The organism is Acrocarpospora phusangensis (assembly GCF_016862995.1).
Lineage (GTDB): Bacteria > Actinomycetota > Actinomycetes > Streptosporangiales > Streptosporangiaceae > Acrocarpospora > Acrocarpospora phusangensis.
Genome location: NZ_BOOA01000039.1, coordinates 1 through 56,561, shown reverse-complemented (window position 1 = coordinate 56,561; position 56,561 = coordinate 1). Strand labels below are relative to the sequence as shown.

The 56,561-nt window shown below is 71.2% G+C and carries 52 protein-coding genes and 1 tRNA gene (1 of these 53 running past the window's edge); 42 read left to right on the top strand and 11 right to left on the bottom strand.

Annotated features, from left to right (window positions below):
* The 4 genes in view from Aph01nite_RS23215 to Aph01nite_RS23200 are tightly spaced (each overlapping or abutting the next) and all read left to right on the top strand, a layout consistent with a single transcriptional unit that may run on beyond the window.
* A protein-coding gene (locus Aph01nite_RS23215) for an NAD(P)/FAD-dependent oxidoreductase (protein WP_204043067.1) crosses the window boundary here: on the top strand, positions 1 to 845 show its 3' portion. 370 nt of this gene lie to the left of the window's left edge; 845 of the gene's 1,215 nt are visible here — the last part of the coding sequence; the start codon falls outside the window, past its left edge; the stop codon is at positions 843 to 845.
* The gene (locus Aph01nite_RS23210) at positions 842 to 1,468 is read left to right on the top strand and encodes a DUF1365 domain-containing protein (protein ID WP_239161900.1); all 627 of its coding nucleotides are present in this window, start codon (positions 842 to 844) and stop codon (positions 1,466 to 1,468) included. The genes Aph01nite_RS23215 and Aph01nite_RS23210 overlap by 4 nt, the downstream gene beginning before the upstream one ends.
* Positions 1,468 to 2,682 (top strand): SAM-dependent methyltransferase, encoded by a 1,215-nt coding sequence (locus Aph01nite_RS23205; protein WP_204043066.1) that lies wholly within the window; start codon positions 1,468 to 1,470, stop codon positions 2,680 to 2,682. The genes Aph01nite_RS23210 and Aph01nite_RS23205 overlap by 1 nt, the downstream gene beginning before the upstream one ends.
* Positions 2,679 to 3,872, top strand: a complete 1,194-nt coding sequence (locus Aph01nite_RS23200; RefSeq protein ID WP_204043065.1) for an SAM-dependent methyltransferase — start codon at positions 2,679 to 2,681, stop codon at positions 3,870 to 3,872. Before Aph01nite_RS23205 ends, Aph01nite_RS23200 begins: the two co-directional genes overlap by 4 nt.
* Before the next feature lie 22 nt (positions 3,873 to 3,894).
* Here the strand turns inward: Aph01nite_RS23200 and Aph01nite_RS23195 are convergent, their stop codons facing one another.
* Positions 3,895 to 4,548 (bottom strand): TIGR03085 family metal-binding protein, encoded by a 654-nt coding sequence (locus Aph01nite_RS23195; protein WP_204043064.1) that lies wholly within the window; start codon positions 4,546 to 4,548, stop codon positions 3,895 to 3,897.
* 242 nt (positions 4,549 to 4,790) lie between these two features.
* On the opposite strand from Aph01nite_RS23195, the gene Aph01nite_RS23190 reads away from it, so the two are divergent.
* Together Aph01nite_RS23190 and Aph01nite_RS23185 are read left to right on the top strand one after the other, a co-directional pair.
* The gene (locus Aph01nite_RS23190) at positions 4,791 to 6,593 is read left to right on the top strand and encodes an ABC transporter ATP-binding protein (protein WP_239161899.1); all 1,803 of its coding nucleotides are present in this window, start codon (positions 4,791 to 4,793) and stop codon (positions 6,591 to 6,593) included.
* A 2-nt stretch (positions 6,594 to 6,595) separates the two neighbouring features.
* On the top strand, positions 6,596 to 8,359 hold the full coding sequence (locus Aph01nite_RS23185) for an ABC transporter ATP-binding protein (protein WP_204043095.1): 1,764 nt from the start codon (positions 6,596 to 6,598) through the stop codon (positions 8,357 to 8,359).
* 6 nt (positions 8,360 to 8,365) lie between these two features.
* On the opposite strand, the gene Aph01nite_RS23180 is transcribed toward Aph01nite_RS23185, so the two are convergent.
* The 4 genes from Aph01nite_RS23180 to Aph01nite_RS23165 are packed head-to-tail and all read right to left on the bottom strand — an operon-like array spanning position 8,366 to position 12,237.
* Entirely contained in the window at positions 8,366 to 9,163 is a 798-nt protein-coding gene (locus Aph01nite_RS23180) for an ABC transporter permease (protein ID WP_204043062.1), read from the bottom strand.
* The gene (locus tag Aph01nite_RS23175) at positions 9,160 to 9,993 is read right to left on the bottom strand and encodes an ABC transporter permease (RefSeq protein ID WP_204043061.1); all 834 of its coding nucleotides are present in this window, start codon (positions 9,991 to 9,993) and stop codon (positions 9,160 to 9,162) included. The genes Aph01nite_RS23180 and Aph01nite_RS23175 overlap by 4 nt, the downstream gene beginning before the upstream one ends.
* Before the next feature lies 1 nt (position 9,994).
* Positions 9,995 to 11,200: an ABC transporter substrate-binding protein gene (locus tag Aph01nite_RS23170; protein WP_204043060.1), complete on the bottom strand. Its 1,206-nt coding sequence runs from the start codon at positions 11,198 to 11,200 to the stop codon at positions 9,995 to 9,997.
* Between the two features lie 17 nt (positions 11,201 to 11,217).
* On the bottom strand, positions 11,218 to 12,237 hold the full coding sequence (locus tag Aph01nite_RS23165; RefSeq protein WP_239161898.1) for an ABC transporter ATP-binding protein: 1,020 nt from the start codon (positions 12,235 to 12,237) through the stop codon (positions 11,218 to 11,220).
* Between the two features lie 84 nt (positions 12,238 to 12,321).
* On the opposite strand from Aph01nite_RS23165, the gene Aph01nite_RS23160 reads away from it, so the two are divergent.
* The gene (locus Aph01nite_RS23160; protein WP_204043058.1) at positions 12,322 to 13,077 is read left to right on the top strand and encodes a FadR/GntR family transcriptional regulator; all 756 of its coding nucleotides are present in this window, start codon (positions 12,322 to 12,324) and stop codon (positions 13,075 to 13,077) included.
* Positions 13,078 to 13,824, top strand: coding sequence for a cache domain-containing protein (locus tag Aph01nite_RS23155; protein ID WP_204043057.1), 747 nt, complete (start codon positions 13,078 to 13,080; stop codon positions 13,822 to 13,824).
* Here the strand turns inward: Aph01nite_RS23155 and Aph01nite_RS23150 are convergent.
* Positions 13,807 to 14,958 (bottom strand): helix-turn-helix domain-containing protein, encoded by a 1,152-nt coding sequence (locus Aph01nite_RS23150; RefSeq protein ID WP_204043056.1) that lies wholly within the window; start codon positions 14,956 to 14,958, stop codon positions 13,807 to 13,809. The two genes, Aph01nite_RS23155 and Aph01nite_RS23150, sit on opposite strands and share 18 nt — an antisense overlap.
* A gap of 118 nt (positions 14,959 to 15,076) precedes the next feature.
* Between Aph01nite_RS23150 and Aph01nite_RS23145 the strand changes: the two genes are divergently transcribed.
* The 15 genes from Aph01nite_RS23145 (at position 15,077) to Aph01nite_RS23075 (ending at position 27,183) form a co-directional block, all read left to right on the top strand.
* A complete protein-coding gene (locus Aph01nite_RS23145) occupies positions 15,077 to 15,649 on the top strand; it encodes a hypothetical protein (RefSeq protein ID WP_204043055.1) in 573 nt (190 codons plus the stop codon).
* Complete coding sequence (locus Aph01nite_RS23140; RefSeq protein ID WP_204043054.1) at positions 15,642 to 17,315, top strand: ThiF family adenylyltransferase; 1,674 nt, start codon at positions 15,642 to 15,644, stop codon at positions 17,313 to 17,315. Before Aph01nite_RS23145 ends, Aph01nite_RS23140 begins: the two co-directional genes overlap by 8 nt.
* Before the next feature lie 14 nt (positions 17,316 to 17,329).
* Positions 17,330 to 17,677 (top strand): phosphoribosyl-AMP cyclohydrolase, encoded by a 348-nt coding sequence (hisI, locus tag Aph01nite_RS23135; RefSeq protein WP_204043053.1) that lies wholly within the window; start codon positions 17,330 to 17,332, stop codon positions 17,675 to 17,677.
* Positions 17,674 to 18,216, top strand: coding sequence for a Trp biosynthesis-associated membrane protein (locus Aph01nite_RS23130; RefSeq protein WP_204043052.1), 543 nt, complete (start codon positions 17,674 to 17,676; stop codon positions 18,214 to 18,216). Before hisI ends, Aph01nite_RS23130 begins: the two co-directional genes overlap by 4 nt.
* 117 nt (positions 18,217 to 18,333) lie before the next feature.
* Positions 18,334 to 18,900: a DUF4190 domain-containing protein gene (locus tag Aph01nite_RS23125; protein WP_204043051.1), complete on the top strand. Its 567-nt coding sequence runs from the start codon at positions 18,334 to 18,336 to the stop codon at positions 18,898 to 18,900.
* A 38-nt stretch (positions 18,901 to 18,938) separates the two neighbouring features.
* Positions 18,939 to 19,343: a DUF2752 domain-containing protein gene (locus tag Aph01nite_RS23120; protein ID WP_204043050.1), complete on the top strand. Its 405-nt coding sequence runs from the start codon at positions 18,939 to 18,941 to the stop codon at positions 19,341 to 19,343.
* 118 nt (positions 19,344 to 19,461) lie between these two features.
* Positions 19,462 to 20,283: an indole-3-glycerol phosphate synthase TrpC gene (gene trpC, locus Aph01nite_RS23115; protein ID WP_204043049.1), complete on the top strand. Its 822-nt coding sequence runs from the start codon at positions 19,462 to 19,464 to the stop codon at positions 20,281 to 20,283.
* Positions 20,280 to 21,533, top strand: a complete 1,254-nt coding sequence (trpB, locus tag Aph01nite_RS23110) for a tryptophan synthase subunit beta (RefSeq protein ID WP_204043048.1) — start codon at positions 20,280 to 20,282, stop codon at positions 21,531 to 21,533. Before trpC ends, trpB begins: the two co-directional genes overlap by 4 nt.
* A gap of 16 nt (positions 21,534 to 21,549) precedes the next feature.
* Positions 21,550 to 22,347: a tryptophan synthase subunit alpha gene (gene trpA, locus Aph01nite_RS23105; RefSeq protein ID WP_204043047.1), complete on the top strand. Its 798-nt coding sequence runs from the start codon at positions 21,550 to 21,552 to the stop codon at positions 22,345 to 22,347.
* A gap of 237 nt (positions 22,348 to 22,584) precedes the next feature.
* Positions 22,585 to 23,079 carry a MauE/DoxX family redox-associated membrane protein gene (locus Aph01nite_RS23100; protein WP_204043046.1) on the top strand — a complete coding sequence of 165 codons (495 nt, stop codon included), beginning with the start codon at positions 22,585 to 22,587 and terminating at the stop codon, positions 23,077 to 23,079.
* Entirely contained in the window at positions 23,076 to 23,828 is a 753-nt protein-coding gene (locus Aph01nite_RS23095) for a DsbA family protein (protein WP_204043045.1), read from the top strand. The genes Aph01nite_RS23100 and Aph01nite_RS23095 overlap by 4 nt, the downstream gene beginning before the upstream one ends.
* Positions 23,829 to 23,912: 84 nt before the next feature.
* Positions 23,913 to 24,929 carry a prolipoprotein diacylglyceryl transferase gene (gene lgt, locus Aph01nite_RS23090; protein ID WP_204043044.1) on the top strand — a complete coding sequence of 339 codons (1,017 nt, stop codon included), beginning with the start codon at positions 23,913 to 23,915 and terminating at the stop codon, positions 24,927 to 24,929.
* On the top strand, positions 24,926 to 25,633 hold the full coding sequence (locus Aph01nite_RS23085; protein ID WP_204043043.1) for a VIT1/CCC1 transporter family protein: 708 nt from the start codon (positions 24,926 to 24,928) through the stop codon (positions 25,631 to 25,633). The genes lgt and Aph01nite_RS23085 overlap by 4 nt, the downstream gene beginning before the upstream one ends.
* Positions 25,630 to 26,502, top strand: a complete 873-nt coding sequence (locus Aph01nite_RS23080) for a hypothetical protein (protein ID WP_204043042.1) — start codon at positions 25,630 to 25,632, stop codon at positions 26,500 to 26,502. Before Aph01nite_RS23085 ends, Aph01nite_RS23080 begins: the two co-directional genes overlap by 4 nt.
* 96 nt (positions 26,503 to 26,598) lie before the next feature.
* A complete protein-coding gene (locus Aph01nite_RS23075) occupies positions 26,599 to 27,183 on the top strand; it encodes a hypothetical protein (RefSeq protein ID WP_204043041.1) in 585 nt (194 codons plus the stop codon).
* Here the strand turns inward: Aph01nite_RS23075 and Aph01nite_RS42225 are convergent.
* Positions 27,143 to 28,417, bottom strand: coding sequence for a bis-aminopropyl spermidine synthase family protein (locus tag Aph01nite_RS42225; protein WP_275419275.1), 1,275 nt, complete (start codon positions 28,415 to 28,417; stop codon positions 27,143 to 27,145). The two genes, Aph01nite_RS23075 and Aph01nite_RS42225, sit on opposite strands and share 41 nt — an antisense overlap.
* A gap of 442 nt (positions 28,418 to 28,859) precedes the next feature.
* Between Aph01nite_RS42225 and gltB the strand changes: the two genes are divergently transcribed.
* The 4 genes from gltB to Aph01nite_RS23050 all read left to right on the top strand — a co-directional run bounded on the left by gltB (position 28,860) and on the right by Aph01nite_RS23050 (position 37,104).
* Entirely contained in the window at positions 28,860 to 33,368 is a 4,509-nt protein-coding gene (gltB, locus tag Aph01nite_RS23065; protein WP_204043039.1) for a glutamate synthase large subunit, read from the top strand.
* Positions 33,369 to 33,380: 12 nt separating this feature from the next.
* Positions 33,381 to 34,847: a glutamate synthase subunit beta gene (locus tag Aph01nite_RS23060; RefSeq protein WP_204043038.1), complete on the top strand. Its 1,467-nt coding sequence runs from the start codon at positions 33,381 to 33,383 to the stop codon at positions 34,845 to 34,847.
* 135 nt (positions 34,848 to 34,982) lie between these two features.
* Positions 34,983 to 36,659: a S8 family peptidase gene (locus Aph01nite_RS23055; protein ID WP_239161897.1), complete on the top strand. Its 1,677-nt coding sequence runs from the start codon at positions 34,983 to 34,985 to the stop codon at positions 36,657 to 36,659.
* Positions 36,660 to 36,729: 70 nt separating this feature from the next.
* Entirely contained in the window at positions 36,730 to 37,104 is a 375-nt protein-coding gene (locus Aph01nite_RS23050; protein ID WP_204043037.1) for a DUF2784 domain-containing protein, read from the top strand.
* Here Aph01nite_RS23050 and Aph01nite_RS23045 read toward each other — a convergent pair.
* Positions 37,071 to 37,805, bottom strand: a complete 735-nt coding sequence (locus Aph01nite_RS23045) for a hypothetical protein (RefSeq protein WP_204043036.1) — start codon at positions 37,803 to 37,805, stop codon at positions 37,071 to 37,073. The genes Aph01nite_RS23050 and Aph01nite_RS23045 overlap by 34 nt on opposite strands.
* A gap of 226 nt (positions 37,806 to 38,031) precedes the next feature.
* Between Aph01nite_RS23045 and pyk the strand changes: the two genes are divergently transcribed.
* On the top strand, positions 38,032 to 39,465 hold the full coding sequence (pyk, locus tag Aph01nite_RS23040; protein ID WP_204043035.1) for a pyruvate kinase: 1,434 nt from the start codon (positions 38,032 to 38,034) through the stop codon (positions 39,463 to 39,465).
* A gap of 61 nt (positions 39,466 to 39,526) precedes the next feature.
* Here pyk and Aph01nite_RS23035 read toward each other — a convergent pair.
* Positions 39,527 to 39,599 (bottom strand) — tRNA-Leu (locus Aph01nite_RS23035).
* A gap of 73 nt (positions 39,600 to 39,672) precedes the next feature.
* On the opposite strand from Aph01nite_RS23035, the gene Aph01nite_RS23030 reads away from it, so the two are divergent.
* The 7 genes from Aph01nite_RS23030 (at position 39,673) to Aph01nite_RS23000 (ending at position 46,515) form a co-directional block, all read left to right on the top strand.
* Entirely contained in the window at positions 39,673 to 40,266 is a 594-nt protein-coding gene (locus tag Aph01nite_RS23030) for an ANTAR domain-containing response regulator (RefSeq protein ID WP_239161896.1), read from the top strand.
* Between the two features lie 246 nt (positions 40,267 to 40,512).
* Complete coding sequence (locus tag Aph01nite_RS23025) at positions 40,513 to 41,808, top strand: ABC transporter substrate-binding protein (protein WP_204043034.1); 1,296 nt, start codon at positions 40,513 to 40,515, stop codon at positions 41,806 to 41,808.
* Between the two features lie 84 nt (positions 41,809 to 41,892).
* Complete coding sequence (locus tag Aph01nite_RS23020) at positions 41,893 to 42,303, top strand: hypothetical protein (RefSeq protein WP_204043033.1); 411 nt, start codon at positions 41,893 to 41,895, stop codon at positions 42,301 to 42,303.
* A gap of 156 nt (positions 42,304 to 42,459) precedes the next feature.
* Entirely contained in the window at positions 42,460 to 43,755 is a 1,296-nt protein-coding gene (locus tag Aph01nite_RS23015; protein WP_239161895.1) for a branched-chain amino acid ABC transporter permease, read from the top strand.
* 12 nt (positions 43,756 to 43,767) lie between these two features.
* Positions 43,768 to 44,754 (top strand): branched-chain amino acid ABC transporter permease, encoded by a 987-nt coding sequence (locus tag Aph01nite_RS23010; RefSeq protein ID WP_204043032.1) that lies wholly within the window; start codon positions 43,768 to 43,770, stop codon positions 44,752 to 44,754.
* Positions 44,744 to 45,751 (top strand): ABC transporter ATP-binding protein, encoded by a 1,008-nt coding sequence (locus Aph01nite_RS23005; protein ID WP_204043031.1) that lies wholly within the window; start codon positions 44,744 to 44,746, stop codon positions 45,749 to 45,751. Before Aph01nite_RS23010 ends, Aph01nite_RS23005 begins: the two co-directional genes overlap by 11 nt.
* Positions 45,748 to 46,515: an ABC transporter ATP-binding protein gene (locus tag Aph01nite_RS23000; protein WP_239161894.1), complete on the top strand. Its 768-nt coding sequence runs from the start codon at positions 45,748 to 45,750 to the stop codon at positions 46,513 to 46,515. The genes Aph01nite_RS23005 and Aph01nite_RS23000 overlap by 4 nt, the downstream gene beginning before the upstream one ends.
* Before the next feature lie 177 nt (positions 46,516 to 46,692).
* Here Aph01nite_RS23000 and Aph01nite_RS22995 read toward each other — a convergent pair whose 3' ends face one another.
* On the bottom strand, positions 46,693 to 47,073 hold the full coding sequence (locus tag Aph01nite_RS22995) for a PaaI family thioesterase (protein ID WP_204043090.1): 381 nt from the start codon (positions 47,071 to 47,073) through the stop codon (positions 46,693 to 46,695).
* A gap of 75 nt (positions 47,074 to 47,148) precedes the next feature.
* Here Aph01nite_RS22995 and polA point away from each other — a divergent pair, with 75 nt between their 5' ends.
* The 7 genes from polA to Aph01nite_RS22960 all read left to right on the top strand — a co-directional run bounded on the left by polA (position 47,149) and on the right by Aph01nite_RS22960 (position 55,977).
* Complete coding sequence (polA, locus tag Aph01nite_RS22990) at positions 47,149 to 49,830, top strand: DNA polymerase I (protein WP_204043030.1); 2,682 nt, start codon at positions 47,149 to 47,151, stop codon at positions 49,828 to 49,830.
* Positions 49,831 to 49,910: 80 nt separating this feature from the next.
* Positions 49,911 to 50,978, top strand: a complete 1,068-nt coding sequence (locus Aph01nite_RS22985; RefSeq protein WP_239161893.1) for a polysaccharide deacetylase family protein — start codon at positions 49,911 to 49,913, stop codon at positions 50,976 to 50,978.
* Positions 50,979 to 51,165: 187 nt separating this feature from the next.
* Entirely contained in the window at positions 51,166 to 52,632 is a 1,467-nt protein-coding gene (gene rpsA / locus Aph01nite_RS22980) for a 30S ribosomal protein S1 (RefSeq protein ID WP_204043028.1), read from the top strand.
* Positions 52,633 to 52,736: 104 nt separating this feature from the next.
* Positions 52,737 to 53,231 carry a GNAT family N-acetyltransferase gene (locus tag Aph01nite_RS22975; RefSeq protein ID WP_204043027.1) on the top strand — a complete coding sequence of 165 codons (495 nt, stop codon included), beginning with the start codon at positions 52,737 to 52,739 and terminating at the stop codon, positions 53,229 to 53,231.
* A gap of 2 nt (positions 53,232 to 53,233) precedes the next feature.
* Positions 53,234 to 53,821 carry a dephospho-CoA kinase gene (coaE, locus tag Aph01nite_RS22970; protein WP_204043089.1) on the top strand — a complete coding sequence of 196 codons (588 nt, stop codon included), beginning with the start codon at positions 53,234 to 53,236 and terminating at the stop codon, positions 53,819 to 53,821.
* 85 nt (positions 53,822 to 53,906) lie between these two features.
* A complete protein-coding gene (locus tag Aph01nite_RS22965) occupies positions 53,907 to 55,682 on the top strand; it encodes a hypothetical protein (protein ID WP_204043026.1) in 1,776 nt (591 codons plus the stop codon).
* Positions 55,683 to 55,686: 4 nt separating this feature from the next.
* Positions 55,687 to 55,977, top strand: a complete 291-nt coding sequence (locus Aph01nite_RS22960) for a WXG100 family type VII secretion target (RefSeq protein ID WP_204043025.1) — start codon at positions 55,687 to 55,689, stop codon at positions 55,975 to 55,977.
* Between the two features lie 21 nt (positions 55,978 to 55,998).
* Here Aph01nite_RS22960 and Aph01nite_RS22955 read toward each other — a convergent pair.
* On the bottom strand, positions 55,999 to 56,561 hold a 563-nt coding region (locus tag Aph01nite_RS22955; RefSeq protein ID WP_204043024.1), incomplete at its 5' end, for a hypothetical protein.

Here is a 56,561-nt window from a genome sequence, read left to right as displayed (position 1 = left end):
GGACGGCCAGGCGGCTGCTGGCCGACGGCGACGACCGTCCGCTGGCCGAGGTCGCCGGGAGCTTCTCCGCCTACTTCACGGCGCACTTCCTGACGCCGCTGGTGGCGGCGGTGTGGTCCTGCCCGCCCGCGCTGACCGGGCGCTATCCGGCGCGGTACCTGTTCCGGTTCCTGGACAACCACGGCATGCTCGCCGTGAAGGGCTCGCCGCGGTGGCGGACGGTGGCCGGCGGGAGCCGTACCTATGTGGAGCGGGCCGCGAAGGGGCTGGCGGTGCGGACGAGCACGCCGGTGCGGGCCCTGACGCGGCATCCGGACGGCGTCGAGATACGGGACGACGGGGACGAGGTCCACCGGTTCGACGCCGCCGTGGTGGCCACCCACCCCGACCAGGCGCTGCGCCTGCTGGCCGAGCCCACCGCCGGGGAGCGCGCGGTCCTGGGCGCGTTCCGCTACGCCCGCAACCCGGCCACGCTGCACACCGACACCGCTGTGCTGCCCCGGGCGCGCGCCGCCCTGGCCTCCTGGAACTACCGGATGCCCGGCTGCGCGGCCGACGCCGGCGGGGCCCGGATCAGCTACGACCTGACCCGGCTCCAGCGCCTGGAGACCGGTGAGCGCTACCTGGTGACTCTCGGCGAGGAGATCGCCGACGAGCACGCCATCGCCCGGATGGTCTACGAACATCCCGTCTACACCCCCGAGTCGGTGGCCGCCCAGGCCCGCCTCCCCGGCCTGAGCACCGGCCGGGTCGCCTTCGCCGGGGCCTACCACGGCTGGGGCTTCCACGAGGACGGCTGCCGCTCCGGCGTCCGGGCCGCCCGGACCCTCGGGAGCCGCTGGTGACCGCCCTGTACGCCTGCCGCATCACGCACGTGCGCACCTCCCCGTTCCGCAACGTGTTCAGCTACCCCGGCTACCTCTGGCTGGTCGACCTCGACCACCTGCCGCCCGGCAACCCGCTGGCGCGCTTCGACCCGGGCGCCCGCGCCGACGTGGACGCCTTCCTGGCCGGGCACGGCGTCACGGCCGGGCGGATCCTGATGCTGGCCGGAGCCCGGACGCTCGGCTACGTCTTCAACCCGCTCACCCTCTACTGGTGCGACACCGGCCACGTGATCGCCGAGGTGCACAACACCTACGGCGGCCGCCACCGCTACCTGGTCCGCCCCGACGCCCGCGGCCGGGCGGAGGCGGTCAAACAGCTCTACGTCTCCCCGTTCCACCCGGTGGACGGCCACTACCGGATGCGCCTGCCGGAGCCCGGCGAGCGCCTCGACCTCACCGTCACGCTGCACCGCCCGGAGGGCCGCCCGTTCACGGCCACCGTGCGCGGCGAGCGCGTCCCGGTGAATCTCCGCAATCTGCTGCGCGCCTCCCCGCTGCTGGTGGGCGCGCGCATCCGCCGCCGCGGCATCGGCCTGTACCTGCGCGGCCTGCCGGTGATCCCCCGAGAGAAAGGTCCGTGATGACGACGAGTGCGGCGGCCCGCCGGTGGCCGGATGTGACGATGCCGCCGCGTGGCGCGCTGCGGGTGGCGGTGGCGCGCCGCCTGTTCACCCACGCGGTGCGCGACCTCCCGCTACGCGTGGAACTCCCCGGCCTGGCGCTCGGCGCCGCTCCGGGTCCGGTCCTGCGGGTCGTACGGCCGGAGGCGTTCTTCGCCCGGCTGGGCGCGGACGGGCTGATCGGCTTCGGCGAGGCGTACATGGCGGGCGACTGGGACGCCGACGACCTGACCGCCGTGCTGACCGTGCTGGCCCGGCAGCTGGGCACCCTCATCCCGCCCCCGTTGCAGCGCCTGCGCGGCCTCTGGCACCGCCGCCGCCCGGCCGCCGAGGACGGCACGCCCGGCAACGCCCGGCGCAACGTGCACCGCCACTACGACCTGTCCAACGAGCTGTTCGCCGCGTTCCTGGACGAGACCATGACCTACTCCGCGGCCCTGTTCGACGGCCCCGCCACCTGGGAGGGGCTGCGGGACGCCCAGCTGGCCAAGATCGACCGGCTGCTGGACGCGACCGGCGTCGGCCCGGGGACGCGCGTCCTGGAGATCGGCACCGGCTGGGGCGCGCTCGCCATCCGGGCGGCCGGGCGGGGAGCCCTGGTCCGCACGGTGACGGTCTCCCCGGCGCAGCGCGCGCTGGCCCTGCGCCGGATCGCCGACGCCGGGCTGTCGGGCCGGGTCGCCGTGGACCTGCTCGACTACCGGGAGGTCAGGGGCGCGTACGACGCCGTGCTCAGCGTGGAGATGATCGAGGCGGTGGGGGAACGGTACTGGCCGGTCTTCTTCGCCTGCCTGGAACGCCTGCTGTCGCCCGGCGGTCTCATCGGACTTCAGTCCATCACCATGCCGCATGATCGTATGCTGGCCTCGCGGACCACCTACACGTGGATCCAGAAATACGTGTTCCCCGGCGGGCTGATCCCGTCGGTGACCGCGATCGAGCAGAACCTGGGCGGCCTGCGCGTCATCGGCGACCTGCCGATGGGCGGGCACTACGCGGAGACGCTGCGGCTCTGGCGGGAACGCTACGCGGGCCGGCGCGCGGAGCTCACCCTGCTCGGGTTCGACGAGGTGTTCCATCGCATGTGGAACCTGTACCTGGCGTATTCCGAGGCCGGGTTCCGGTCCGGTTACCTGAACGTCCACCAGTTCATCCTGGAAAGGGCACGAACATGACGGAGATCGGCCTAACGGCGGGCGTGGCCGGCAGGCTGCTGCCGCTGCTCGCGGAGCTGTTCGGGGGCTCCTCGCCGGTGGCGCTGCGCACCTGGGACGGCGGCTACGCCGGGCCCGCCGGGGTGCCCGTGGTGGTGCTGAGGTCTCCCCGGGCGCTCCGGCACGTGCTGTGGAGCCCGGGCGAGCTGGGGCTGGCCCGGGCGTACGTCACCGGCGATCTCGACGTGGAGGGCGACCTGGCCGACGGCTTCCGGCGGGTCTGGGCCGCGCCCGGCGCCAAACCGGGACCGGCCGCCCTGGCGCGGGCGCTGCGCCACCTGCCCGAGGTGCTCGGCCCCCGCCCGCCGGCCCCCGCCAGCGAGGCGCGGCTGCGCGGCCGGCGGCACAGCAAGGGCCGCGACTCCGACGCGATCGCCCACCACTACGACCTGTCCAACGAGTTCTACGAGCTGATCCTGGACCCGTCCATGGCGTACTCGTGCGCCCGCTGGGCCCCCGGCGACACCCTGGTGGACGCGCAGCGCCGCAAACTCGACCTGGTCTGCAGGAAGCTCGGCCTCCAGCCCGGGGCCCGCCTGCTCGACGTGGGCTGCGGCTGGGGCTCCATGCTCCTCTACGCGGCCCGCGAGTACGGCGCCCGCGCCACCGGCGTCACCGTCTCCCGCGAGCAGCGCGCCTTCATCCGCGCCGCGAGCGCCGGGGGAGGGGTCGAGGTGCGGCTCCAGGACTACCGGGACCTGGCCGGCGAGCCGTACGACGCGATCTCCTCCATCGAGATGGGCGAGCACGTCGGCGAGGAGAACTACCCGGTGTACGCGGCCACGCTGTTCCGGATGGTGCGGCCGGGCGGCCGGGTGGTCGTGCAGCAGATGTCGCGCGGCGCGCGCGCCCCCGGCGGCGGGGCCTTCATCGAGCGCTACATCGCCCCCGACATGCACATGCGGCCGGTCGGCAGGACCGTGGCCATGCTGGAGGAGGCCGGCTTCGAGGCCGTGCACGTGGAGAGCATGCGCGAGGACTACGCCCGGACCGTACGGGCCTGGCAGGAGACCTTCGAGAGCAACTACGGCCGCGCGGTCGAGTTGGTCGGCGAGGAGATGGCCCGCGTCTGGCGGCTCTACCTGGTCGGCGGCGGCCTGGCCTTCGAGCAGGGCCGGATGAGCGTCCACCAGATCACCCTGGCCCGCTGACGCCGGCTGGCGGCCGGGCGGCCTACATTCCGAGCCTGGCCTTCATGAGCCGGGCCACCGCGTCCCGGTCGCCGTCGAGGGCGACCCGCGCGTGGTCCTGGCGGCCGAACGCGAACAGCAGCAGCTCCTGGGGCTCGCCGGTCAGCACCACGGCCGGGTCCGTCATCTTCGCGCCGACCCGCTCGTCGGTCCCGGCCCGGCGCAGGACCACGCCGACGGGGGACTTGCGGAAGAACATCCGCGCGCCCGCCCGCAGCCGCCGCCAGATCAGGTCGTCCAGGTCGGCCGGGAGCGCGCGCGGCTCCCAGTCCGGTTGCGCGCGCCGCACGTCCTCGTGGTGCACCAGGAACTCGACCGTGTTGACCAGCGCGTCCAGCCCGGGCACGAGCCCGTACGGCGTCCAGCGCGGCGGCCCCTCCCGGAACATGCGCACGACCTCGGGGTACGGCCGGGCGGACAGGCCGTCCTGGACGGACCGGGTGTACGGCGCGAGGAACTTCACCGCGATGCCGGCCGCCGCGTCCACCCGCCGCTCCCGGACCACCAGGTGGGCGGCCAGGTCGGCGGTGGTCCAGCCCGCGCAGAGGGTGGGCTCGCCGGGGCCGAGCCGGTCGAGCAGGTCGCTGAGCGCGGCGCGTTCGGCTTGGGCGTGGGTGCGCTGGGTCGCCTGGGTCACGCCCTTAGCCTAGACCGAGCGGCGTTCTGGAGGCTTCGGACGCTTTCGAACAGGCGGCGGGAATATTCCGGCCCATCGCGAAGATTTCCCATGCTTAGGACCATGGACCCGTCTCGTGTCAGCCAATGGGCTGATCCAGGATGTCTGTCCTCTTATGTACTGTCCTTGGCAGCAGCCGAACCGCGCCGCAGCCCCCGAACCGAGAGGACCCCCGCGTGCCGACAAAGGTCTCATCCACAGTCATGCGCCAGGGGTTCAGAGTCATCGGCCACGCCATCAAGGCCGAGCCGGGCATCTTCACCGCCGCCGTGCTGGCCAGCGCCGTCTACGGCGTGATGACCGTGCTGGCCGCCTGGGCGCTGGGCTGGGCCACCGAGCACGCGGTGCTGCCGGCCTTCAAGGACGGCGGCGCGCCCAGCGGCGCGCTGGCCACGGCCGCGCTGCTGATCGTCGGCACCGCCCTGTTCAAGGCGCTGGGCATCATGGGCCGCCGCATCCTGGCCGGCATCATGCAGTTCCGCATGCAGGCCAGGTCCCGCCGCGCGGCCACCCGCCAGTACCTGCGCCTCCCGCTCTCCTGGCACCACCGCCACCCGACCGGGCAGCTGCTGTCCATCGCCAACTCCGACGCCGAGGCCGCCTGGGGGCCGCTCGCGCCGCTGCCGATGGCGGTCGGCGTGATCGTCATGCTCTTCGCCGCCGCCGTCGCCATCGTGATCACCGACCCGATGCTGGCCATCGTCGGATTCCTGATATTTCCGGCCATCGCCTTACTGAACCTGGTCTACCAGCGGCGGCTCGCCCCGATCGCCACCCGCGCCCAGGAGCTGCGCGCCTCCGTCAGCGAGGTCGCCCACGAGAGCTTCGACGGCGCCCTGGTCGTCAAGACCCTCGGCCGCGAGGACGCCGAGGCCGCCCGCTTCCAGGCCAGAGCCGACGAACTGCGGGACGCCAACATCGCCGTCGGCCGGATCCGCGGCCTCTTCGACCCGCTCCTGGAGGCGCTGCCCACGCTGGGCGTGCTGGCGGTGCTGCTGGTCGGCTCGTACCGGCTGGCGTCCCAGGACGTCACCTCGGGGGAGCTGATCCAGGTCTCCTACCTGTTCACCCTGCTGGCCTTCCCGATCAGGGCGCTCGGCTGGGTGCTGGCCGAGCTCCCGCGCAGCGTCGTCGGCTGGACCCGCGTCCAGGAGGTCCTGGACGCCACCGGCTCCATGGAGTACGGCACCGCCGCCCTCCCCGCCGACGCCCCCGCCCGGATCGAGGCCCGCGCCGTCACCTACGGCTACGACCCCGAGGCGCCCGTCCTGCGCGGCGTGTCCTTCGAGGCCGCGCCGGGCCGTACGGTCGCGCTGGTCGGACCGACCGGGTCCGGCAAGTCCACCCTCACCCAGCTGCTGGCCCGGCTGATCGACCCCGACCAGGGCGTGGTCGCCGTCGACGGCGTCGACCTGCGGGAGGTCGCGCGCGGCGGGGTGCCAGCGAGCGTGTCGCTGGTGCCGCAGCAGACGTTCCTGTTCGACGACAGCGTGCGCGGCAACGTCACCATCGGCGCGGACCTGCCCGACGAGCGGGTCTGGGCGGCGCTGCGGCTGGCCCAGGCCGACGGATTCGTCAGCGCCCTCCCGGAGGGCCTGGACACCCGCGTGGGCGAACGCGGCGCCACCCTCTCCGGCGGGCAGCGGCAGCGGCTCGCGCTGGCCCGCGCCCTGGTCAGGGAGCCCCGGCTGCTGATCCTGGACGACGCCACCTCCAGCGTGGACCCGCAGGTGGAGAAGCGCATCCTGGTCGGCCTGCGGGAGCAGGCGTCCACCGTGATCGTGGTCGCCTACCGGATGGCCACCATCGCGCTGGCCGACGAGGTCGTCTACCTGGAGCAGGGCGTGATCGCCGACCACGGCGCGCACGAGCAGCTGCTCGTACGCTGCGCGGGCTACCGCGACCTGGTCACCGCGTACGAGCGGGAAGAAGCCGAGCGGGCCGCCGCCGAGCTGGTCGACGAGGCCGAACTGGCCGGGGAATTCGAAGGAGAAGTGGTCGCGTGACCATGCAGGCGCTGGAGCGCTCCGCCGTCGAGACGGTACGGCAGGGCTTCCGGCTCTCGCCGGAGTTCCGCCGCGGCCTGGCCGGCACGCTCGTGCTGGCGGTGCTGGCCACCATCGGCAAGATCATCGTCCCGATCGCGGTCCAGCAGGTCGTGGACGAGGGCCTCACCGCGGCCGTCCCCGACCTCCCGGTCATCCGCAACGGGCTGCTGGCCTGCGCCGCCGCCGTCGTGCTCACCGCGCTCTGCTCGTACGTGATGAACGTGCGCCTCTACCGGGCCACCGAGTCCGGCCTGGCCACGCTGCGCGGCAAGGGCTTCCGGCACGTGCACGACCTGTCGGTGCTCACCCAGAACACCGAGCGGCGCGGCGCGCTGGTCTCCCGGGTGACCGGCGACGTGGACCAGATCAGCACGTTCATGCAGTGGGGCGGCCTGATGATCATCGTGGCCGGCCTCCAGCTGATCGTCGCCACCGTGCTCATGGCCGTCTACTCCTGGCAGCTCACCCTCCTGGTGTGGGCCTGCTTCCTGCCCGTGGTGTTCGCGCTGCCGCGCTTCCAGCGCCTGGTCGCCCGCCGCTACATCACGGTCCGCGAGCGCACCGGCGACGTCCTGGCCGGCGTCAGCGAGTCGGTCGTGGGCAGCGCCGTCATCCGCGCGTACGGGTCGGAGGACCGCACCGCGGACCGCATCGACGCCGCCATCAACGGCCAGCGCAAGGCCCAGATCCGGGCCCAGCGGGTGATCGGCCTGACCTTCCCCGTCACCGAGCTGGTGGCCTCGATCGCCATCGCCGGCGTGCTGATCCTGGGCGTCGCCCTGGGCGCCGACAAGACCATCACGGAGGGCGAGCTGATCGCCTTCCTGTTCCTGATCACCCTGTTCATCATGCCGCTGCAGATGGGCACCGAGGTCCTCAACGAGGCGCAGAACGCGATCGCCGGCTGGCGGCGCATCCTCGGCGTGCTGGACACCCCCGCCGACGTGGCCGACCCGGCCGACGGCGCGGTCCTGCCGCGCGGCCCCATCTCGGTCGCCTTCGAGGACGTCGGCTTCGCCTACCCCGACGGCCCGCCCGTGCTCCGCGAGGTCACCGCCGCCATCCCGCCCCGCACCAGGATCGCCGTCGTCGGCGAGACCGGCTCCGGCAAGACGACCTTCGCCAAGCTGCTCACCCGCCTGATGGACCCCACCTCCGGCCGTGTCCTCATCGACGGCGCCGACCTGCGCGACATCAGGTTCTCCTCGCTGCGCGAACGCGTCGTCATGGTCCCCCAGGACGGCTTCCTGTTCGACTCCAGCCTGGCCGAGAACATCCGCTTCGGCCGTCCGGACGCCACCGACGAGGAACTCACGGCCGCCCTCACCGAACTCGGCCTGGCCGACTGGCTGGACGGCCTTCCCCAGGGCCTCCGGACCCCGGTGGGCCAGCGCGGGGAATCCCTCTCCGCCGGTGAACGCCAGCTGGTCGCCCTGGCCCGCGCCTACCTCGCCGACCCCGACCTGCTCCTCCTGGACGAGGCCACCTCCGCCGTCGACCCCGCCACCGAGGTCCGCCTGGCCCGCGCCCTGGACGGCGTCACCCGCGGCCGCACGGCGATCTCCATCGCCCACCGCCTCTCCACCGCCGAGGCCGCCGACGAAGTGATCGTCTTCGAGCACGGCCGCATCGTCCAGCGCGGCCCTCACGCCACGCTGATCACCGAACCCGGCGTCTACGCCGACCTGTACGCCTCCTGGACCACCGCCACCCGCTCCGCCTGACGGATCTCAGTAACGGCTGGCCTCGCCGGTGATGCGCTGGGCCAGCCAGATCGGGATGACCGACAGCACGATCAGGGCCGCCGCGACCACGTTCACGACGGGGGCCTGGTTGGGGCGGAAGAGGTTCTCGAAGATCCAGATGGGCAGGGTGCGCACGCCCGCGCCGGCCGTGAACGTGGTGACGATGATCTCGTCGAAGGAGAGGGCGAAGGCGAGCAGGCCGCCCGCGAGCAGGGCCGAGCGCATCATCGGGAAGGTGACCAGGCGGAACGTGGTGAAGGTGTCCGCGCCCAGGTCGGCGGAGGCCTCCTCGATCGACACGCCGAGGCGGCGCAGCCGGGCCAGGACGTTGTTGTAGACGGTGACCACGCAGAACGTGGCGTGGCCGACGATGACGGTGAACAGGCCGAGGGGAATCCCCAGGACCGTGTGGAAGGTGTTGCTGAGGGCGATGCCGGTCACGATGCCGGGCAGGGCGATCGGCAGCACGATCAGCAGCGAGACCGTGTCCCGCCCGAAGAACGAGTACCGCTGCACGGCGAAGGCCGCCATCGTGCCGAGCAGCAGCGCGATCAGGGTCGCCCCCGAGGCGGCCTGCACGGAGGTCCACAGCGCCTCGCGCATGCCGGTGGACCGCCACGCCGCCGCCCACCAGTCGAGCGTGAACCCGGGCGGCGGCCAGCCGAAGGTCCGGTCGGCGTTGAAGGAGTTCAGCACCACCACGGCCAGCGGGACGTAGATCACGGCCAGCCCGGCCGCGAGCGCCCCCCACAGAACGGCGCGAGCCGTACGGGACAGGTTCAAAGGTTCTCCAGCGCACCGGTTCGGCGGACCGCCGCCAGGTAGACGAGCATGATGAGGACCGGCACGGTCGCCACCGCCGCCGCGAACGGCAGGTTGTTGGCCGCGCCGATGTTGTCGTAGACCACGTTGCCGATCAGCTGCGAACGGCCTCCGACGATCTTCACGGTGATGTAGTCGCCCAGGGACAGCGAGAACGTGAAGATCGAGCCGGCCACGACGGCGGGGAAGGCGAGCGGCCAGACGACCGTGCGGAAGGTGCGCCAGCCGCGCGCGCCCAGGTCCCCGGCCGCGTCCAGGAGCGAGTTGGGCAGCCGCTCCAGCCCTGCGTAGATCGGCAGGATCATGTACGGCAGCCACAGGTACGACAACGTCAGAATGGTCGCCCCCAGCCCGTACCCCCAGCCCAGCAGGCCGTCCGCGGACAGCAGCACCCGCCACGCGTACGCCTTGACCAGGTACGACGCCCACAGCGGGGTGAGCACCGCGATGACCAGCCAGCGCTGGGCCCGGGGGGAGGCCAGCTTGGCCATCGCGAACGCCATCGGGAACGCCACCACCAGGTCGATCAGCGTCACCGCCGCCGCCACCCCGAGCGAGCGCAGCGCGATCGTGCGGTAGACCTCGCCGGTCACCAGGTCCTCGAAGTTGGCCCAGGTGAACGTCCTGATCAGGTTCCCGGTGAAGGTGTCGGTGGACCAGAACGCCGTCACCAGCAGCGCGGCCAGGGCTCCCAGGTAGGCGAGCCCCAGCCACGCCAGCGGCGCCGACAGCAGCAGCGACAGCCGTACCCGGGCGTGCCGGTGCAGGAAGGTCGCCAGTCGCCGCCTCACATCAGCCCTTGATCTCGGTCCAGGCGCGCGTCCACTCCGCGTAGTCCTTGCAGGTCACGTCGGTACGCCCGTCCAGGCACTGGGGGATCGGCGTGGTCCAGTAGTAGACCTTCGAGAAGTAGTCCTCGTCGGTGGCGTGGAAGGTGTCGCAGTGCTTGGGGTCGGCCGTCTCCGCGCACGACTTGGAGTTCGACGGAGCCTCGCCGAACCACTCCGCCACCTGCGCGTTGGCCTTCGGGGAGATGATCCAGTCCAGCCACCTGTAGGCGCAGTTGGGGTGCTTGGCGGCGGCGGCCACCATCCACGTGTCCGACCAGCCGGTCGCGCCCTCCTTCGGCAGCGTCACCTCGATCGGCGCCTTCTCGGCGGTGGCCAGGTTGGCGATGACCTGCCAGGTGGTGCCGACCACCGAGTCGCCCGACTTGAAGGCCTGGATCTCCTTGGTGTAGTCCGACCAGTACTCGCCGATGATCGTCCGCTGCTGCTTGAGCAGGTCCACGGCGGCCTGGAACTGGGTGTCGTCCAGCGCGTACGGGTTCTTGATGCCCAGCTCGGGCTTGGTGGACATCAGGTAGACGGCCGCGTCCGCGATGTAGATCGGCGAGTCGTACGCCGTCACCTTGCCCTTGTACGGCGAGGCCGGGTCGAACACCACGCCCCAGGAGTCGGGCGCCGGGTTGACCGTGTCCGTCCGCCACATCAGCAGGTTGGCGCCGCGCCCGTGCGGCACGCCGTAGGAGACGCCGCCGACCGAGTTCCACGGCTTGTCCTTCAGGCCGGGGAACACGTCCGCGTAGTTGGGGATGAGCGAGGTGTTGACGGGGGCCACGTCGCCGGCGGCGATCAGGCGGAGGGAGGCGTCGCCGGAGGCGGAGACGGCGTCGTACTCGCCGGTCTTCATCAGGTTGACCATCTCGTCGGAGGTCCCGGCGGTCTTGGTGTTGACCTGGCAGCCGGTGCTGCTCTCGAACTCGGTGACCCAGTCGACCTTGGGGTCGGTGGAGCCGTCCTCCACGTACCCGGCCCAGGCGACCAGGTTGACCTGGCCCTCGCCCGCGCCGAGCGAGGCCAGGGCGTCGATCTTCGGCGGGGTGAAGCCGCTCACGCCGGGGGCGGGGGCGGCGGGGGCGGCGGTTTCGGTGGAGCCGCAGGCGGCGGCCAGGGCCAGCGCCGCGACGGCGGCGGCCATTCGGGGGATTGATCGCATGGGGGGACTCCTGGTGTCTAGACGATCGCGAACTCGTGCCGGCGGTGCCAGACGAGCCGGACCCTGGTGCCGCGCAGGCCCATCACGTCCATGGACGAGACCTGCAGGTTCTGCTGGAGGGCGATGAGCCTGCCGCCCGCGTCCAGGTCCACCACGAACCGGGTGGCGGGTCCGGCGTAGACGACCTCGCTGACCAGGCCGGTGGCGCTGTGCTCGCCGTCGCCGACGGGCTCCTCTGGGGCGGCCACGCGCAGCTTCTCGGGGCGGACGCTGAAGGTGCCGTCCTTGCCGAGCACGTCCCGCGCCGCCGCGCCCGAGATCAGGTTGGAGGTGCCGACGAAGCCGGCCACGAACGCGCTGGCCGGCCGCTCGTACACCTCGGCGGGGGTGCCGACCTGCTCGACCCGGCCCTCGTTGAAGACCGCGACCCGGTCGCTCATGGTCAGCGCCTCCTCCTGGTCGTGGGTGACGAACAGGAAGGTGATGCCGACCTCGCGCTGGATGGCCTTCAGCTCCACCTGCATCTCCTCGCGCAGCTTCAGGTCGAGCGCGCCGAGCGGCTCGTCCAGCAGCAGCACCTGGGGGCGGTTGACCAGGGCGCGGGCGAGCGCGACCCGCTGGCGCTGGCCGCCGGACAGCTGGGCGGGGCGGCGGTCGCCGAAGCCCTCCAGGCGGACCGTGGCCAGGGCCTCCAGCGCCTTCTGGCGGCGGCCGGGGACCTTCTTGACGCGCAGGCCGTACTCGACGTTGGCGAGCACGCTCATGTGCGGGAACAGGGCGTAGTCCTGGAAGACGGTGTTGACGTCGCGCTCGAAGGGGGGCAGCCGGGTGACGTCCCGGCCGGCGAGTTCGACGGTGCCGGCGGTCGGGGTCTCGAAGCCGGCGATCATCCGCAGCACGGTCGTCTTGCCGGAGCCGGACGGGCCCAGCATCGCGAAGAACTCCCCGTCGCCGATGTCGAGGTCCACGCCCGCGACCGCTTCGACGTTCCCGAAGCTCTTGCGCAGCCCGCGCAGGGCCACCGCTTGGTCAGCCATGAACTTAAACATATGGAGTTAAATGTTTCGCAACAAGACACGATCCGGTATCACTGGGGTTAACGGGGCGACGGAGGGAGCCAGATGGAATCGGCCCGGCTGGCCGTCTTCGCGCCGGTGGACAGCACCGCCCGGGTGGAGGCGGTGGTCCGCCGTCTCACCGACGCGATCTCCCTCGGCCTGCTGGCCGACGGCGAGCAGCTGCCCAGCGAGGCCGAGCTCGCCGCGCGGCTCGGCGTCTCCACGGTCACCCTGAGGGAGGCCCTGATGGCCCTGCGCCAGCAGGGCATGGTGGAGACCCGCCGCGGCAGGGGCGGCGGCAGCTTCGTCCGCCTGCCCTCCGGCCTCGACCCCGGCGCCCTGCTGCGCGGGTACGCGGCGGAGGAACTGCGCGACCTCGGCGACCACTACGCGGCCATCGCCGGAGCCGCGGCCCGGCTGGCCGCCCAGCGCGCGCTCCCCTCCGACCTGGCCCCGCTGCTGCGCTCCATGAACGAGATGAACGAGCTGGCCGGGACGACCGGGACGACCGGGGCCGAGCAGGACGGCCGGCTGCGCCGCCTGGAGGGCCGCTTCCACGTCGAGATCGCCGCCGCCTCGCAGTCCGCGCGACTCACTCAGGAGGAGATCCGGTTACAGGCTGACATCGGAGGCTTGCTGTGGCTTTCCCGGGACGAGCACCATGAGATGGCGAAAAGGCACCTGCTCGACCAGCATCGGGCCATCGTCGAGGCCATCCTGGCGGGCGCGGGCGACCAGGCCAGGGAGCTCGCCGAACGCCACGTGCTGGACGCGGTTGACCACCTCATCGAGCTTCGGCTGCGGCTCCAGGAGGAGTAGATGACCGATCTTCGGGCCGAGAGTCCCGCCGTCGACCGGGTGGACGCGGCCGCCCACCGCGTCGCCGAGGTCGCCGGCGAGGTCTTCGCCTCCCTCCGCGGGGTCCGCGCCGCCACCGCCACCGCCGTCGCCTCCGTACGGCGTAGCGGCCGGGCCCCCGTCGCCGCCGACCTGGCCCCCCTGCGCCCGCTGCTGTGGAGCCGCCTGGACCCCGGCCGCCTGGGCGCGCTCATCGCCGGGATCGGCTTCATCGCCGCGCCGGGCCTGCTCGCGGACGCGGCCTGGTACCTGGAGTGGTGGCAGGAGAACCCGCCGGGCCGGCCGGTCCAGCTGCTGCGCGACCTCGATCCGGCCAGCAGCGCCTTCTACGACTACACCCACTGGGACTGGTACACCGGACCGCTGGCCGGGGCCGAGCACACCATCTGCGGCCCGTACGTCGACTATCTCTGCACCGACGAGTACAGCCTCACGCTGTCCGTCCCGGTGACCGTGGCGGGCGCGTTCGTCGGCGTGGCCGCGGCCGACGTGTTCGTCCGCCGCTTCGAGGCCGCCGTGGACCCCGCCCTGCGCGAGATCCCCGCCCCCGCGCTGCTGACCAACGCCGAGGGCCGCGTGGTGGCCTCCAACACCGCGCGCTGGATCGCCGGCTCCGCCTACCGGGGCGCGCCCGGCTTCACCGCCCACCCGATCGGGGACCTGCCGTTCGCGCTGGTGGCGGCGGACGTGCTATCCGGCGAGCGGTAACCCGCGCATGGCGGCGGCGATCTCGGCCCGCAGGCCGCGCGCGAGCACGTTCCGCGACCACCCGGCCAGCTCGCCGGAGAGTTCGCGCAGCTCGGCGTACGCGCCCGCGGACCGGGTCCGGCCGACCAGGCCGAGCGCGTCGTGCGTCGCCTGATGGGCGGAGGCCAGGCGGCCGGCCCGTAGGTAGGCCCGGGCCAGGCGGGCCGTGAGCAGGCCCTGGGCGCGCAGTCCCTCCGGGTGCACGGTGGCCAGAGCGCCCTCCAGCAGCGGGGCCGACTCGGCGGCGCGGCCCAGGTCGTACAGGCACCAGCCGCGGGCGGCGGAGCCCAGGTCGCCGACGGTGGTCGGGCCGATCAGGCCGGTCTCCGGGGCGGCGGCGAGGAATCCCGTCGCCTCGGCGAGGGCGGCCTCGCAGGCGCGCTCGTCGCCGTACAGGGCGCGGCCGTAGGCCTCGGTGTGGGCGGCCAGCGCCAGCACGCGGCGGGACAGGCCGGGGCGGCGGCGGACCCTGGCCGCCAGCTCGGCCGCGCCGAGGTGGTCGTGGGCCAGCATCAGCTCGGCCCGCCGGACCGTCGCGTACGCGCTGAGGTCCCGGTCGCCGAACAGGTCGGCCAGCCGGATGGTCTCCTTGAGCCAGCTGAGCGCGAGCCCCGGGCGGCCGGACTCCTGGGCCAGCCAGCTGGCGTACTCGGCGTAGTAGGCGGGCAGCGCGCCGATGTCGCCCATCTCCGCCAGCAGCTCGAACTCGGTGGAGACCATCGGGAGCACGGCGGCGGCGGCCAGGCGGCGGCCCATGCTGCGCAGCCCCCGGATGACCTCCTCCAGGGACGGGAGCAGGATCTCCGGCGGGTAGCGCGGGCCGGGGACGCGCGCCGGCGCGCGGGCGGCGGTGTCGTAGCCGGCGGCCATCTTGGCGCGGGTGCGGTCGGCGCGGGCCACCGCGACGAGCATGCCGCCCGCGCGCAGGATCTCGTCGCACCGGGCGGCCACGCCCTCGCCGGGCCTGGCCTTGCCGCTCTCGATCTTGCTCAGGGTGCCCTTGTGGCAGGGCACGGCGGCCGCGAGCTGGGAGAGGGACAGCCCGGCCGCCTCGCGACGCCGCCGCAGCTCGGGCCCGAACTCATCGATAGCCACTGTCGGCCCCCGTGTCTGGTTTCCGGGAGTTGTCTATCCCCAAGACAACCCCGCAACCCCTCTTTAACTATCCCTGACTATATCAAGATTGTCGTATCCCAGTAGAAGGAGATAAATCGTGGCCAATGCTCCGGACCTCAACGAACTCCGGCGGATCATTCAGGACGCCCAGCAGGCCGGGCCGTCCAGGGACCGCGCCTCCGAGGAGGTCAGCGTGGGCAGGGAGGGCGAGATCTACACCGGCGACGCGCCCGGCGACCAGCCGCTCTCCACCGTGCAGCTGGGCACCTTCGCCTCGCCCTCCGCGCGCGCGGCCGAACTCCGCACCCGGATCGACCAGCGGTTCGCCGCCGGCCACATGCCGCGCAACACCGTCTTCGTGAACCGGCCGGACGCCCGCGGCTGGTGCTACTCCATCAAGTCGGCCATGGGCCGGGTCTACACGATGTTCGCCTACTACGACGGCCGCCAGTACCAGGTCAACCTGCTCGACCCGCAGCTCCAGGGCCACGTCGGCGCGCACCAGGGCCACCTCTACCCGGACGGCCGGATCTGCCTCAGCGACGGCGGGCGCGGCGGCCAGCCCACGCTGGAGAAGGCCTACTCCAAGTCGGTGCTCTGGGCCACCGGGATGGACGTCGTCCTGGCCGGATACAGCTTCCCGTTCTCCGTCAACAACCTCGATGACTGACCCGGCCGTGCGGATCGCCGACTACGTCCTGGACCGCGTCGCCGCCACGCTCGGCGCCACGGCCCCGGAACAGGGCGGCGCGCTGCTCGGCGTGCCCGGCGCCGACGTCGTCACCCTGTTCCTGCACGACGAGTCGGCCGAGGTCACCTCGGTGCTCTACCACAACAGCGACCGGCTGATCGAGGAGATCGGCCGGGTCGAGCGGGGCACCGCGGCGCGGTTCAAGGGGATCGCGCACTCCCATCCGGGCGGCATGGCCACGCCGTCCGGGCAGGACCGCGCCGAGTTCGCCCGGTCGCTGGCGCTCAACCCCGCGCTGACCCGCTACCTGGCGCCGATCGTCACCCACGACGCGGACACGCCCCTGGAGGGGCACGAACTGGCGCTGGACGGCTGCCGGATCTCGTTCTTCGGGGCCACCCGGACGGAGTCGGGGCCGAGGGTCGCGCCCGTGCGGCCGGTCGTGCTGCCGATCCGGCGGAGCCTGACCCGCGCCGGTTTCACCGGGGAGGGCGACCCGGCCCTGGTGACCGTGGACGGCACGCCCATGCTGGGCGTCACCGGCGAGATCGAAGGGCTCGGCCCGGTCGCCGTCCTGTTCGGCGCGGACTATCCCGCCGCCGCGCCGCTCGTCGTCGCCGGGGGCGTCGGCCCGGTGCCGCTCCGCTGGGATCTGTCCGTCCCCGCCGCCGACCGCCTCGCCCGCGCCGTACGGCGTCCGCCCGCGCGGGTCCCGTTGCAGGCGCGGAGCGCGGGACTGCTCTCCCCGGTCCTGGCCGAGCGGCGGGTGCTGGTCGCCGGGGCCGGGTCGGTGGGGTCGTACCTGGCGGAGGTCCTGGCCAGGGCGGGCGTGGGGGCGTTCACGCTGGTGGACCCGGAGACCGTGGCGGCCGAGAACCTGGGCAGGTCGGCGTACCGGGTGGCCGACGTGGGCGCGCCGAAGACCGAGGCCCTGGCCCGGCTGGTACGGGCGATCAACCCGGCCTGCCGGGTGGACGGGCGTACGGCGGCGCTGCACGAACTGCCCGCCGGGGAACTCGCCGCGCTGGTCGCGGAGGCCGACCTGGTCGTCGCGGCCACCGACGACAACGCCGCGCAGGCCCGCCTGGACCACCTCGCCTACTGGTACGGCAAGCCCGCCGTCTTCCCCGCCCTCTACCGGGGCGCCGAGGGCGGTGAGGTCGTCATGGTGGCCGACGGACTGCCCTGCTGGGGCTGCTGCGCCGGAAGCGTACGGGCGGCGACCGCGCGGGAGGACTCCCCGCACCGGCGGACCGACTACGGCACCGGACGGCTGGTCGCCGAGCCCGGCCTGCTGACCGACATCCACCACGTCTGCTCGGTGGCGGGCAAGCTGGCGCTCGGGCTGCTCCATCCCGAGTCGGAGGACGTGGCGGCCAGGCGCTTCGCCGACCAGGTGCGGGAGCGCGGCGCCAGCTACGCGGTCTTCGCCAACCGGCCCGGTTACTGGATCTTCCCGGCGCTGCTGGGCGACGCCTTCGGGCAGCACGCGTACCAGAGCGTCTGGCTGGTGCCGAGCCGGGACGCGGACTGCCCGGTGTGCGGCGACCCCGCGGGCCGGACCGATCCGGCCGCCCATCCGGTCGCGTTCGCGGCGACAGACCTGCTCGCGGCGTACGAAAGCGCTGGTCCGGGCCCGGGATGAGGCAGAATGACGGCATGCCCTTGGACCCGAAGATCGCCGGCCGGTTGAAGCGCACCCGCGACGGCCTGGTGCCCGCCGTAGTCCAGCAGCACGACACCGGCGAGGTGCTCATGCTGGCCTGGATGGACGACGAGGCGCTGCACCGCACCCTCAGCACGGGCCGGGCGACCTACTGGTCGCGGAGCCGGGGGGAGTACTGGGTGAAGGGCGACACCTCGGGCCACGTGCAGTGGGTCAAGCACGCCGCCCTGGACTGCGACGGCGACACGATCCTGCTCCAGGTGGACCAGGTCGGCGCGGCCTGCCACACCGGCGACCGGACCTGCTTCGACGCGGACCCGCTGGAAGTGACCCTCTCGTGAACCCCGCCCGGCGGGCCGTCACGCTCTGGCTGACCGTCTGCGCGGCCGGCGGCGGGCTCACGCTGCTGGCCGCCGGCCGGGACTGGGCCGTGCTTACCTCCGCCGCCACCGTCCCGAGTCCGTCCGCCCTGACCCTGACCGGCGGCGAAGTCGCCGCCTCGCTGACCCCGGTGGCGCTGGCCGGGCTGGCCGGGGCCGTCGCGGTGCTCGCCGCCCGCGGCGTGTGGCGCTCGGTCCTGGCCGGTCTCGTCGCCCTCTGCGGCGCGGCCGTCGTGCTGGCGTCCCTGCGGGCCTGGGGCGGCGACCTCGCGCCCGGCGGCTCCGCCGCGGCGACCGCGGAGCTCACCTTCTGGCCGCTCGCCGCCGTCGCCGGGGGCGCGCTGCTGGTCCTGGCCGGTCTGTACGCCGCCGCCCGCGCCACCCGGTGGGCCGCCCCCGCGCGCGGAAGCCGTACGCCGATGAGGGCATCCGGAGAGCGAGAGTTGTGGGACGCTCTGGACGCGGGACTGGACCCGACCGTCTCCGACGAGCATCGTTGACAGGCGGGCACGCCTGGTCACAACTTGTCCACACATTGAGCGTAACCCCCTAGTAATACGTGCAAATCGCTAGGCTGCCGCCCGCACCTCTCACGATGACCGCTAGGAGTCATTCACATGAGTTACGGGAACCAGCCGGGCGACACCGGGGAGCACGGCGGCCAGCCCGGCTACGGGCAGCAGCCCGGCTACGGGGGACAGCCCGGTTACGGGGATCAGGGGTACGGCAGCCAGCAGCCCGGCTACGGCCAGCCCGGTTACGGCCAGCAGCCCGGCTACGACCCGTACGGCCAGCCGCAGCCCGGCTACACCCAGCCCAGCGGCTACGACGCCTACCAGCAGCCCGGCTACCAGCAGTCCTACGCCCAGCCCGGCTACCAGCAGGGCTACGGCTACCCTCCGCAGCGCCCCACCAACGGCCTGGCGGTCGCGTCCCTGGTGATGGGCATCGTCGGCCTGCTGCTCTGCGGCGTCACCAGCATCCTGGGCGCGATCTTCGGGCACATCGCGATGGCGCGGATCAAGGAGAGCGGCGAGGAGGGGCGCGGCATGGCCGTGGCCGGCCTGGTCACCTCCTACATCACGATCGCGCTCTGGGTCATCCTCTGGCTGGCGTTCGGCGCCGCCATCCTGGCCCTGATCGGCATCGCCGAGGCGGTCCCCTCGTCCGACTTCAACTACTGATCGCGGCTCCGCCGGGCGGGCCCGGCTAGGCTGCCCTGATGAAGACGGTGACGCGCCGCCGGCTCGCGCCCGCGGCGGTGGCGGCGGTCACGCTGGCGGCCACCGGATACGTCGCGGCCGTCGACCCGAACGCGCCCGGGCACTACCCGGTCTGCCCGTTCCTCGCGGTCAGCGGGTTCTACTGCCCCGGCTGCGGCACCCTGCGCGCCGTGCACGCCCTGGCGCACGGCGACCCGCTGGCCGCCCTGGACCTCAACCCGCTGTTCACGCTGACCGCGCCCGTGCTGGTCTACCTGTGGGCGCGCTGGGCCCTCGCGGCCTGGACCGGAAGGCGGATGAGCACGGTCCTGGCCAGGCCAGTCTTCGCCTGGGGGTTCGTGGCCGCGGCCCTGCTCTTCTGGGTCGCGCGCAATCTTCCCGCCGGGCGAATTCTCGCGCCGTGACGCACCCGGTGGCCGGGCGCGGCCGGGAGGGCCGATACCATCGGCAGGGCAGGGCGGGGTGCGCGCGGAGAGCACGCGCGGTCCCGCGAGCGCAGTCAATCGGAGGGACCCGGAGTTCGTGAGCGTTCTCGACGAGATCATCGAAGGGGTCCGGGAGGACCTCGCCGAACGGCAGAAGACCGTGTCGATCGACGAGCTCAAGCAGCGCGCCGGACGAGCGCCGGCCCCCCGCGACGCGCGCGCGGCGCTGGCCGGCGACCGGGTCTCGGTGATCGCCGAGGTGAAGCGGTCCAGCCCGTCCAAGGGCGCGCTCGCGGCCATCGCCGACCCGGCCGCGCTGGCCGCCGACTACGAGGCCGGCGGCGCGCACGTGATCAGCGTGCTCACCGAGCGCCGCAGGTTCGGCGGCAGCCTCGCCGACCTGGCCGCCGTGCGGGCCCGGGTGGACGTGCCCATCCTGCGCAAGGACTTCATCGTCAGCTCCTACCAGCTCTGGGAGGCGCGCGCCTACGGCGCGGACCTGGCGCTGCTCATGGTCGTCTCGCTGGAGCAGGAGGCCCTGGTCTCGCTGATCGAGCGGGCCGAGTCCATCGGGCTGACCCCGCTGGTCGAGGTACACACCGAGGAAGAGCTTGAACGGGCCGTGGCCGCGGGCGCTAAGATCATCGGGGTGAACGCGCGCGACCTGAGGACGCTCCAGGTGGACCGGGACGTCTTCGCCAAGCTGGCCCCGAAGATCCCGGACGGGATCATCAAGATCGCGGAGTCCGGTGTGCGCGGCCCGCACGACCTGCTGGCCTACGCCCGCGCCGGCGCCGACGCGGTGCTGGTGGGGGAGAGCCTGGTCACCGGCAAGGACCCGAGGGCCGCGGTCAACGACCTGGTCACCGCGGGCGCGCACCCGTCATCCCGGCAGGAACGGCAGCAGGAGAAGCCATGACCGAACCCGTGACCGAACCCGTGACCGGACCCGAGGACACCGTCCTCCAGCCCGGCGACCTGGTCGGCGGCGACGCCGTGACCGGTGGCAAGTTCGGCGTGTTCGGCGGGCGGTACGTGCCGGAGGCGCTCATCCCGGCCCTGGACGAGGTGGCCGCCGTCTACGAGAAGGCCAGGACGGAGACCGCGTTCATCCGCGAGTTCGACCACCTGCTCCGGACGTACGCGGGACGTCCCACCACCCTCACCGAGGTGCCCAAGTTCGGCGCCGAGGCGGGCGGGGCGAGGATCGTGCTCAAGCGCGAGGACCTCACCCACACCGGCGCCCACAAGATCAACAACGTGCTCGGCCAGGCGCTGCTGACCAAGCGGCTCGGCAAGACCCGGGTCATCGCCGAGACCGGCGCGGGCCAGCACGGCGTCGCCACCGCCACCGCGGCCGCCCTGATGGGCCTGGAGTGCGTCATCTACATGGGCGCGGTGGACTGCGAGCGGCAGGCCCTCAACGTGGCCAGGATGAAGCTGCTCGGCGCGACCGTGGTGCCCGTCACCAACGGCAGCCAGACCCTCAAGGACGCCATCAACGAGGCGTTCCGCGACTGGGTCACCAACGTGGACAGCACCCACTACCTGTTCGGGACCGTGGCGGGGCCGTACCCGTTCCCGGGGATCGTCAGGGACTTCGCCCGGATCATCGGGGTGGAGGCGCGCCGCCAGATCCTCAAGCTCACCGGCGCGCTGCCCGACGCCGTCTGCGCGGCCGTCGGCGGCGGCTCCAACGCGATCGGCATCTTCCACGCCTTCCTCGGCGACGAGACGGTCGCCCTGCACGGCTACGAGGCCGGCGGCCGGGGCCTGGAGACGGGCGAGCACGCGCTCACCCTCACCGCGGGCACCGTCGGCGTGCTGCACGGCTCCCGCACCTACGTGCTGCAGGACGAGGAGGGCCAGACCATCGAGTCGCACTCGATCTCGGCCGGTCTGGACTACCCGGGCGTCGGGCCCGAGCACGCCTGGCTCAAGGACAGCGGGCGGGCCGCCTACCACGGCATCACCGACGCCGAGGCCATGGACGCGTTCGCGCTGCTGGCCCGCACCGAGGGCATCATCCCGGCCATCGAGTCCTCGCACGCGCTGGCCGGCGCGCTCAAGCTGGGCCGCGAGCTGGGGTCCGGGGCGACCATCCTGGTGAACCTGTCCGGCCGGGGCGACAAGGACATGGGCACCGCCATGAAGTACTTCAACCTCTAGGCTCCAGGGCGCTGATATGACATCTCTTGCCGCGGTCTTCGAGAAGGCCCGATCCGAGGACCGCGCCGCGCTGGTGGGCTACCTGCCCGCCGGGTTCCCGACCAAGGAGGGGGCCGTCGCCGCCGCCTCCGCCATGGTGGACGCGGGCTGCGACGTGATCGAGATCGGCCTGCCGTACTCGGATCCGCTGATGGACGGGCCGACCATCCAGGACGCGGTGCACCGGTCGCTGACCAACGGCACCCGGATCGCCGACGTGATGCGGACCGTCGAGGGCGTGGCCAGGACGGGCGCGGCCACCCTGGTCATGACCTACTGGAACCCCATCGACCAGTACGGCGCGGAGCGCTTCGCCCGGGACCTGGCCGACGCGGGCGGGGTGGGCACGATCACGCCCGACCTGACGCCGGAAGAGGCCGGGCCGTGGCGGGAGGCCAGCCGGTCCGCGGGCATCGACACCGTGTTCCTGGTCGCGCCCAGCTCCACCGAGGAGCGCATCGGCATCGTCGCGGACTGCTGCACCGGCTTCGTCTACGCCGCCTCGCTGATGGGCGTGACCGGCGCCCGCGAGTCGGTCGGGGCCGCCGCCGAGGGCCTGGTCAAGCGGACCAAGGCGCACACCGCGCTGCCGGTCTGCGTGGGCCTCGGGGTCGGCAACGGCGCCCAGGCGGCCGAGGTGGCCGCGTACGCGGACGGCGTGATCGTCGGCTCCGCCTTCATCCGGCGCCTGCTGGACGCCCCCGACGAGGCCGCCGGCCTGTTCGCGGTGCGCGAGCTCGCCGCCGAGCTCGCGGCGGGTGTGCGCCGCCGCTGATCCATCCGCTCGTGCCACGGCCGGCCCCCACAGGGGGTCGGCCGTTTTGTCCTTTTTGAGGTATTATGCGGGGTTCACTCGCGGCTTACTCAGCTCTTATCGAGTCCGTGGTGAGCTTGGTCCAATAGGTTTCGTGGGCGGTGGCCGCCCCGGCCGCCAGTAGAAGGAGTTCCTCACGTGGCAGCGGAAGTTCCTGCTCCCCGATGGTCACTCTCCGCTGATGTAGCGGTACCCTGGGTGACGACCTTCGCCAGGCTCATGCTCGGCGGCGTGCTCATCGCCGCGGGCTGGCTCAAGATCGGCGCCCCTGCCCTCTCGGTGCAGGCGGTCAAGGCGTACGAGCTGCTGCCGGGCGGGGTCGCCACGGCCGTGGGTTACGGCCTGCCCATCCTGGAGATCGTCCTCGGAGCGCTGCTTGTCCTGGGCCTGCTCACCCGTGTCTCGGCCGTCGTGGCCGGGCTGCTCATGCTCGCCTTCGTGGCCGGCATCGCCTCGGCGTGGGCGCGGGGGCTGCGCATCGACTGCGGCTGCTTCGGCGGCGACGGCACGCTCGCGGCCGGCCAGGACCCCGGCTACCTCACGGAGATGCTCCGCGACGGCGGGCTCGTGCTGTGCGCGGCCTGGGCCGCCCGCTTCCCGCCCGGCCGGCTGGCCCTCGACTCCGTCCTGGGCCTGGCCGACCGGCCCGGCCATCACGACCTGCACGATCACGACGAGGGGAACGATTCATGAGCAAGGGTGCGCGGGAAGCGTCGGCACGCGATCGCATCGCGGCGCAGCGGGCCGCCGAACGCAAGCGGGACCGGCGTAAACGCCTGGTCACCATCAGCGTCGTCGGCGTGGTCGCCGTGGCCGCCATCGGTTTCGGCTCCTGGTACGCGGCGACCCAGGACACGGCGGAGCAGCCCGCGCTGGCCCTGCCCCCGGCCACCGTGAACGGCGACGGCACGGTCACCCTGGCCAAGGCCGGGGTGACCGCGCCGGTGCTGGACGTCTACGAGGACTTCCAGTGCCCGGCCTGCAAGGCGCTGGAGGACAGCAGCGGCAGCACGATCAAGAACCTGGCCGCCGAGGGCAAGGCCAAGGTCGTCTACCACCCGCTGACGATCTTCCGGCAGGAGCCGACCAGGTCCAACTCGCTGCGGGCCGGCGCGGCCGCCCGCTGCATCGCCGACGGCAAGCACTGGATGGCCTTCCACGACAAGCTGTTCGCGAACCAGCCGAGCGAGACCGTCGAGGGTTTCGCCCTCAACGACCTGGTGGCCTGGGGCGAGGAGTCCGGCGTCACCGACTCCGCCTTCCCGACCTGCGTGACCTCGCAGAAGCACGCGCAGGCGCAGGCCGACCAGTCCGTCGAGGTGCTGCGGAAACAGAACATCGGCGGCACCCCCGAGCTGAAGCTGGACGGCGTGGCGCTGCCCAACGAGACCGCGTTCGTGCCCGCCAAGCTGCGGGAAGCCGTCACGGCGGCGGGCAAGTGAGCGGGCCCGCGGGGAGTGGCTGTGACAGGTCCTTTACGATCGTCCGTACCCGAGTGCCTCACGGACGCGGTAGCGTCCTGTGACATGCCCCTCGCCTACATCCCCAGCCCGTCTCAGGGGGTCTGGAACCTCGGACCGATCCCCATCCGGGCCTACGCTCTGTGCATCGTGCTCGGTGTCGTCGTCGCCGTCTGGCTCGGCGAGCGCCGCTGGCGGGCCCGTGGCGGCCAGCCCGGCACCATCACCGACCTGGCCGTCTGGGCCGTGCCCTTCGGCCTGGTCGGCGGCCGGCTCTACCACGTCATCACCGACTGGCAGCTGTACTTCGGGGCCGACGCCCCGAACCGGCCGATCGACGCGCTCTACATCTGGAAGGGCGGTCTCGGCATCTGGGGCGCCATCGCCCTCGGCGGTGTCGGCGTGTGGATCGCCTGCCGGCGGCGCGGCATCTCCCTGACGGCGGTGGCCGACGCGCTCGCGCCCGGCATCGCCATCGCCCAGGGCATCGGCCGCTGGGGCAACTACTTCAACCAGGAGCTGTTCGGCAGCCCCTGCGACTACGCCTGGTGCCTGGAGATCGACCCGGGCCGCCCCGGCACCGTCCCCGGCGCGGCCACCTACCACCCGACGTTCCTCTACGAGTCGCTCTGGGACTTCGCGCTCGCGGGCGTGCTGATCCTGCTCGGCTCCCGCTTCGCGCTCCGCCACGGCCGCCTCTTCGCGCTGTACGTCGCGGGCTACACCATCGGCCGGTTCTGGATCGAGGGCCTGCGGGTGGACCCGGCGCACGAGATCCTCGGCCTGCGGCTGAACCAGTGGACCTCGGTCGTCATCCTGGTGGGCGCGCTCGCGTACTTCTGGCTGACCAGGAACAAGGACACCGAGGAGATCATCGTCCCGGCCGGCGGGGACGGGGACCACGATCCCGCCCACGGCCCGGAGCAGGCCGAGGCCGCCGAGGTCGCCTCCGCCGAGGAGGAGCCCGCGGTGCCGGACTCGGCGGAATCCCCCGAATCCGATGATCCCGACGATCCCGATGACGGGAAAGCCACGTCCAAAGCCGCCTCCGGAGTCTCGGGGGAGGAGGCAGGCGGCAGATGACCGGTCCGGCCGCGGAGGCGCACCACTCGCACCGCGACGTCACCGGGGGCTGGCTCCGTCCCGCCGTGTTCGGCGTGATGGACGGCCTGGTGTCGAACTTCGCGCTCATCGCGGGTGTCGCGGGGGGCACCGCCAACACCAAGGTCATCTCCCTGGCGGGGGTGGCGGGGCTGGCGGCGGGCGCGTTCTCCATGGCCGGAGGCGAGTACGTGTCGGTGGCCAGCCAACGTGAGCTGGCCCAGGCCGAGATCGCGGTCGAGCGCCGCGAGCTGGCCCGCCATCCCGAGGACGAGCAGGACGAATTGGCTCAGGTTTACATCAGCCGCGGCGTCGATCCGGCGCTCGCGGCCGAGGTCGCGCGGCAGATCTCCCGCGACCCGGTGCAGGCGCTGGAGGTGCACGCCCAGAACGAGCTGGGTGTGTCCCCCGGCGACCTCCCCTCACCCGTCACGGCGGCGGTGTCGTCGTTCCTGGCGTTCGCCGTGGGCGCGGCGGTGCCGCTGGCGCCGTACCTGGCGGGCGTGCGCGGGCTGTGGGTCTCGGCCGCGCTGGCCATGGTCGCGCTGTTCGGCGCGGGCGTGCTGGTCTCCCGGGTGACCGCCCGCACCTGGTGGTTCAGCGGGCTGCGCCAGCTCACGGTCGGGGCGGTCGCGGCCGCGCTGACCTGGGGTCTCGGCTCGATCGTCGGAGCCAGCGGCATATGAGCGCCCGCAAACGACGTCCGGCGGCCACGCAGGACCGCTGGAGCGAGTCCCGCCTGGCCGAACTCGGCCTCACGCCCGTGCAGCAGAAGGTCCTGCTGGGGCTCGGCGGCGTGGCCGCGTTCCTGGTCGTGGCCCTGCTGCTGAGCCTGGCCGTGGACGGCATCAACGGCACCGCCGCCGCGCCCACCTCGATCTCCGCCGGTTCCGCCCTCGGCCAGGCCAGGCCCGCCGAGTACCAGTCCTGGCCGTCCCTCAAGCAGTTCGCCCCCATCGCCGACCGCAAGGCGGACGCGAAACCCCTCACCGCCGAAGAGATCTTCTCCACCCGGACCCTCAGATCGGGACGGCAGGCCCTGCGCCTCACCCAGCGCAAGCTGGACGGCGCCTGCGCCGACGCCCTCTGGGGCCAGGAGCTGATCGAGCAGGTGACCGCCGCCGGCTGCACCCAGGCGGTCCGCGGCCTGTTCGTCACCACCAAGACCACGGGCACCGCCAGCCCCTCCGCCACCCCGACTGCCACGGGATCTCCCGAGCCCCCGCCCCGCGTCACCTACGTCGCGCAGTACACCCTGCTCAACCTGCGGGACGCCGAGGCCGCCAACTCCCTGGTCACCAACCTGGAGGCCCTCCACCGCGGCGGCTGGACCCTGCCCCTCAAGCCCGAGCAGGCCGCCTTCCCCGGCTACTCCGAGGCCAGCGGCCACGCCATGGGCCACTACGTCGGCCTCGTCTGGGTGGCCCGCGCCGACGGCGCCGAACCCGAGCCCTCCGACGACTTCGTCACCGTCAACCTCACCGTCCGCGAAGCCGAGAAGGCCGTCTACCGCCGCGTCGTCGCCGCCACCGGAGGCGCGACGCCCACCGGCTGACCGCAAGCCTGGCGCCAGGCGAGCACGATCCCGCCCGGGGGAATCCCGCGAGTCCCTGACCGTGCCGGGGCCGTGGTTTCAGTAGGATCTGGCGTCATGCGGTGGGCCGGGGTGATCGTGGCGGGGGCGTGTCTCCTCGTGGCGTGCTCCGGGCCGGCCGGGGATCCGCGGCCGAAGGTGTTCCGCGCCGAGTCGTCCTCGGCGATCTACGAGGCGATCGTGTCCCGCGAGGTGGATCCCGAGCCGCTGGCGGCGGACGAGGTCTTCGCCAAGGAGGAACTGAGCTTCGGCGCGGTGAAGATGCGGCGCGGGCGGCCGTCGGTCTCGGCCAACTGCGCGGAGGCGGTCTGGGGGAGCCCGCCGTTGCAGGGGTGCACGCAGGTGCTGCGGGCCGTCTACAGCGCGGACGGGGTCTCCGGTCAGTTCGCGATCTTCAATCTGCCGGACTCCGGGGCGGCCGACCGGCTGGTGCAGGCGTTCCGGCAGGACGCGTTCCTGCGGCCCGCGCCCGGCCAGCCCGCGATCGACGGCGGTTCCGCGCAGGGCCGCGCGCTCGGGCACTACGCCGTGGTGAGCTGGGTGGCCGCGGTCGGCGACGAGAAGCCGGACCTCACCGACCCGCTGCTGGCCGTGGACTCGGTCAGCCAGTTCCTCCAGACCCGTCTCCTGCGGGCCGGCTAGCGGCCGTCAGGGAGTCCGCCGCCGCGTGGGGCAGCGCGGCCAGGCGATGCGCCGGAAGCTCCAGGACGGTGGCGTCGGCCCAGCCGGGAACCAGCGCGCGGGCCTGCCGTTTGGTGAGGTCCCGGGCGGAGACGAGCGCCTCGCGCCAGGAGTTCGCGGCCTTGCCGTGCGCGTTGTCCAGGACTCTGCGCGCGATCCGGTCCGCTTCCCGCTCGGGCGTCTCCCGCCGTACGGCGTCGAGAACGGAACCCTCGGCGACCAGGTCGTACACGGGGGAGACCAGCTCGGCCAGGTCGGCGAGGCCGGCGGGCGGGGCGGCGAGCAGCACGCGGACCCGGCGGGCCCGGGCGGCGAGCAGCACCCGGGGGAGCACGGCCTCCAGCCCCGCCGGTACGGCCACCGCCACCCGCTCCGGATCGGCCGCGTACGGCTTCGCCAGCCACGTCGACAGCCGCACCCGGGGAACCCCCGGCAGCAGGTCACGCGGCCAGTCCCCGGCCAGCAACCCCGGAGCGAACTCCTCGATTCCTGCAAGACCCGGCAAATCTTCCCTCGATCGCGCGGACTCCACGGACTGCGGCCCCTGCGTGTAGATCGCCGTGGCCAGCCTGTCCACCCGGGACGCCACCGCGGGCCAGGTCTTCGTGGTGGGACGCAGCACATAGAGATCGGCGGCGCTGCCGATGGCCTCCGCCCCGTGATACCGGTTGAAGTCCGGAAACATCGCCTCGGTCAGCAAATTCAGGTCATAAAGCGCGTGCTGCACCTTCAACGCCAGCATCGGCGTCCGCTCCGAAGCCCCGTACGCCAGCAGGACGCGCCCCTGGTCGCGGTCCCGCAGCCCTTCGGCGGCGCGCGCCACGAACAGCCCCACACCCTCCGGCGTGTACGGCGGATCGGTGACCGCCAGATCCGCCCAGCCCCGCACCGACGGCGGCAGCCCAAGCCGCAGATCCGCCCAGAACGTGCGAATACCCAGTTCCTGGGCATCTACATACTGAAGGATCCGCTCGTCGATGTCGGCCACGGCCACCTCGGCCTCCGGATGGATCATCCGCACCGCCAGCGAGGTCAGATCGTGATCTCCGACACACAGCACCCGCGATCCCGGCAGCCAGAACCGCTCGCCGAGCAGCAGCGCCCGCCGCACCACGGTGTCGGCGGTGGCCGCCACGTGGTCGAGGGTGTGCCGGGCCCGGGGCGCCTTGGCGATCAACTCCTCGATTTGGGCCACCGTATCCCGATATATGTCCATAAGGTGAGACACGGGGTCCGAAATATCGGATTCGGTGCCAGTGTTGTAGTGTTTAGCCTGATCAGCTGGGATTCGGACGCGTTCGCCGCGGTGCTCAAGGGGGAGCTCGCGCAGGAGCGCCTCGATCGTCCGCCGCGACGTGGCGGTCTCCCGGACCAGATCGGCGAGTGCCCACCAGCGCCCATCCGCGAGGAGGGCGACCGCCCTACGGAGCCGCCTGCCATCCACTCCGGCCTGTGCGAACAGCTCGTCGATAGCCATAACCGCAAACCCTATCGGCGCACCACCGCCCGAGCATGTCGCGTGAATGCCCAGCTGGGACCATTCGCACCGGGTGGGGTAATCTCTACACACCACAACTGCAGCAGGGCCAGCGTCGTCCCTCTGTCTCCACGCAGAAGATGACGACGGGAGTGATTTCATGCCTGCTGCCCGCCTTGGCCGTCCTGGGGGCTTTCCCGAGCCCCAGGGCCTTTACGACCCCGCGAACGAGCACGACGCCTGTGGCGTCGCCATGGTGGCCGACGTCAACGGCCGCCGCAGCTACGACATCGTCGCGAAGGCCCTGGCCGCGCTCATCAACCTCGATCACCGGGGAGCGCGGGGGAGCGAACCGGAGACCGGAGACGGCGCCGGCATCCTGACCCAGATCCCGGACGCGCTGTTCCGGGCCGTCACCCCGTTCGCGCTGCCCCCGGCCGGGGCGTACGCGGCCGGGCTCGCCTTCCTGCCGCACGACGAGCAGGCCCGCGCCGTGGCCATGCGCATGATCGAGGAGATCGCGGCCGAGGAGAACGTGACCGTGCTCGGCTGGCGCGACGTCCCGGTGGACACCGCGCACTGCGGGCCGAGCGCCCGCGCCGTGATGCCGTCCTTCCGCCAGCTGTTCGTCTCCGCCGGCGAGCTGACCGGCATCGACCTGGACCGGGCCGCCTTCGCGTTCCGCAAGCGGGCCGAGCACGAGGTGGACGTCTACTTCGCCTCGCTGTCCAGCCGTACGGTCGTCTACAAGGGCATGCTGACCCCGCAGCAGGTCGAGCCGTTCTTCCCCGACCTGTCCGACGACCGGTACGTCACCGCGATCGCCCTGGTGCACTCGCGTTTCTCCACCAACACGTTCCCGTCGTGGCCGCTGTCCCACCCGTACCGGTACATCGCGCACAACGGCGAGATCAACACCGTCAAGGGCAACCGCAACTGGATGCGGGCGCGGGAGGCCATGCTCGCCACCGGGCTCATCCCCGGCGACCTGGAGCGGCTGTTCCCCATCTGCGACCCGGACGCCTCCGACACCGCCTCCTTCGACGAGACGCTGGAGCTGCTGCACCTGGGCGGCCGGTCGCTGCCGCACGCGGTGCTGATGATGATCCCGGAGGCGTGGGAGAACCACACCGAGATGGACCCGGCGCGGCGCGCCTTCTACGAGTTCCACTCCACCCTCATGGAGGCCTGGGACGGCCCCGCGTCGATCTCCTTCTCCGACGGCACCCTGGTCGGCGCGGTCCTGGACCGCAACGGCCTGCGCCCGGGGCGGTTCTACGTGACCGACGACGGCCTGGTCGTGCTCGCCTCCGAGGCGGGCGTGCTGGCCGACATCGAGCCCGAGCGGGTCATCCGCAAGGGCCGTCTCCAGCCCGGCAAGATGTTCCTGGTCGACACCGCGCGCGGCCGGATCATCGAGGACGACGAGATCAAGGCCGACCTGGCCGCCGCCGAGCCGTACGGGGAGTGGCTGCACGCCGGGCTGGTGCGCTTCGAGGAGCTGCCCGAGCGCGAGCACGAGCACCCCACCCACGAGGCGCTGGTGAAGCGGCAGCAGACTTTCGGCTACACCGAGGAGGAGCTGCGGATCATCCTCACCCCGATGGCGGTCACCGGGGGCGAGCCGCTCGGCTCGATGGGCACCGACTCGCCGGTGGCCGTGCTGAGCGAGAAGCCGCGGCTGCTGTTCGACTACTTCAGCCAGCTGTTCGCGCAGGTCACCAACCCGCCGCTGGACGCCATCCGGGAGGAGCTGGTCACCTCCCTGCAGTCCACGATCGGTCCCGAGGGCAACCTGCTGGACCCGGGGGCGGCGTCCTGCCGCCGGCTGGTCCTGCCGTACCCGGTGATCGACAACGACGAGCTGGCCAAGATCGTCCACATCAACGACGAGGGCGCGCTGCCGGGCTTCCAGCCGCACGTCGTCTCCGGCCTGTTCCACGTGGGCGGCGGCGGGGACGCGCTGCTGCGCCGGCTGCGGGAGATCCGCGAGGAGGTCTCCCAGGCCATCGCGGACGGGGCCAGGATCATCGTGCTGTCCGACCGCGGCTCCTCCGCGGAGAAGGCGCCGATCCCGTCGCTGCTGCTCACCGGCGCGGTCCACCACCACCTGATCAGGGAGAAGTCCCGCACCCGGGTGGGCCTGGTGATCGAGACCGGCGAGGCCCGCGAGTGCCACCACATGGCCCTGCTCATCGGGTACGGCGCGAGCGCCATCAACCCCTACCTCGCCATCGAGACCGTCGAGGACATGACCGCCACCGGCATGCTCTCGATCGACCCGCGCAAGGCCGTCCGCAACCTGATCAAGGCGTACGGCAAGGGCGTGCTCAAGGTCATGTCCAAGATGGGCGTCTCCACGGTCGCCTCGTACACCGGCGCGCAGATCTTCGAGGCGCTCGGCCTCGGCCAGGACGTGATCGCCGAGTGCTTCACCGGCACCACCTCCCGGCTGGGCGGCGTCGGCTTCGACGTGCTGGCCGCGGAGGCCCAGCAGCGGCACCGCAGGGCGTACCCGCGGGCCGAGAACGCGCACCGGCGGCTGGAGGTGGGCGGCGAGTACCAGTGGCGGCGCGAGGGCGAACCGCACCTGTTCAACCCGACCACCGTCTTCAAGCTCCAGCACGCCACCAGGACCCGGCGCTACGAGATCTTCAAGGAGTACACCTCCCTGGTCGACGGCCAGGCCGAGACCCTGATGACGCTGCGCGGCCTGTTCAAGCTCCGCCCCGGCACGCCCGTGCCGATCGAGGAGGTCGAGCCGGTCGAGAGCATCGTGCGGCGCTTCTCCACCGGCGCGATGTCGTACGGCTCCATCTCGATGGAGGCGCACGAGACGCTGGCCGTCGCCATGAACCGGCTGGGCGCCAAGTCCAACACCGGTGAGGGTGGCGAGGACCCGGAGCGGCTGCACGACCCGGCCCGCCGTTCGGCGATCAAGCAGGTGGCCTCCGGCCGGTTCGGCGTGACCAGCGAGTACCTGGTCAACGCCGACGACCTGCAGATCAAGATGGCGCAGGGCGCCAAGCCCGGCGAGGGCGGCCAGCTGCCCGGCCACAAGGTCTACCCGTGGATCGCCAAGACCCGGCACTCCACGCCCGGCGTCGGCCTCATCTCGCCGCCGCCGCACCACGACATCTACTCCATCGAGGACCTGGCCCAGCTCATCCACGACCTGAAGAACTCCAACCCGCGGGCCCGCGTGCACGTCAAGCTGGTCGCCGAGGTCGGCGTCGGCACGGTCGCGGCGGGCGTCTCCAAGGCGCACGCCGACGTGGTGCTGATCTCCGGTCACGACGGCGGCACCGGCGCCTCCCCGCTCACCTCGCTCAAGCACGCGGGCGCGCCCTGGGAGCTCGGCCTGGCCGAGACCCAGCAGACGCTGCTGCTCAACGGCCTGCGGGACCGGATCGTGGTGCAGGCCGACGGCCAGCTCAAGACCGGCAGGGACGTCATCGTCGCCGCCCTGCTCGGCGCCGAGGAGTACGGCTTCGCCACCGCCCCGCTGGTGGTCTCCGGCTGCGTCATGATGCGCGTCTGCCACCTGGACACCTGCCCGGTCGGCGTGGCCACCCAGAACCCGGAGCTGCGCAAGCGCTTCACCGGCAAGCCCGAGTTCGTGGTCAACTTCTTCGAGTTCATCGCCGAGGAGGTCCGCGAGTACCTGGCCCAGCTGGGCTACCGCTCGCTGGACGAGATCATCGGTCACGCGGAGCTGCTGGACACCGACGCGGCCGTGGACCACTGGAAGGCGGCCGGGCTCGACCTGACCCCGATCCTCTACCAGCCGGAGCTGCCCGCGGGCACCCCGATGCACCAGATCGTGGGCCAGGACCACGGCCTGGACCGGGCGCTGGACAACACGCTCATCCAGCTGGCCGAGGGCGCGCTGGAGTTCGGCGAGCGGGTCACCCTGGAGCTGCCGATCCGGAACGTCAACCGGACCGTCGGCACCATGCTCGGCCACCACGTCACCCGCAGGTGGGGCGGCGCGGGCCTGCCGGACAACACCATCGACGTGTCGTTCACCGGCTCGGCCGGCAACTCCTTCGGCGCGTTCGTGCCGCGCGGCATCACCCTGCGGCTCACCGGCGACGCCAACGACTACGTGGGCAAGGGCCTGTCCGGTGGCCGGATCGCGGTCCGCCCGGCCAACGACCTGGACGGCCACATCATCGCCGGCAACGTCGGCCTCTACGGCGCGACCTCCGGCGAGGCGTTCATCCGGGGCGTGGTGGGGGAGCGCTTCTGCGTCCGCAACTCCGGCGCCACCGCCGTGGTGGAGGGCGTCGGCGACCACGGCTGCGAGTACATGACGGGCGGGCGGGCGGTCGTGCTCGGCCCGACCGGGCGCAACTTCGCGGCCGGCATGTCGGGCGGCATCGCGTACGTGCTGGATCTCAACCCGGTCCGGGTGAACCGGGAGATGGTGGAGATCGAGGCGCTCACCGACGAGGACTCCGACTTCCTCAGGGAGACCGTCGAGAAGCACCTGGCCGAGACCGGCTCGCCGGTGGCCAAGGCGCTGCTCACCGACTGGGACGCCGCGCTGGCCAGGTTCGGCAAGATCATGCCCATCGACTACAAGCGGGTGCTGCGCGCCCGCGCCGAGGCCGAGGCCGAGGGCCGGGACATCGACGAGGCCGTCATGGCCGCTTCGCACGGATGAGGGGGGACACTCATGGCTGACCCGAAGGGGTTTCTCACGCACGACCGCGAGCTGCCGCCGCGCCGGCCGGTGGACGTCCGGATCCGCGACTGGCGGGAGGTCTACGACGACTTCCCGGCCGAGAGGCTGACCAGGCAGGCCGCCCGCTGCATGGACTGCGGCATCCCGTTCTGCCACAACGGCTGCCCGCTCGGGAACCTCATCCCGGAGTGGAACGACCTGGTCTACCGGGACGACTGGCGGGAGGCGATCGAGCGGCTGCACGCCACCAACAACTTCCCTGAGTTCACCGGCAGGCTCTGCCCGGCGCCCTGTGAGGCCGCGTGCGTGCTCGGCATCAACGCCGACCCGGTCGCGATCAAGCGGGTCGAGGTGGAGATCATCGACCGGGCCTTCGCGGAGGGCTGGGTGACGCCGCAGCCGCCGCTCGCCCGTACCGGCAAGAGGGTGGCCGTGGTCGGCTCGGGCCCGGCCGGGCTCGCCGCCGCCCAGCAGCTCACCCGCGCCGGCCACGACGTGGTCGTGTTCGAGCGCGCCGACGCCATCGGCGGCCTGCTCAGGTACGGCATCCCCGAGTTCAAGATGGAGAAGCGCCACATCGACCGCCGGATGGAGCAGATGGCGGCCGAGGGCACCGAGTTCAGGACCGGCGTCAACGTCGGCGTGGACGTCACGGCCGCCGAGCTGCGGGCCGAGTTCGACGCGATCGTGCTGGCCGGCGGCGCCACCGCGTGGCGCGACCTGCCGGCGCCCGGCCGGGACGCCGAGGGCGTGCACCAGGCGATGGAGTACCTGCCGCCCGCCAACAAGGGCTTCGGGGACTCCACCGTCTCGGCGCGCGGCAAGCACGTCGTGGTGATCGGCGGCGGCGACACCGGCGCCGACTGCATCGGCACGGCGATCCGGCAGGGCGCGGCCTCGGTCACCCAGCTGGAGATCATGCCGATGCCGCCGGCCGACCGGCCCGGCTCCCAGCCGTGGCCGACCTACCCGATGCTGTTCAAGATGGAGAGCGCCCACGAGGAGCTGGCCGAACTGGGCGGCGACCGGGTGTACGCGGTGTCCACCACCGAGTTCGTCAAGGACGCGGAGGGCCGGCTGGCCGCGCTGCGGCTGGTCGACGTGGAGGGCCCCGCGACCGGGTTCAAGCCGGTGCCGGGGACCGAGCGGGAGATCCCGGCCCAGCTGGTCACGCTGGCGATGGGCTTCCTCGGCCCGGAGCAGGGCGGCCTGCTGTCCGAGCTGGCGGAACTGTCGGCCGGGGAGTTCTTCGACCCGCGCGGCAACGTGGCGCGCAACAAGACCTACCAGACGGGCGTGGACGGGGTGTTCGCGGCCGGGGACATGGGCCGCGGCCAGTCCCTGATCGTCTGGGCGATCGCGGAGGGCCGCTCGGCCGCCGCGGCCGTGGACGAGTACCTGACCGGCCAGACCGCCCTGCCGGTCGCCATCCCCCCGACCGCCCGTCCGCTGGTCTGATAGTTCCGGACGCATATGGCGTTCTGCCTTACGGCAGAGCGCCATATGCTTTTTTGCACATATCGTAAATACGCCGTTCCGCTTGCAAATGTCCGCAACGGGAAGAATGATCTTATTCCTGTGCGAGGAGGATCGTTGAGCGAGCAGCGGCGGGCGGCCCGGTTTCTGGCGCTCGGGATGTCGGCGGCACTGCTGGGTACGGCTCTCGCCTGGCTCCGGCCGGCGTCCGCGGCCAAGGATCCGGATCCACCCCGGGAGTACCTGGTCTTCTACGTCCCCGGCGGGAGGGACGCCGCCGCGCGGGCGGTGACCGCCTCCGGCGGGACGGTGACCGGCGAGGAGCCCAGGATCGGCTACCTGCTCGCCCGCACCGCCGACCCCGTCCGCGTGGACGCCAGCCCGGCCGTGGCCGCCGTGGCGAGCGACCGCAAGATCGGCGCGGCCACCCGGGCCGCCTGGTTCGACCCGGGCCCGCCCGGTGCCCCGCGACAGGCCCCCGCCGGGGAGAGCGGCACGGAGGCCAGGAAGATCCCGGCGAGCGAGCCGCTGGCCCGCCACCAGTGGGACATGCGGATGATCGGCGCCACGCCCGCCGGGTCGTACTCCCGGGAGCGCGGCAGTCACAAGGTGCTGGTCGGCGTGATCGACACCGGCATCGACGGCAAACACCCCGACATCGCCCCGAACTTCAACCGCAAGCTGAGCCGCAACTTCGTCACCGACATCCCGAAGGACCCCAACGGGGCGACCCTCGACGGCCCGTGCGAGTACAAGAGCTGCAAGGACCCCGCCGACGTGGACGACGACGGCCACGGCACGCACGTGGCCAGCACGATCGGCTCGCCGCTGAACGGCGTGGGCATCGGCGGCGTCGCGCCCGGCGTCTCCCTGGTCAACCTGCGGGCCGGCCACGACTCGGGCTTCTTCTTCCTCAAGCCCACCATGGACGCCCTCATGTACGCGGGCGACAAGGGCATCGACGTGGTCAACATGTCCTTCTACGTGGACCCGTGGATGTTCAACTGCGCCAGCAACCCGGCCGACACGCCCGCCCAGCAGCAGGAGCAGCGGGGCATCGTGGAGGGCATGAAGCGGGCGCTCGGCTACGCCCGCGCGCGCGGCGTGACCCTCGTCTCGGCCATCGGCAACAGCGGCCTGGACCTGGGCAAGATCACCGAGGACACGACCAGCCCGGACTACCCGGTCGGCGCCGAGCGCGAGCGCAAGGTCGACAACTCCTGCCTGAACGTGCCCACCGAGCTGGACGGCGTCATCTCCGTCACCTCGCTCGGCCCGAGCGGCCGCAAGGCGATCTACTCCGACTACGGCCTGGAGCAGGCCGACGTGGCGGCCCCCGGCGGCGACCTCCTCGACGGGGACACCCGGCTCAAGGCCTCGGCCAGGGAGATCCTGGCCGCCGCGCCCACCAAGGCGCTGCGCGCCCAGAAGCAGATCGACAAGCGCGGCCGGCCGCTGAGCCCCGCGGTGCTCAAGAGCTGCTCGCGCGGCAGGTGCGCCTACTACCAGTACCTGGAGGGCACCTCCATGGCGGCCCCGCACGTCACCGGCGTGGTGGCGCTGCTGGTCGCGCGGTTCGGCAAGCCGGGCCGGGGCGGCCTCCACCTGGACCCGGCGACCGCCGAGCGCCTGCTGTACGAGTCGGCCAAGCCGAAGGCGTGCCCGAAGCCCAGGGCGTACCAGTACTCGGTGAAGAACGTGCAGGTGTGCGAGGGCACGGTGAAGCGGAACGGGTTCTTCGGGCACGGGGTGGCCAACGCGTTCCGGGCGGTCACGCTACCCAAGAAGGCCTGAGCACCGCGCTGGGTACGCTCTGAGTAAGAGGGCGGATCCGCCGGGGACGCGCCCGGCTTAGCGTGGAATCATGTTTTACCGGGCTGTCTGGGAAGTCGCGATGGTCACGCACTTCGTCGTGATCGCGTACATCGCGCTGGGCGGGTTCCTCGCCTGGCGGTGGCCCCGCCTGATCTGGCCCCACCTCGGCTTCGCCGCCTGGGGTCTGGTGCAGATCACCGGGCTGGTCGAGTGCCCGCTCACCTGGCTGGAGAACTGGGGCCGCGCCCACGCGGGCGCGAACGGCCTGAAGCCGGGCGGATTCATCGACACCTACATCGAAGGCGTCGTCTACCCGGCCGAGTACGTCGGGCTGGTGCGCTGGCTCGTCATCGGCCTGATCGTGGTCTCCTGGGCCTGGGTCCTGCGCGCTCAGCTCGGCAGGCCGCAGAGATCCACGGCGTAGTCCCAGAACCGCTCCTGCACCGGCTTCGGCGGCACGACCTCCATCGTGTACGTCTCGCCGACCCCCGGCGGGGTGCCCCAGAGCGGGAACAGGTACGCCTGCTTCGCCTCCGCGAACGCGTGCGGGTCGCACCGCGACGAGGTCACCAGCACCGGGATCTCCAGGCTCGCCCCCGTGAGCACGGCGATCGGCTTGCGCTTCCCGGACGCCGGCTTCAGATCGAAGTGCGTGGTCGCCCCCACGTCGTCGACCGTGACCGGCTCGCCCCCGCCGCCCTTCCTGACCACGGACAGCACCCCGCGCAGCGAGTCGCCCTCCCGGGTCCACTCGGACCCGAACGACACCTCGATCGCCTGCTTCAGGATGAACTGAGCGCATTCCGTACGCACCAGCCGGGCCAGCAGCGGATCCCCGGCCGGCACCGGATACCTGACCTCACGCAGCGGCTCGTCGCCCACCCGGAGCTTCGCCACGATCACGGCGGGCTTGGGGGCCGGGATGGTCTTCGGGTCACACCGGGCCGGGCCGTATGGCACGGGGAAGTCGGTCCGGACGGTACGGCCGAGCGCCATGTCCACCCGTTTGGGAGGCATAGGCTCGAAGGAGTCGGACAACACCTGGAGTTCACTGAAATAGACGGGTGTCGTGGTCGTGTTGGTGACGGCCACCCGCACCCGGTGGACCGGGACATCGGAACGCAACTGCTGCAACGCAACCGAAACACCGGTTGGGGGCTCGGTTGATTCGGTAGCCTGTCCACCGCACGCGATGACGCTCAACAGCGTCGAGACGGCGGCTAACCTCCTGAAATGCCCCATAGCGGGTAAGGCTAGGACACCTAAGCGATCGCGTGAAGTCACTGACAATTAGGCCACAGCAATGGAAGCCGTCACTATCAAGTGGTCTGGACCAATTAGGCTAGGACTCGTGAGTCGTCGAGCTAAGATCGTTTGTACCCTCGGTCCCGCCACCTCCTCACCGGAGCGCCTCCGCGAGCTGATCGCGGCGGGAATGGACGTGGCGCGGTTCAACCTCTCCCACGGCAGCCATGAGCTGCACCAGGAGATCCTCGACCGGGTGCGTGAAGCGGCCGCCGACTGCGGCCGCGCCGTCGGCGTACTCGCCGACCTGCAGGGCCCCAAGATCCGCGTGGGCAAGTTCGCGTCCGGGCCGGTGCGGCTCGGCGTCGGCGACGTGCTGACGATCACCACCGAGGACGTGCCCGGTGATCGCGACATCGTCTCCACGACCTATAAGGGCCTGCCCGGGGACGTCGCCCCCGGCGACACCATCCTGGTCGACGACGGCCGCCTCAACCTGGAGGTGACCGCGGTCGAGGGGCCGCGGGTCACCACCCGCGTGGTGGTGGGCGGCATGATCTCCGACAACAAGGGCCTCAACCTGCCCGGTGTCGCGGTCAGCGCCCCGGCGCTCACCGAGAAGGACGAGGAGGACCTGCGCTGGGCCCTCCGCACCGGCTTCGACATGATCGCGCTGTCGTTCGTGCGCTCCCCCGAGGACGCCGTCATCGTGCACAAGATCATGGACGAGGAGGGCGTCCGGCTGCCGCTGCTGGCCAAGGTGGAGAAGCCGCAGGCGGTGGAGTGCCTGGAGGAGATCATCGACGCCTTCGACGGCGTCATGGTGGCCCGCGGCGACCTCGGCGTGGAACTGCCGCTGGAGCAGGTCCCGATCGTGCAGCGCCGGATCATCGAGCTGTGCCGGGAGAAGGCGCACCCGGTGATCGTCGCCACCCAGATGCTCGACTCCATGATGAGCGCCCCCCGCCCGACCCGCGCCGAGGCCTCCGACGTGGCCTACGCGGTGATGGACGGCGCGGACGCGGTCATGCTCTCGGGCGAGACCTCCGTCGGCAGCTACCCGATCGACTCCGTCGCCACCATGGCGAAGATCGCCACCGCGGCCGAGAGCGCCACCCTGCACGCCACCCACAACCTGGACCGCCGCCCGGAGACCACCGGCGGCGCCATCGCCCGCGCGGCGGCCGAGGTGGGCGCCATCGTCGGCGCGAAGGCCCTGGTGGCCTTCACCATGTCCGGCGAGACCGCGCGCCGCCTGGCCCGCTACCGCTCGCCGATCCCGCTGATCGCCTTCACCTCCAACCCGCAGATCCGCGGCCAGCTGGCGCTCACCTGGGGCGTGCAGACCTTCCAGGTCCCCTTCGTGCACCACACCGACGACATGGTCCGCCAGGTGGAGGCCTCGCTGCTCGCCCTCGGCGAGTTCGAGAAGGGTGACAAGATCGTTATCGTGGCCGGCTCCCCGCCCGGGAACCCCGGCTCCACCAACGCCCTCCGGGTGCACACCATCGGCTCCGCGGTGGCTCACCCGCAGGCCTGACCACCGGCCTGACCACAGAACGAGAACCGCCCGCCGAGCAGCGCTCGGCGGGCCGTTTCTGTGCCCTGAGTGGGATTCGAACCCACACTAGATGGTGTTTGAGACCATTTCCTCTGCCGTTGGGATATCAGGGCAGCTCGCCGTCCGGGATCATGCGCCGTACCGGCCCCCGGGCGTGTTCCTACAGTAGCGGACGTCGGTAACCTCTTGTGCGTGACTGGAACGCAGCGGCGAGTGGTGATCGCGGAAGACGAGGCACTGATCCGCCTCGACCTGAAGGAGATGCTGGAAGAGGACGGCTATGCGGTCGTGGGTGAGGCGGGCGACGGGGAGACGGCCGTCAAGCTGGCCACCGAGCTCCGCCCCGACCTGGTCATCCTGGACGTGAAGATGCCGGTCCTGGACGGGATCTCGGCGGCCGAGCGGATCGTGTCCGAGCGCATCGCGCCGTGCCTGATCCTGACCGCGTTCTCCCAGCGCGACCTGGTCGAGCGGGCCAGGGACGCGGGCGCCATGGCGTATCTGGTGAAGCCCTTCACCAAGGGCGACCTGGTCCCGGCCATCGAGATGGCGGTCAGCAGGCACGAGGAGATCGCCGCGCTGGAGAAGGAGGTCACCACCCTCTCCGAGCGGCTGGAGACCAGGAAGCTGGTGGAGCGGGCGAAGGGCCTGCTGATGGCCCAGCACGGCTGGACCGAGCCGCAGGCGTTCCGGTGGATCCAGAAGGCCTCCATGGACCGGCGCCTGAGCATGCGCCAGGTGGCCCAGGTGGTCGTCACGGAGGCCGCCGGACCATCCTGACCTGGGATGGTCTTGGACCGGCAGCCTGGGGGATCTTGCGGCTTTCGCCGCATTCGTCCGCGACGTTCCAGGTCAACGGCATGGCCGGGCTAGGTTGAGGACTTATTACGACTCCGCATCCAAGTGCCGTCAGTTCTGATGCATTCCTGGTCAGAGCGGTGTGGTGTTATGTACGTTTTCCGCATTCGATCGGGTTACACGCCGACCCCTCTGGCGTGTCCCGGGCATGGATGAAGGAGACACTTCATGACCCGCATTGCCCCCCTCGGGCGCGTGCTGGCGGTCGCCACGGTGGCCAGCCTCGCCCTGACGGCCTGTGGTGGTGGCGAGGAGACCGCCGCGCCGGCGACCTCGGCACCGGCCGCTTCGTCGTCCGCGCCCGCCGCAGCGAAGGGCGATGGTGTGCTCACCATCGGCACCCTGCTGCCGCAGACCGGCAGCCTCGCGATCCTGGGCCCGCCTGAGTTCGCCGGTGTCGACCTTGCTGTTGAGGAGATCAACGCGGCTGGCGGCGTGCTCGGCAAGCCTGTTGTCAAGAACCACACCGACTCGGGCGACACCTCGACCAACATCGCGTCGCAGTCGGTGGACAAGCTGCTGGCCCAGAACGCGGACGCCATCGTGGGCGCCGCCTCCTCGGGTGTCTCGCTGTCGGTCATCGACAAGATCACCGGTGCGGGCGTGGTGCACTTCTCGCCCGCCAACACCTCTGACGAGCTGACCACCTACGCCGACAAGGGCCTCTACTTCCGCACCGCGCCGCCGGACGTGCTCCAGGGCCGCGTCCTGGGCGACCTGGTCGTCGCGGACGGCAACGACACCGTGGGCATCCTGGCCCTCCAGGACGCGTACGGCACCGGTCTCGCCGACAACACCGAGAAGGCCGTCGTCAGCGGCGGTGGCGAAGTGGTCGAGAAGATCATCTACGACCCCAAGGCGACCGACTTCTCGGCGGACGTGGCCAAGCTCAAGGCCGCCAACCCCAAGGGCATCGTGCTCATCGGCTTCGCCGAGACCGTCAAGGTCATGCAGGAGCTGATCAAGCAGGGCCTCACCACCGACAAGCACAAGTGGTACCTGGTCGACGGAAACCTCTCCAACGAGAACTTCCTCGAGTTCCCCAAGGGCACCATGGACGGCGTCAAGGCCACCCTGCCCGGCGCGGCCGCCCCTGACGCCTTCCAGGCCAAGCTCAAGGCCATCAACGCCGACCTGACCGACTTCAGCTACTCGGCCGAGTCGTACGACGCCACCAACCTGATCGCCCTGGCCGCCGAGGCCGCCAAGAGCGACGCGGGCGTGGACATCGCCGCCAAGCTGGGCGAGGTCAGCAAGGGCGGCGAGAAGTGCACCGACTTCAAGACCTGCGCCGACCTGCTGAAGGCCGGCAAGGACATCGACTACGACGGCGTCAGCGGTCCGGTCGAGTTCAACGACGCCGGTGACCCCGCCGTGGCCACCATCGGCATCTACCAGTACGGCCCGGACAACACCTACGACACCAAGGCCCTGGAGTACCGCACCGGCAACATCGCCGGCTGAGGCACCCACGGGTTGACGGCCGCCGAGCCCCCCGGGGTTCGGCGGCCCTTGTCGTTTCTGGGCCTGTCTAGAAGGATGCTCGGCGTGAAAGCACGCAACAAGGCATTGATCGCCGTGGCCGCGGCCGTGGCCACGCTGGTCGCCTGCAGCCAGCAGGCCCCCGCGAGGCAGTTCGCCACCGGGGGCGACCCCGATGACGATCCGTGCGCGCGTGTGGTCTCCGCCATCGGCTACGCGGGTCTCCTGCTCGTCCCCGAGGGCCAGGAGGACACCCAGAACTTTGAGGACGCCGTCATCGGCCGCCTGGCCGAGCTCCAGGGCATCGTCCTCACGTACGGCCCCGCCATGCCCGCCGGCCTCGCCGAGCCGGTCGCGACCGTCACCCGTACCACCAAGGCGCTGTCGGACGGCCACCTCCCCCGTGACCAGCAGGTGGAGCTCCTGAAGGAGTACCGTCCCGCCGCTGATTCCGTCGTCAGCGGCTGCGCCTCCTAGGTAAACAAACAAGCTGGTCACTTATTGGTGACGAAAAGGCCTTAACCGGGCGACGCGGGGCTATGCTCCCGCCAGCACATTGCACACTCAATGCGATGTCGCGTGTTCGGGATGGGCGAGGCACAACCTCAACCATGACCTACTAAGGGAGCTCCATTGCGTAGAGCCGTGATCGCGTTCACGGCCTTCCTGGGTGGCCTCATCATCCTGCTCTCGGCTGGGGCGGCCAACGCCTGGGCCGAAGGCGAGGGGCTGAGGGGCACACTCACATTCCAAGGCCAGCCTGTGAACGGCGTGAAGATAACGGTCACCACCGAGTCCGGCGCGCCGGTCGGCGAGGCGACCAGTGACGCCAAGGGCGCGTGGGAGGTCCCCGTCCCCGCGACGGGCAAGTACACCGTCAAGCTGGACGCCAGCACCCTTCCGCCCAACGCCGCGGTGCGTGGCGGAAACCTCACCAGAACCCCGAGCGTCTTCGAGGGCAACGTCTCGACCGTGCTGTTCGCCCTGGTCGCCGCCGACGGCGCCGCGCAGCCCGGTGAGGAGCCCGAGGCGAGCGCGGAGAGCCGCTGGTGGACCCGCGTGGCGCAGCTGACCTTCGAGGGCTTCAACCTCGGCCTGATCATCGCGCTCGCCGCGATGGGCCTGTCGCTGATCTTCGGCACCACCGGCCTGACCAACTTCGCCCACGGCGAGCTGGTCACCCTCGGCGCCGTCTTCACCTTCTTCTTCAGCAGCGTCGTCGGCCTTCCCGTCATCCTCGCCGGCGTCGTCGCGGTCGTGATGGGCGGCGCGTTCGGCTACCTCCAGGACCGCTACTTCTGGGGAGTGCTGCGCGGCCGGGGGACCGGCCTGATCGGCATGATGATCATCTCGATCGGTGTGGCGCTGTTCCTGCGCTACGCGATCCTGTTCTTCTTCGGGCCGCAGAGCCTGCCGTACAACGAGTACGCGGGCCAGCCCGGCATCGACGTGGGCCCGATCACCGCCGCTCCCAAGAACTTCATCGCGATGGGCATCGAGCTGACCGTGCTGATCGTCGCCGGGCTCGCGCTGCTCAAGACCAGGACCGGCAAGGCGGCCCGCGCGGTCGCCGACAACCCCGCCCTGGCCGCCTCCTCCGGCATCAACGTGGACCGGGTCATCCGGATCATCTGGACCGCCGGCGGCGCCGTCGCGGCCCTGGCCGGGGTCATGCTCGGGCTCTCCCAGAACGTGCAGTACCAGATGGGCCAGGACATGCTGCTGCTGATCTTCGCCGGGGTCACCCTGGGCGGGCTCGGCACCGCCTTCGGCGCCCTGGTCGGCGCCCTGGTCGTGGGCCTGTTCATCCAGCTCTCCACCCTCTGGGTGCCGCCGGAGCTGAAGAGCCTGGGCGCGCTGGCCGTGCTCATCATCGTCCTGCTGCTGCGGCCGCAGGGCATTCTCGGCCGCCGCGAGCGGATCGGTTAAGGGGGGACGTTCGTGGACTGGCTCACAATTCTCGTCACCACCGTCGAAGCCGCCGTCGGCGTCGAGACGGTCGTGTACGCGCTGGCCGCCCTCGGGGTGAACATCCAGTTCGGCTACAGCGGACTGCTCAACTTCGGCCAGGCGGCCTTCCTCGGCGTCGCCGGGTACGGCCTCGCCGTGATCGTCTCCACCTTCGGCCTGCCGTTCTGGCTCGGCATCGTGGTCGGCCTGGCCAGCGTGGTGGTCTTCGCGTTCCTGCTCGGCGTGCCCACGCTGAAACTCCGGGCCGACTACCTGGCCATCGTGACCATCGCGGCCGCCGAGATCGTCCGGCTGATCTTCCGGTCGGTGGCGTTCAAGGACGTCTTCGGCGGTTCCGACGGCCGGCGCGCCTTCTCCGGCACCTTCTACGACATGAACCCCTTCCCGCCCGGCCAGTACGGCATCGGCCCGTTCGGGTTCAGCGAGCGGGTGCTCTGGGTGCTCGTGCTCGGCTGGTTCCTGGTCGGCATCTCCTGCCTGGCCATCTACCTGCTCATGAAGAGCCCGTGGGGCCGCGTGCTGAAGGCCATCCGGGAGGACGAGGACGCGGTGCGCAGCCTCGGCAAGAACGTCTTCTCGTACAAGATGCAGGCCCTGATCCTGGGCGGCGTCGTGGGCTGCTTCGGCGGCTTCGTGTACGCGCTGGCGTTCGCCTCGGTGCAGCCCGACGTGTTCGGCACCGAGCTGACGTTCTACGCGTACACGATCGTGATCCTCGGCGGCGCGGCCCGGGTGTTCGGCCCGGTGCTGGGCGCCTCCATCTTCTGGGTCCTGCTCGTGCTCGTCGGCAACACCCTCAGCGAGGCCGTCAGCGCCGGCTACATCACCTTCATGACCACCACCCAGGTCGGCCCGGTGCGCTTCATGCTCGTCGGCCTCGGCCTGATCCTGCTGCTGGTCTTCCGGCCACAGGGCATCTTCGGCGACAAGAGGGAGATCGCGCTCGATGCACGCTGAACCCATCGGCTTCAAGGCGAAAGCCCAAGCCGCCTTCGCGGGCCTGGAGTCCGAGCCCGGCGTACGCAAGCCCGACCCCATCCTGGTGGTGGACAAGGTCGTCCGCAGGTTCGGCGGCCTCACCGCCGTCGACGTGGACCACGTGGAGATCCAGCGCGGCTCCATCACCGCCCTGATCGGCCCCAACGGCGCCGGCAAGACCACCTTCTTCAACCAGCTCACCGGCTTCGACACCGCCGACGCCGGCGAGTGGACGTTCAACGGCGCGCGCCTCAACGGGGTGCCCGCGCACAAGGTGGCCCGGCGCGGCATGGTCCGCACCTTCCAGCTCACCAAGGCGCTGTCCAAGCTCACCGTGCTGGAGAACATGCGGCTCGGCGCGCAGGGGCAGAAGGGCGAGAACTTCTTCCGGGCGTTCGTCCAGTCCATCTGGCGGGGCCAGGAGGACGCCATCACCGAGCGCGCCGAGCAGCTGCTCGAGCGCTTCAAGCTGGACAAGAAGCGCGACGACTTCGCCGGGTCGCTCTCCGGCGGCCAGCGCAAGCTGCTGGAGATGGCCAGGGCGCTGATGGTCGAGCCGGAGCTGGTCATGCTGGACGAGCCCATGGCGGGCGTCAACCCGGCCCTCACCCAGTCCCTGCTCGGCCACGTCAAGGACCTGCGCGACCAGGGCATGACCGTCCTGTTCGTGGAGCACGACATGGACATGGTCCGGGACATCAGCGACTGGGTCATCGTGATGGCGCAGGGCGCGGTGATCGCCGAGGGGCCGCCGGACACCATCATGTCCGACTCCCGGGTGATCGACGCCTACCTGGGCGCGCACCACGACGCCCCGCTGTCGCAGGAGGAGGCGGAGCTCCAGCTGCAGGCGGCCGAGGCCGAGCTGGAGGAGGAGGCGGGCATCGAGCACGCCGAACCCACTGAGCCCAATGAGCCCGCTGAGCCTGCCGAGCCCGCCGCCGCATCCGAGGAGAAGAAGGAGGCCAGCGCGTGAGCACCACCGAGAACGGCCGCTCGGCCCACCTGGCCGGCGCGAAGGACGCCGTCCTCCGCTGCGACGAGCTGTACGCGGGCTACGTGCCGGGCGTCAACATCCTCAACGGCTCCGACCTGTACGTCGGCGCCGGCGAGCTGGTCGGCATCATCGGCCCCAACGGCGCCGGCAAGTCGACCCTGCTCAAGACCATGTTCGGCCTGGTGAACGTGCGCAGCGGCACGGTGGTCCTCAACGGCGAGGACATCACCAACATGAAGGCGCACGCGCTGGTCTCCCGGGGCGTGGGTTACGTGCCGCAGACCAACAACGTGTTCCCCAGCCTGACCATCGAGGAGAACCTGGAGATGGGCGCCTTCCAGGTGCCCAAGAAGTTCCGGGAGCGCTTCGAGTTCGTCTGCGAGATCTTCCCGGCGCTCAAGGAGCGCCGCAAGCAGCGGGCCGGCTCGCTGTCCGGCGGTGAGCGGCAGATGGTGGCGATGGCGCGGGCGCTCATGACCGAGCCGTCGGTGCTGCTGCTGGACGAGCCGTCGGCGGGCCTGTCGCCCAAGCTGCAGGACCTGGTGTTCATCCAGGCCCAGCAGATCAACAAGGCGGGCGTGACGGTCATCATGGTGGAGCAGAACGCCCGGCGCTGCCTGCAGATCTGCCACCGCGGCTACGTGCTGGACCAGGGGCGCAACGCGTACACCGCGACCGGCGCGGAGCTGATGAACGACCCCAAGGTGATCGAGCTCTACCTCGGCACCCTGGCCCGCGCCTGAAAACCTTGAGAGCCCGTGGTCGGACCTTTGGGACCATGCGACCGCTTCCCCGGCGGCGCACGTTGTCTACTCGGTCTCTCCACGGGCTCTGAGGGGTCTACGCTAGCGACCCCTGGGGCCGGTGCGCAAAGAGAGCGCGAAATCGACGGTCCCGCCGATCCGCAGGATCGGTCAGTGTCACTGATCGCGGAGCATGCACGTGAGGCGGGAGGTGCACACGCGGCGGCCTTCGTCATCCGTGATGACGATCTCGTAAGAGGCGATGGTGCGGCCGCCGTGCAGCTGCGTGGCGACGCCGGTGACGTAGCCGGTGGTGGCCGAGCGGTGGTGGGTGGCGCTGATCTCGATGCCGACCGCGATCCGGCCGGTCCCGGCGTGCATGGCGGCGGCCGTGGAGCCGATCGTCTCGGCCAGCACCACCGACGCTCCGCCGTGCAGCAGCCCGTACGGCTGGGTGTTGCCGCGCACCGGCATGCGGGCCACCACGCGCTCGGCGGTGGCCTCCACGAACTCGATGCCCATGCGCTCGGGCAGGTGCCCGGTCCCGGCCTCGTTCATCAGGGCCACGAGCTCTTGGGTCAAGGCTCTTCCTTCCGCAGGTTTTCTGTCGTAGGGGCAGACTAGGCTGCGGGTGTGCCGAAGAACGAAGCCACCCCCACCCGTCCCCGTCTCCTGCTCCTAGACGGGCACTCGCTGGCCTACCGGGCGTTCTACGCGCTGAAGGACGCCAACCTCATGACGACCGACGGCCAGCACACCGAGGCGGTGTATGGCTTCACGTCCATGCTGACCAACATCATGCGCGACGAGCGGCCGACGCACATCGTGGTCTGCTTCGACCGCAGCGAGCCGACCTTCCGGCACGAGGCGTTCGCCGCGTACAAGGCGAACCGCTCGGAGACCCCCGAGGACTTCCGCGGCCAGGTCCAGCTCATCTTCGAACTCCTCGACGCCCTGCGCATCCCGCGCCTGTCGCTGCCCGGCTTCGAGGCCGACGACCTCATCGCCACCCTGGCCGACCAGGCCGGCGCCGAGGACATGGACGTGCTGATCGTCACCGGCGACCGCGACGCGCTCCAGCTGGTGAACGACCGGATCACGGTCCTGATGACCCGCCGCGGCATCAGCGACATGACCCGCTTCACCCCCGACGCCGTCCGGGAGAAGTACGGGCTGAGCCCGCGGCAGTATCCCGACTTCGCGGCGCTGCGCGGCGACCCCAGCGACAACCTGCCCAGCATGCCAGGCGTGGGCGAGAAGACCGCGATCAAGTGGGTCGCCGAGTTCGGCTCGCTGGACGAGCTGGTCAGGCGGGCCGACGAGGTCAAGGGCAAGGCCGGCGGCGTGCTCAGGGAGCACCTCGGCCAGGTCATCCACAACCGCATGCTGACCGAGCTCAAGCGCGACGTGGCCCTGGACGTGCGTCCCGCCGAGCTGACCATGGGCCAGTGGGACCGCGAGAAGATCAACGAACTGCTGGACTCGCTGCAGATCCGCGGCGAGCTGCGCGAGCGCCTGTTCAAGACCCTGGGCACGGCCGAGCCGGAGATCGAGGGCGCGGTCCACGTCGAGGTCACCACCCTGGCCCCCGGCGAGGTCGCCGCCTGGCTGGCCGCCCTCCCCGAGGGCCGCGCCGGCCTCGCCTTCCGCGGGGCGTACGGCAGCGGCACCGGCCGCCTGGACGGCATCGCCATCGCCTCCCCGGACGACTCGGCGGCCTACCTGGACCCGACCGGGCTCACCCCGGAGGACGAGCAGGCCCTGGCCGCCTGGCTGGCCGACGAGAGCAAGCCCAAGACCGTGCACGACGCCAAGGGCCCGCTGCTGGCCCTGTGGGCGCACGGGCTCGACCTGCGCGGCCTGACCTGCGATACGGCGCTGGCCGCCTACCTGGCCCTGCCCGGCCAGCGCAGCTTCCCGCTGGACGACCTGGTCCTGCGCTACCTGCACCGCGAGCTGAAGGCCGAGACCGAGGGCAACGGCCAGACCAGCCTGTTCGAGGAGGACGACACCGCCGCCCAGGAGCTGGGCGTGCGCGCGCTGGCCGTCCGCGACCTGGCCATCGCGCTGGAGAGCTTCCTGTCCGAGCGCGGCGGCACCAGCCTGGTGACCGACGTGGAGCTGCCGCTGGTCCGGGTCCTGGCCGAGGTGGAGCAGGCCGGCATCGCCGCCGACCGGGAGTACTTCGCGGCCCTGGAGGCCGAGTTCGCCGCCGCCGTCAAACAGGCCACCGAGGCCGCGCACGGCTCGGTGGGCGAGCAGTTCAACCTGGGCTCGCCCAAGCAGCTGCAGGAGATCCTGTTCGTCAAGCTCAACCTGCCCAAGACCAAGAAGACCAAGACCGGCTACACCACGGACGCCGACGCCCTGGTCTGGCTGGCCGGGCAGACCGAGCACGAGCTGCCGACGATCATGCTCAGGCATCGGGACCAGCAGAAGCTGCGCACCACGGTGGAGGGCCTGATCAAGGAGATCGGCGACGACGGCCGCATCCACACCACGTTCAACCAGATCGTGGCCGCCACCGGCCGGCTCTCCAGCGAGAAGCCCAACCTGCAGAACATCCCGATCAGGACCGCCGAGGGCCGCCGCATCCGCAAGGGCTTCGTCGTCGGCGCCGGTTACGAGACGCTGCTCACCGCCGACTACAGCCAGATCGAGCTGCGCATCATGGCCGACCTGTCCGGCGACGCGTCCCTGATCGAGGCGTTCGAGTCCGGCCACGACTTCCACCTGGCCACCGCCGCCAAGGTCTTCGACGTCACTCCGGAGAACGTCACCGGCGAGATGCGCGCCAAGATCAAGGCCATGAACTACGGCTTGGCGTACGGGTTGTCCGACTTCGGGCTGTCCGGGCAGCTGAACATCCCGGTGGCCGAGGCGCGCGCGCTCAAGGACGGCTACTTCGAGGAGTTCGGCGGGGTCCGCGACTACCTGGAGGCCATCGTCGCCCAGGCCCGCAAGGACGGCTACACCGAGACCATCCTCGGCCGCCGCCGCTACCTGCCCGACCTCACCAGCGACAACCGGCAGCGCCGGGAGATGGCCGAGCGGATGGCGCTGAACGCCCCCATCCAGGGCTCGGCGGCCGACATCATCAAGGTCGCCATGCTCAGCGTGCAGCGGGCCATCGAGGGCATGCGGTCCCGGATGCTGCTCCAGGTCCACGACGAGCTCGTCTTCGAGGTCGCGCCGGGCGAGCTGGACGCGCTGCGCGAGGTCGTGGTCGAGCGCATGCGCGGCGCCTACCGGCTGCGGGTGCCGCTGGACGTCTCGGTCGGGATCGGCACCACCTGGGAGGACGCGGGCCACTGACGCTGGGCCCGGAGGCGGGCATGGGGGATATCGGGGATTGATACCGAGTGTTCTCCGGCGCGCGCTAGGGTCGGATGACTGTGCGCAAGCTTGCTGGGGTGACCGCCGTCGCCAACGTGATCGTCGTGGCGATCGGCCTGGTCGTGCTCGCCGTGCTGCCCTCGGCGGACAGTGGGGGAGCGGGCCGGGTCAAGGCGCCGGCGAGGCCCCGATTACCGGTGGCGACCCTGCCCGCGCCGGTCCCCGCCACCGTCGAGTCGGCCAGGAAGGTCCAGGCCAACGAACTCGGCAAGGTGCCGGTGCTCATGTACCACCGGATCCAGCGGAAACGCTCGGCCTCCATCGACCGGACCCCGGCGCAGCTCAAGGCCGAGCTGGAGAAGCTGGCCACCCGCGGGTTCGTGCCGATCACCGCCGCCGAGTTCGTGGCCGGGGCCATCGACATCCCGGCGGGCAGCCACCCGGTCGTGCTGACCTTCGACGACGGCAACCCGACCCACTTCGCGCTGGACGCCTCCGGCCTGCCGAAGAAGGACACCGCGGTCGGCATCATCTACGACGTGGCCGCCAAACACCCGTCCTTCCGGCCGGTCGCCACCTTCTGGGTCAACCGGGAGCCGTTCGGGCTGACCGACGAGGCCCAGCAGGCCGCGGCCGTACGGTGGCTGCTGGAGCACGGGTTCGAGGTGGCCAACCACTCCTACGGCCATCCCGACCTGCGGCGGTTGACGGCCAAGCAGGTCAAGGAGCAGATCGTCCGGCAGGAGCGGCTGCTGAAGAAGTTCGGCGTGCCGTCCTCCACGACCTTCGCGCTGCCGTTCGGGTCGCAGCCGGGGAAGCGGAGCCTGGCGCAGAAGGGGAGCTGGGACGGGACGTCGTACAAGTTCGACGGGGTGTTCCTGGCGGGGGCGGAGCCGTCGGTGTCGCCGTTCCACGAGGACTTCGACCGCCGGGCGATCCAGCGCATCCAGTCCAACGGGACGGCGGGGGACTGCCGCAAGTGGTGCTCGACGTACTGGCTGGAATGGTTCAAGAAGCACCCAGGGGAGCTCTACACCGCCGACGGCGATCCCGATAGCCTCTCCTTGCCCAAGCAACGCCATGGTGATATAGGTTCAAAGCGGCCTAAAAGGGTCATCGAGTACTAAGGGACTCGGGTGCCCCTCCGATTGACCAGAACCGTCAGGTCTCATATGCTGATCGCTGCGCTGTGGGCTCGCGCGCGCCTCAAAGGGAGCGGGCTCGCGCTCGCTCATCCCTTCCTTGGTTGAACGAAACAGGGCCTGCCGCGCTTCGGTCACAACGACATCTGTCCGGTTCGGAGCAATTCCACACATGACGAGCAGCACTGAGGCCACCTCGAGCACCCCGCAGGTAGCGGTCAACGACATCGGTTCCGAGGAGGCCTTCCTCGCCGCGATCGACGAGACCATCAAGTACTTCAACGATGGAGACATCGTTGAAGGCACAGTCGTCAAGGTCGATCGAGACGAGGTCTTGCTCGACATCGGCTACAAGACCGAGGGTGTCATCCCCTCCCGCGAGCTCTCCATCAAGCACGACGTGGACCCGGCCGACGTGGTCGCCGTGGGTGAGCACGTCGAGGCCCTGGTTCTCCAGAAGGAGGACAAGGAAGGCCGTCTGATCCTGTCCAAGAAGCGCGCCCAGTACGAGCGCGCCTGGGGCACGATCGAGAAGATCAAGGACGAGGACGGCATCGTCACCGGCACGGTCATCGAGGTCGTCAAGGGTGGTCTCATCCTCGACATCGGCCTGCGCGGCTTCCTCCCGGCGTCGCTGGTGGAGATGCGCCGCGTGCGCGACCTCCAGCCGTACGTGGGGCGCGAGCTCGAAGCGAAGATCATAGAGCTGGACAAGAACCGCAACAACGTGGTTCTCTCCCGCCGCGCCTGGCTCGAGCAGACCCAGTCCGAGGTGCGCCAGACCTTCCTCAACACCCTGCAGAAGGGTCAGGTCCGCAAGGGCGTCGTCTCCTCGATCGTCAACTTCGGCGCCTTCGTGGACCTCGGCGGCGTCGACGGTCTCGTGCACGTCTCCGAGCTGTCCTGGAAGCACATCGACCACCCCTCCGAGGTCGTCGAGGTCGGCCAGGAGGTCACCGTCGAGGTGCTCGACGTCGACATGGAGCGCGAGCGCGTCTCCCTCTCGCTCAAGGCGACGCAGGAAGACCCGTGGCAGCAGTTCGCCCGTACCCACCAGATCGGCCAGGTCGTGCCCGGCCGGGTCACCAAGCTGGTGCCGTTCGGCGCGTTCGTCCGCGTCGAGGAGGGCATCGAGGGCCTGGTCCACATCTCCGAACTGGCCGAGCGCCACGTCGAGATCCCCGAGCAGGTCGTCCAGGTCGGCGACGAGATCTTCGTGAAGATCATCGACATCGACCTCGACCGTCGCCGCATCAGCCTGTCGCTCAAGCAGGCCAACGAGGGCGCCGGCGTCGACGTCGAGTTCGACCCCACGCTGTACGGCATGGCGGCGACCTACGACGACCAGGGCAACTACATCTACCCCGAGGGCTTCGACGCCGAGACCGGCGAGTGGCTCGAGGGCTTCGACAAGCAGCGCGAGGAGTGGGAGCGGCAGTACGCCGAGGCCCAGGCCCGCTTCGAGGCTCACAAGACGCAGGTCGAGAAGGCCCGCGCCGAAGAGGCCGAGGCGAACGAGGCCGCCCCGTCCAGCTACTCCGGCGAGACCCCCGCCCCGGCGGCCTCGACCGGTGGCGCCCTCGCCTCCGACGAGGCTCTCGCCGCCCTCCGCGAGAAGCTCGCGGGCGGCCAGAGCTAACTGTTCACCGTAAAGGGCCCCGCTTCGGCGGGGCCTTTTCGTTTTCCGCGGCATGATCGCTTCAGGGCGGGCGGTGGTTCCCGGGCAGTCGGTAAGGTGGCCGGATGGCGAGCATCGAACGGGCCGGGGTGGCGGACGCCGGCGAGATTCTCACGCTGCAGCGCGCCGCTTATGTCAGTGAGGCCCAGCTTTATGGGGATCCGTTCATCGCTCCGCTGGTCGAGTCGCTGGAGCAGCTCAGCAAGGTGGTGGAGACCGCCGTCGTCCTGGCCGCCAGGGACGCCGGACGGATCGTCGGCGCGGTGCGCGGGCAGGTGGGTGGACCGGGGGAGCACGGACGCACCTGCGTCGTCGGCCGGTTGGTCGTCGCCCCCGACCGGCAGGGCCAGGGCATCGGCACGGACCTGCTGGCCGCGATCCACGACGCCGTCCTGGCCGAGTACCCCGACGTCCACGCCTTCGACCTGTTCACCGGTCACCTCTCCGACGGCAACCTGCGCCTCTACCGGCGCCAGGGCTACCGGGAGACGCATCGCGAGCGCCTCCAGGACCACATGACCCTGGTGCATCTGCGCCGCCCGGCTAAGCTGCCGTCGTGAAGATCGGACTCACCGGCGGCATCGGCTCCGGCAAGAGCGAAGTCGCCCGCCGCCTGGCCGCCAAGGGCGCCCTCGTCATCGACGCCGACCTCATCGCCCGCGAGGTCGTCGAACCCGGCACCCCCGGCCTGGCCGAGATCACCGCCACCTTCGGCGAAGCCGTACTCCGCCCTGACGGGTCCCTCGACCGCGAAGCCCTCGGCCGCATCGTCTTCACCGACCCCGGCCGCCTCAAGGCCCTCAACGCCATCGTGCACCCCAAGGTCGGCGCCCGCGTCGCCGAACTCCAGGACGCCGCCCCCGCCGACGCCATCGTCGTCTACGACGTCCCCCTCCTGGCCGAGAACGACCTCGCCCCCATGTACGACAAGGTCATCGTCGTGGACGCCGAGGACACCACCCGCCTCACCCGCCTCACCACCATCCGCGGCATGACCCCCGAAGACGCCGAAGCCAGAATCGCCGCCCAGGCCACCCGCGAGGCCCGCCTCGCCATCGCCGACATCGTCATCGACAACAACGGCCCCCTCTCCGCCCTGGACCCCCAGATAGCCGAACTCTGGCACGAACTAACCGATGTAGCCCCATAGCAACTCTTTGTGTACCTGGTGTTCCAGGCTGTAGGTCTGGCGTACCGGCGCGGCCCGGCTGGTTAGGCTCTGACCGGGAGGCGCTGTGGCCGAGGTCATGGGGATGGACCCAGTCGGGGTGCAAGCGTTGATCCGGCGGCTGGAGTCGGGGAAGAGCGTTCTCGCGGGGCTACGGCCCGGGCTGGAGGCCGCGATCGCCGAGGCGGGTGCGGACTGGGCCGGAACGGGCGGCGTCACGGCGATGCACCGGGCGTGGGCGTTTTTTCATGATTCGCAGGCGGACCTTCGGTGGCGGCTGCAGGTGCTGAGCCAGGTTCTGCCCACCGGTTCACCGGCGTTGACATGGGTGTCGGTGTCCTTCCTCAGCCAGGAGCAGGCGGCTGCTGCGGGTACTCGGGAAGGTGCCGCGGTCGCTGATGCGCTGGCCGCGCATCTGGCTGACGGCACCCCGAGCGCGTGGGCGGCGGTGGAGGCGGCGATGACGTCCGGTGGCACCGCCGACGCGCGCGATCCCGCTTACGCTGCGGCCTTCCTGGCCGCGCTGGGCGGCCCTGACCGCTTGCGGACCCTCTTCGGTCGATGGATGGACGCCCACACCGGCGGACCAGGCCGGGGCCTTGCTCTGGCACAGTTGCAAGCGGCGCAGGCGTCGCTGGGGACGCTCGCGGTCGCCTTCACCTCCGCCGAGGCTTCCGGGCGTCTTCCGGACGGGTGGCGTGAGGACGTGCTGACCCGCGCCAATCCGGCCACCTTGTCGGCGATGGTCGCGCTGGCCCGCCCGTCCGGAGCCTTCCTCAACGAGGTGGCGATTCGCCAGTTCGGTTCGCACACCGCCGGCTTCTCTGCCGCCTTCCCCGATCCGGACTGGAACACCGCCCTGGTGGTCGGCGCCTACGCCGGCGACCCGGAGTCGCTGCAGAAGCTGCTGGCCGACCACAAGCAGGTGGCCGGTCAGCTACTGAGCCCCGACCTCGTCAAGGGCACCGGTACGCCAGGCTTCGCCGACCTGCTCGCCATGGTCCTGGATCGAGCGCTGGACCCCCAGACGGGATCAGCCGGCACACGGGAGCAGGCCTGGATCAATGTGATCAACGGGGTCGGCTACGACGGCACGGAGGAACTCGTCGGCCATTACGCCTCATTCGAGAATTCTTCGCTCAACCAGGTGCTGGCCAAGAACCTGACGCCATATCTGGGGGAGTTGGCACGCGGTCAGGTCCATGCCCATTCTCCGGAGTTGGGAGTGTCGCCCTCCGGCCCGTGGAAGAACCTCGACGTGGACGTGGCCGCCCGTTTCGTCGGCGCGCTCATGCAGGACCCCGGCACCGTGAAGACGTTGCAGGCGGACTTCCAGGCGCACGTGCGGGATCTGGACATCGGGCGCGCACACCCGTTCAGCTCCGACCCGTTGGTCCGTACGGAATACACCCGTCTGAGCGCTGAGGCTGGCGGGCTGTCGAATCTGATCCTGGGCGGTTCCGCGTACGCCGAATTCAATGACGACGAGTTCATCGACGTGGTCAGCGACGCCGCCATGCTCCCTGTCGACTACGCCGTCGGCCGAGTCACGACAATGCTGGATTTGGGGGATCTGACGAGCGCGGCGGTCGGGAGCCAAGCCGACGGGCCGAAGGAGAAGGTGGCGGACATCCTCAAGGACTACCTCGACAAGAAGACCCAGGACACGGCCGAGGTCGTCACCCGCAAACTGGTCGACGTTGAGGTGGACGCGGTGCTGAACTCGCTGGAGGCCCATGGGCAGGAGCCGCTCACCGCGGCGGACGCCGACCAGATCAGGCAGGCATTCGCGGGGCGGCTCTCTCCCGCGCTGATAAAGGCCCTCGCGGCCCGGGGAGGCTGAAGTCATGGAAGAACATGTGCATCGCAGCCTCCGATGGGCCGCCGAGCACATGGCTCTCGCCGAGACGCTGGAAGCTCACGCTGGCCAACTCGAGTCGGTCTTCAAGGGCGTCCCCTTGACCACAGGCGAGAGCGGACCCTATTGGACCGGGCCCGCGGCGAGCAGGTTCGCCGACCAGGCGAAGCAACTGGACGGGGGGCTCGATGAGCTCATCGAGTCGTGCCGGGCCACCGCGCGGAACCTCCGCCGCAGAGCGGAACAGCTCCGTACGTCCGCCGCGCGCACCCCCATCTGACGCGGCGAGCGGGTCCGCCAGCTACTCTTCGGCCTTGAAACAGTCGGTCTTTCCGACGATAAGGATGTTCGGCTCGGTCGTCCGGGCCGCGACCATGAACGTCACCGCCGTGCGCGGGTCGCGCATGACCACAACCGATAGGTCGTCGCTGAAGAAATCCAGGTTGTCGACGATCTGATCGAACTTCAGCAGGACGAGTCCGCTGCGCACCAGCCCGGCGGCGGTGACAGGTGATTGTTGTCCCGGCCGGGCGAAGTTCCCCTGCGCCCGGAAGAACCGTTGTCTTGAGCCGGGGGCGCAGGCGGTGCCGGAGTCCTTGTCGGCTTTCTCGGATATCTGGAACTGTCCCGCGCTCCGGACCGGTTCGGAGGCGAGCAGTTCCTCCCCGGCGCGAACCAGATCGCGCGTCGATGTCGCCAGAGTGGGCTGGGCTTGCTCGGAGCAGCCCGTCAGAGTGACGAAACAGACTCCAGCTACGGCGATCCGGGAAGCCAGCTTCACCGTTCGGACATTACCTGAACTCATCGCCTCACTCGGCGTATTCATGCGGTACGGCTCCCGCGCGAAGCCACGCGGGAGCCGTA

What these genes read in the sequence shown, in the direction of transcription:
- Aph01nite_RS23205 (WP_204043066.1), top strand. Translation starts at nt 1,468, where the DNA reads ATGACGACGAGTGCGGCGGCCCGCCGGTGGCCGGATGTGACGATGCCG.
- Aph01nite_RS23200 (WP_204043065.1), top strand. Translation starts at nt 2,679, where the DNA reads ATGACGGAGATCGGCCTAACGGCGGGCGTGGCCGGCAGGCTGCTGCCG.
- Aph01nite_RS23190 (WP_239161899.1), top strand. Translation starts at nt 4,791, where the DNA reads ATGCGCCAGGGGTTCAGAGTCATCGGCCACGCCATCAAGGCCGAGCCG.
- Aph01nite_RS23185 (WP_204043095.1), top strand. Translation starts at nt 6,596, where the DNA reads ATGCAGGCGCTGGAGCGCTCCGCCGTCGAGACGGTACGGCAGGGCTTC.
- Aph01nite_RS23170 (WP_204043060.1), bottom strand. Translation starts at nt 11,200, where the DNA reads ATGCGATCAATCCCCCGAATGGCCGCCGCCGTCGCGGCGCTGGCCCTG.
- Aph01nite_RS23165 (WP_239161898.1), bottom strand. Translation starts at nt 12,237, where the DNA reads ATGGCTGACCAAGCGGTGGCCCTGCGCGGGCTGCGCAAGAGCTTCGGG.
- Aph01nite_RS23160 (WP_204043058.1), top strand. Translation starts at nt 12,322, where the DNA reads ATGGAATCGGCCCGGCTGGCCGTCTTCGCGCCGGTGGACAGCACCGCC.
- Aph01nite_RS23155 (WP_204043057.1), top strand. Translation starts at nt 13,078, where the DNA reads ATGACCGATCTTCGGGCCGAGAGTCCCGCCGTCGACCGGGTGGACGCG.
- Aph01nite_RS23140 (WP_204043054.1), top strand. Translation starts at nt 15,642, where the DNA reads ATGACTGACCCGGCCGTGCGGATCGCCGACTACGTCCTGGACCGCGTC.
- hisI (WP_204043053.1), top strand. Translation starts at nt 17,330, where the DNA reads ATGCCCTTGGACCCGAAGATCGCCGGCCGGTTGAAGCGCACCCGCGAC.
- Aph01nite_RS23125 (WP_204043051.1), top strand. Translation starts at nt 18,334, where the DNA reads ATGAGTTACGGGAACCAGCCGGGCGACACCGGGGAGCACGGCGGCCAG.
- Aph01nite_RS23120 (WP_204043050.1), top strand. Translation starts at nt 18,939, where the DNA reads ATGAAGACGGTGACGCGCCGCCGGCTCGCGCCCGCGGCGGTGGCGGCG.
- trpB (WP_204043048.1), top strand. Translation starts at nt 20,280, where the DNA reads ATGACCGAACCCGTGACCGAACCCGTGACCGGACCCGAGGACACCGTC.
- trpA (WP_204043047.1), top strand. Translation starts at nt 21,550, where the DNA reads ATGACATCTCTTGCCGCGGTCTTCGAGAAGGCCCGATCCGAGGACCGC.
- Aph01nite_RS23095 (WP_204043045.1), top strand. Translation starts at nt 23,076, where the DNA reads ATGAGCAAGGGTGCGCGGGAAGCGTCGGCACGCGATCGCATCGCGGCG.
- lgt (WP_204043044.1), top strand. Translation starts at nt 23,913, where the DNA reads ATGCCCCTCGCCTACATCCCCAGCCCGTCTCAGGGGGTCTGGAACCTC.
- Aph01nite_RS23085 (WP_204043043.1), top strand. Translation starts at nt 24,926, where the DNA reads ATGACCGGTCCGGCCGCGGAGGCGCACCACTCGCACCGCGACGTCACC.
- Aph01nite_RS23080 (WP_204043042.1), top strand. Translation starts at nt 25,630, where the DNA reads ATGAGCGCCCGCAAACGACGTCCGGCGGCCACGCAGGACCGCTGGAGC.
- Aph01nite_RS23075 (WP_204043041.1), top strand. Translation starts at nt 26,599, where the DNA reads ATGCGGTGGGCCGGGGTGATCGTGGCGGGGGCGTGTCTCCTCGTGGCG.
- gltB (WP_204043039.1), top strand. Translation starts at nt 28,860, where the DNA reads ATGCCTGCTGCCCGCCTTGGCCGTCCTGGGGGCTTTCCCGAGCCCCAG.
- Aph01nite_RS23060 (WP_204043038.1), top strand. Translation starts at nt 33,381, where the DNA reads ATGGCTGACCCGAAGGGGTTTCTCACGCACGACCGCGAGCTGCCGCCG.
- Aph01nite_RS23050 (WP_204043037.1), top strand. Translation starts at nt 36,730, where the DNA reads ATGTTTTACCGGGCTGTCTGGGAAGTCGCGATGGTCACGCACTTCGTC.
- Aph01nite_RS23025 (WP_204043034.1), top strand. Translation starts at nt 40,513, where the DNA reads ATGACCCGCATTGCCCCCCTCGGGCGCGTGCTGGCGGTCGCCACGGTG.
- Aph01nite_RS23005 (WP_204043031.1), top strand. Translation starts at nt 44,744, where the DNA reads ATGCACGCTGAACCCATCGGCTTCAAGGCGAAAGCCCAAGCCGCCTTC.
- Aph01nite_RS22995 (WP_204043090.1), bottom strand. Translation starts at nt 47,073, where the DNA reads ATGAACGAGGCCGGGACCGGGCACCTGCCCGAGCGCATGGGCATCGAG.
- rpsA (WP_204043028.1), top strand. Translation starts at nt 51,166, where the DNA reads ATGACGAGCAGCACTGAGGCCACCTCGAGCACCCCGCAGGTAGCGGTC.
- Aph01nite_RS22975 (WP_204043027.1), top strand. Translation starts at nt 52,737, where the DNA reads ATGGCGAGCATCGAACGGGCCGGGGTGGCGGACGCCGGCGAGATTCTC.
- Aph01nite_RS22960 (WP_204043025.1), top strand. Translation starts at nt 55,687, where the DNA reads ATGGAAGAACATGTGCATCGCAGCCTCCGATGGGCCGCCGAGCACATG.